Source organism: Ferrimonas pelagia (genome assembly GCF_039543565.1).
Classification (GTDB): Bacteria; Pseudomonadota; Gammaproteobacteria; order Enterobacterales; family Shewanellaceae; genus Ferrimonas; species Ferrimonas pelagia.
The window spans coordinates 1-44,825 of record NZ_BAABJZ010000084.1; the positions used below are offsets into that span (position 1 = coordinate 1).

The window sequence follows — 44,825 nt, forward strand, 5'->3', positions numbered from 1 at the left end:
AAATGGTAATGCCAGGCGATAACATCCAGATGGAAGTTACCCTGATCGCGCCAATCGCGATGGAAGAAGGCCTGCGTTTCGCTATCCGTGAGGGTGGCCGTACCGTAGGTGCTGGTGTTGTTGCTACCATCGTTGAGTAATCAACGGTAGTACACACTACTCAGAAAAGGGCGCCTTAGGGCGCCCTTTTTGTTATCTAACTCCCGCTCACCTTTCCCTTCCTTCGTCGCCTGCTGCTCGCACTATTGGCCAGAATACTCCAGTCCCTTTCCACCATTGACCCAAATTTTGACTACGCTTTGTTCACTTACGGAAGCGTCTGATCTGCTCAGGAAAGAGCCCGTGTGAGATTGGTTACTCGATTTTGGGAATAATTATGACTGAGCCTTCCGATAGCGAGTTATCGGCGACTGCAGCGCCCATTCGGCTGTCCGTGTTGATGGCGACCTTAGGCGGCCCCTGCGTGCTTTCCGCGCTGCGCTCTGTGTTGAGTGAGCCCGGTGACGGGTTTGAGATCGTATTGGTGTTGGATACACCCGCGGTCAACCCCGCTGCGCTGCTTTCCCCCTTGAGCGCCGAGCAGCGAGCCAGGATCCGGCTGATCCAAAACCCTGAGAATCTGGGACTAACCCGCTCGTTGAATATAGGGCTGGCCGCATGCCAGGGGGAGTTCATTGCGCGCCTGGACGATGATGACCAGTTCGCGCCCGGGCGGATCGCTAAGGTATTACACATTTTCGATGCGGATCCGGAGACCGATCTGTTGACCGGCTCGGTGTCGGTGTCGATGACGGGGCGCGGTTATCGCTTGTCGGTCCCTCATTCGCATGAAGCACTGGCCCGTTTGCTGCAGCGCCGGAATGGCTTGGTGCACTCCGCATTGAACATTCGTCGCTCTGTTTTGGTGGAGTGCGGTGGCTACAACGAAGGCTTCCGCTTTGCCCAAGATTACGAGCTTTATCTGCGCTTGCTGCGTTATGGCAAGCGATTTAAAGGGACGGAGCAGCTTTTGGCCCAGCGGATCGAGGGGGCAGAAAGTATCACCCTGACCAAGCGTCGCCACCAGGCGCTGTATTCTCTGGCCGCATTGTCGATGCATCACGCTCAGATCTGGGGGGAGGGGCCTGGCGACATACGCCCCATCCTTGGCTCGGTTGCCCGTTTCGCGTGTCCCTCTGCACTGCGCCAGCTGATCCGCTGGTTGCGCTCTTTCCGTTCTAAGGCGTTATTGCGATGACAAAGACTACGATCTTGGTGCTGTTTTCCTATGGGATGTCGGCGACGCGCTGGCAACAGATGGGGATCTTGGAGAAAGAAAAGGTGATCTTTGAAGCCTATCTGGCCAATGGGTTGGCGCAGCGTGTGTTGTGGTTTACCTACGATCCAGCCGATGAGGTGCTGATCGCCCAGATGCAACAAGAGGGTCGACTCGATCGGGGCATTGAGGTGATCCCAGTACCGACTTGGCTATCGAGACCGGGGGGTAAACTGTTGTACTCGCTATTGGGTCCCTGGTGTCGTCGGAGCTGGTTTCGCCAGGCCGATGCGATGATCAACCATCAAACTAGCGGCAGTTGGACCGGGATCATCGCCAAGCTCATCGGGCATGGACGCTTCGTCTATCGCTATGGCCACTCTTTGTGGCGGCGCCATTTGGATCGGCGCCAATATGGCCGCTTGGCCTTTTCGTGGCCGTTGGATCGATTGGCGATGGCGGTGTCGGATCATGCGTTGGTGTGTACCCAAACCGATTATCGCCAGACGTCACAGGGGCGGGGCGTCAGCTTGTGTCCCAACTTCATCGATACCGACGATGGCTTGATGGCCGTGCCCGAGCCGATTGCCCAGCGGGTTGCACGAGGCGTCTTCGTCGGGCGTTTGATGCCCTTTAAGAATCTGTTTCATCTGATCGAGGCTTGTCATCAACAGGGGCTGGGGCTGGATCTGTATGGGGATGGCCCGTTAAAGGCGGGGCTGCAGGCGCATGTTCAATCACTCGGGGCGGACTGTCGCTTCCTTGGGGTGAAACCGAATCGCGAGCTTCGCGTCGCGCTGCGCCAGTACCGCTATTTCTTTTTGGTGAGTAATTATGAAGCGATGCCCAAGGCGTTGTTGGAAGGTTTGGCGGCGGGGTGTGTGAGTGTGGTCAGCCCCAACTACGGCTGTGCCGAGATCGTGGAAGATGGGGTGACGGGGTTCATCAGCGCGGATTGGAGTGTGGCCGCCATTGCCGCTGCCATTGCCCGCGCGAAGACGGCCGATCAGGCGCGGATCAGCCAGGCGGCTGTCAGGCTGGTGGAGCAACAATATTCGCTTAAGCGGGTGATGGCATTGCACCGACACGCCTTATTGGGGGAGGCGCTATGAGGGCACAGGTGCCGGAGGCGTTACCGGGCCAATGGGTGGTCGCCGTGTGGTTCGCCTTGTTCTGGTTTCTTTCGGTGGCATTGGTGAAATGGGAGTTTGGCCTGCCGCTGCGCACCTTGGTCCTGGTCGCTGGGTTGGGCTGGCTGATGTTCAGTTACCGGATAGAGTTGCAATGGTGTGTGCGACATAATCCATTTTTCCCGGCGCTGTGCGGCTTTGGTCTGCTGGGTACCCTCACATCTGCGTGGTCTGGCGTGTCGTTGCCATTGACGGGATTGATGTTGGTGAAGTGGGCGATCCAACCTGGATTGATCTTGCTGTTTACCATGCTGTCTTGTCGGGTGTTAGGCGCTCATCGGGTTTTGCTGCTGGTGCTTTCAGGCGTGGTGATCTCGGCGGTTGTGGCCATCCTGCAGGGATTGGATGTGCAGGCAGCGTGGGATCTGAAATACAAGCTGGAGCAGTTGCAGGGGCTGGATCGCAGCTTGGTGATCTCCGCGGAGCAGAGTAGCGAATTTGGCCGCTTTAGCGATCGCTTCCGCGCCCGTGGTCTGTCCTACTCACCGATCCATTTAGGCTATCAAGTAACCTTGGTGTTTGCGCTGCTTTACTATGCTTGGCAAACCCGCCGCCGGGCACTGTGGCCGCTGTCGCCTCCGGTGACCTTTGCGCTGGTTGGGGTACTGCTGGCCGCGGTGGTCTTTTCCGGTACTCGCTCCTCCTTGTTTGGCTTACTCCTGATCATTCCGGTTCATATGTTGCTGTTCAGTCGCTATCGCTTTGCCAGCCTATTGCTGGTGGCGACTGGATTGCTTTTGGCACCCGCGCTGTTCTATACCCTGTCTGAGCTATTCCAGCTGCGGATTTTTAGTACGTCAGACTCCTCCTTTGCAGCCCGTCTTCCTCTGACTCTACTGGGTCTGAAACTGGTGATGGTCAATCCATTGGGTTATGGCTGGTTGGTTGAGGCCAGTGATCTGGCTCAACAGTTCTGGCACACCTTGTATCAGCTCGATAATGCGGAGGTGGTGGTGCACCGAGGGATCCACAACCATGCGGTGAAGCTGTTGTTTGTCTATGGCGTGCCGGGGTTGGTGTTGATGCTGTGGCTGTTGCGGCGAATGGCGCAGCAATATGGCGGCGCCCTGTTGGTGGGGCTCAGTGCGTATTTCTTCCACGCGCTGTTTCACAATGATGGGATCTTCCTCGGCGGCAACTACATCTGGCTGTTTCTTGGTTTGGTGCACTATCACTGGTTGAGCCACGGAGGTGTACATGGCCGCTAATGTGCGGATCGCCTTTGTTGGCGGCCGGGGCGTTGATTCGCGATATGGCGGCGTCGAAAACGCCATCTGTCAGCTGGCGTCTCGCATGGCGGCCTATCCGCGCACCGAGATCTGGGTGACGGGGCGAGGACGCGGGTTGGGGTTTCGCCGGCAACGTTTTGGGGACGTGCATGCGCTGCAGGCGCCCAAGGTGGTGGGCAAGCTGGGCCATGCGATCTGTACTGCGATACTGTTGCTGCACTTGATGCTGGTGGTGCGGCCCCAGGTGGTGTTGTTGTTTGCCTCGGGCCCCTGTGTGTTTTCCGGGTTACTTCGACTGTGTGGCGTACGGGTGATCGCGTGTCTTAGGGCGATCGACAGTCAGCGCGATGGCTGGCGTGGGCCGGCCCGTTGGATCCTGCGGGCCGGTGAGTATGCGGCCCTGAATCATGCGGACCTCTGTACGGTGAATAGCTTGGCGATGCAGCGTTATTTTGCTGGCCGCGGTGCGGAGACGGTGTATATCCCTAATGGGATCACGCCGTTATTGGCTGATAGGGTGGGCTATTTGGACACCATGGGCTTGGCTGCCAATGGCTATCTGTTGTATGCCGGTCGGCTCGATCCGGTCAAGCGACTGGATGTGCTTTTGCGGGCGCACGCTGGATTGCCAAAGGCGTTGCGTATGCCTTTGGTGGTTGCTGGGGATAAGTGTAAGTCTGCTGAATATAAGCGTCAGCTTGAGCAATTGGCTGGTACGGAGGTGATCTTCCTCGGCCATGTGGATCAAGGCACGCTGTCGACCTTGATGCGCCATTGCGCGTTATTCATTCTGCCTTCGGTGTTGGAGGGGATGTCGAACAGCCTGCTCAGTGCCATGGGGGCGGGGCGTTGTGTCTTGTGTGCCGATGTGGAGGAGAACGCGGATGTGGTGGCGGCGGATCGACGATATCTGTTCGAGGCCGATAATGTCGCAGATCTGCAACGGCAGTTGACCCATTATCTGACCGATCCTGTCAAGCGTGAAGCGGCGGGCCAAGCGCTGCTGCTGATCGGTGCCTCATTGGATTGGACCCATTCGACGGCGCGGTTTTATCAATTAGCTTGTAATGTGGAGTCAATATGCCCGATCTCGAACTGATCACCGTGGTGATCACCACCTACAATCGTCCCGATCAACTGTTGGGGGCCCTGCACAGTGTGGCAGAGCAGGATCACCCGAATATTGAGGTGGTGGTGATCGACGATGCATCAGAGAGGGATTACCGCGAGGTATTGGCCGCTGCCCCGATCCCACTGCGCTACGTCCGTTTGGAACGTAATGGCGGAGCGTGCCGGGCGCGCAATCGTGGGATCCGCGAGGCACAGGGAAGTTTGATCGCCTTTTTGGATGACGATGATCGTTGGGTGCCGGCGAAGTTGTCGCGCCAGGTGACGGCATTGGCGGATGGCGAGGCGTGTCTTTGTGGGTATTTACGCAGCACGGGCCGGGTGCATTTACTGGAGCGTGACACCATCGATGCACAGCGACTCTATCGCCATAACCGGATCTGCGGAACCAGTGGTTTGTTGGTGCGCCGTACCGTCATGCAGGAGCTGTGGTTTGATGAGGCGCTGCCCAATGCGCAGGACTGGGATCTCTATCTACGGCTGGCGTTGCGTCAACCACTGCGCTACGTCCGGGAGCCTTTGATGGTGTTTAATGATGGCGGGCATGAACGGATCACCAACCGTTCCCGCCAGCAAAGCCATAAACAGCTGTTGGATCGACTTAAGGCAGTGGAGAAGCATCGTCCCTTAATTGGGGAGAGTAATTATCGTCGCCGGGTTGCCGGAACCTTGATGGCCTATTGGAGCCAGCGCAATGATCGGGCCCGGGTTTTGTGGCTCTGCATCAAGTATGCCGGTTGGCGCGCGACCGCCGGCTATATGGTCAGCCGGCTCTATCCCTCAACGCCATCGGGAGACTGAGGCGGCCTATGCTCAAAGCCAGCGTCATTATCCCAGTCTATAACGATCCGTTGCGGCTGATCCGTTGCGTCGATGCGATCTTGGCGACGCCACCGACGGACAGTTTTGAGATCCTGGTGATCGACAACGCCAGCGATCCGGCCTGGCAGCTCCCACCGCGGATCTTCCAATTACCCCAGGTAAAGGTGTTGTTTGAAGCCGAACCGAGTTCGTACGCGGCCCGCAACTGTGGGTTATTGGCGGCACAGGGAGAAGTGTTGCTGTTTACGGATTCTGATTGCATTCCGCAACCGGGCTGGCTGCAGAGTGCACTCGATGAATTTGAGCGTTCACCGCAGATGGATATGGTGGCTGGGCCGATAGAGTTGTTTGCGGCATTGCCGTTGCGCCCAACCAGCGCTGAGTTGTTCGACATGGCTTGCGGCTTAGATCAAGAGCGAGCCGTACGCAATAGCAGCGCCTTTACCGCCAACTTCGCAATGCGTCATTCCGTCGTACGTGAGCTCGGCGGGTTTGACGGGCAGGCGACATCGGGTGGAGATGTCGCCTTTACCCAGCGGGCCGTGGCGGCAGGGTTTCATCTTGGTTTCTTCCCGGGGATGTGCGTACGGCACCCCGCGCGGCGGGATCTGTCGCAGTACCGTCGTAAGATCCGCCGGATCGTCAGTGGCGCTTATCAATTAAGCCATCATGAGCCGCGCTTTGCAGAGATGTTCGCCGGCAGTGGCTGGCTACGCAGTACCTTGCGACCCCTGCGCACGGCGAGTCAGATCCTGCGCTCTGAGCGCACCCGCCAGCTCAGCGTGATGGCACGCTGTCGGGCGATCTGGGTATTGCTGCACAACAAGGGCTACATGCAGTGGCTGCGGTTGAATTACCGTTGGGGCCGGCAGAGCGAGGTGTATCGGTCATGATCGCTTCGCTGAAACAAAAGACCCTGCGGGGCGTCGGCTGGACGATTGGCGCGCGTCAGATCCAGCAGGGGGTCACCTTGGTGATCACGGCCATCTTGGCGAACCTGTTGTCACCCGCGGATTTTGGCTTGGTCGGCATGGTCACCATTTTGGTGGGGCTGGCAATGATCCTGGCGGACACCGGCTTTTCAGCGGTGATCGTGCAGGATCAGTCGCTTGGACAGCGTCACTACTCGACGTTGTTTTGGCTCAATCTGGCGATTGGTGTTGTGGTGGCATTGGCCTTTTATTGGAGTGCCCCGGCAGTGGCTTGGTTCTATGGGCGTGATGAGCTTATCCCACTCGCGCAGGTGTTGTCGGTCTCGTTTGTGCTCTCCTCGTTTAGCTCACTGCCGGAAGCTCTGATGCGCAAGGAGATGGACTTTAAGGCGCTGTCTGTGATCGACACCTCCGTGCACCTGCTGGTTGGTGCCATAGTCGTGTTGATGGCATTGAATGGCTTTGGGATCTGGAGTTTGGTGGCGCAGCCGCTGTTACAGCAAAGCCTGAAAGCGGTATTGATGTGGTGGCATTGCTCATGGCGGCCTAGCTTTCTTGTTTCGTTTTATGCGTTGCGAGACGTGTTTCAGTTCAGTGCCAACATGTTGTTATTGCGCTATTTGCACTACACCATGGCGAACATGGATTACGTGATCGTTGGACGTTTTCTAGGGCCAGATCTCTTAGGGATCTATACCTTGGCCTATAAGGTCATGTTTGTGCCCATTCGTAATATTTGCTTGGAGATCGTCAAGGTCTTATTCCCGGCCTTTAGTCAGATCCAGGATGATCCTGTGGCTTTCGCTCGCGCCTATCTTCGTGCGCTGCGTTCAACCTGTTACGTGGTGTTGCCCATGTTGATGGGCATGGTTATCGTGGCGGAGCCGTTTATCCAGACCGTATTTGGCGAGCAGTGGCAGGGTGCTGTTCCGGTTCTTAAATTGCTGTGTTTCGTGGGCATGCTTCATATCTTCATCGCTTTGTCCGGTGTGGTTTTTCGGGCCTTGGGCCGACCTGGATTGGAGTTGAAGATCAATGTAGTGCGGTTTGTGCTGGTATTGCCTGCCTTGTTGGTGGCGATTCAATATGGCCTGGTGCTCTTTGTTTGGGTGCTGTTGATAGCGACCGCGCTGTTTACTTTGGTGCAGCAGATCTACGTCGGCCGGTTGTTGCAATGCGATTGGCGTGATTGTATCTCGGCTTTGCTGCCGCCGTTAGGTGTGTCTCTGGTGATGGGGGCGTTGTTGTTGTGGTTGCAGATCGTTTTGGCTTCGGCCAGTCCACTCAGTCAATTGCTGGTATTGGCCTTGAGTGGCGGCGCGATCTATCTGCTGGGAGTGGCGCTGATCTGGTGGTGCTGTCGTGCGTGGAATATTCGTTTTATTTAAAGCGCCGACTCTCTGGTCGGCGCTATAGATACGACAATTTTCTCTAAATTCAGTTCTCCAGATCATCGGCCATGGCGTGTAACCACAGTTCCAGTGTCGTGTAGCCAGATTCTGTGATCTCGTTGTAGTTAAAGGGCAGCTCCAACGTGTGTCTGTTTTCCGTTAACTGGGGCCATCCTCCGGTATTGTTGTCGCAGTCAATGTGGATCCGAAAGCGTGAGCTGGTGTCGGGCGTTGTATCCCAATCCTGGGTCAGATTGAGCGTCAATGCATTGCTGGACCCACAGCTGTAGCTTTCAGCGATACGCTGCTGACCGGCCCCCTGTCCTTCGAATATTTCAATGACTTTGCCGACATACGCGTTGGACTTGCTGCTGTCGCAATCCTCGATCTTGCCTGTAACGGTCGTGGCCGAGGCGTTGTCGACGTCGGCAACGGGGTAAAGAATGGTGTCAGGTCCAACGCAATCCCGAATGATGCCGCTACGAGCCATAACCTCATCGATGATGCGCTGATCTGTGTCGTCACGGTCATTAGGTCGGGCGCCGGCATTGCTGAGCACGGCTTCGAGCGTTTGGCTGGCGGGCAGCACCTGCAATCCGTCGATCCACAGTGGCGGCTCGGCGGCGATGAACTCCGGTTCGAAGCCGCTATCCGTTCGGGCGCAGGGCCACTCTTCACCGCCCCAGTCTTCACACAGGTTATCGTCGATGTAGATCTTTGAGCCAGCACGATCCTCATCGATCTGAACCCAGGCGTTATGGTTCTGCGACTCATTAGGGCCTTCGAGCCGGACATTGCCGATCACCGTGGTGGTGCGGACCTCGCCGTCATGCGCATCGTTGTTGCTCAGTGGCGACAGGCGCATGGCAACTTGGCGGGCGTTGTAGGTGACGTTGTTGGCGGTGATGATGCTGGGGGAAGTCTCCAGTGGTGCGCGATCGTCGACGTGGGCGATGAGGTTGCCCTGCACCAGCATGTAGGGAGCTGAGATCATCAGGCCCTTGGAGTGGCCGCCTTTAGGATGCATGTTGTTCCACAGGCCCTCACTAACGATGCTGTTGCTGACAGTGACGTATTTCGCCGTGTCCTTAACGGTGAAGGTTTCGTCCAGTCCCCAACTGACGCTGACATGATCAAACACCACATTGTGGGGGCGGCGGCTTTCATCATCGCTTTTGCCGATCACATAGATCCCATCCCTATCGCCCGGGGTGCGGCCTTCGATAGCGTCGCCGGTGCGGATCCGAATGTGTTGGATCAGTGCGTCGTGGGCCTCCCAGCGAATGGAGGCGCCGCGCAGGGTGATCCCGGGAGAGGGCGCAGTTTGCCCGGCGATGGTGATGTAGGGGTTGGTGATATCCAGCAGGCCGAGGCTGGTGAGATCAATGGTGCCGCTGACCTCAAAGACACAAACGCGGGGACCGCTAGCATCGGTGCAGGCTTTGAGTGAGCCGTCGCCCGTCGCATCGAGATTGGTGATCTTGTACACCGTGGTGTTTGGGGTAGCTTCATGGCGGCCGCTGCCAGCCGGGGTATCCATGCCAAAACCGATGGCGCAAGGAATGATGGGCAATGTCTCACTGTCGTATTCGCAATCGGTTGGGGGATCGGGATCGACCGGGGGATCGGGATCGACCGGCGGTTCGGGATCGACCGGGGGATCCGGGTCGACTGGAGGATCTGGGTCGACTGGAGGATCAGGGTCGACCGGGGGTTCGGTCGTATTGGAGTTACTGCTGTCTGAGCAAGCTGTAATGAACGGGGCACCGCTGATCAGCAGAAGAATGAGTAATGCACGCCACGACGCGATACGCCAAGGGGAGCGAGATCGGGATGGGGGAGAGTGTACAACCATATTCACCTCTCATATGTAGACAGTCCGAACTGAGTTCAGGTGGTGTGACCTAAAGAGTATGCGAGCCAGCATGGCGGGCTGCAACTCTAACTCGCAGGTGTCGAGGGGAATGGGGCGCGCCGAAAGGGGTTTTGTACGGCGGATCGGCGGACCAGGATAGGGCGAATTGTTTTATCACAGATCAAAAAAACATGATAAATGAGCGGTTCGTGCGGCTAGATGAAGGAATTGAACTAAGCTTTTGTCTCTTGAATTGTGTCGCAGAGCTAGGATGCTGAACCGAGATAAAGGATGAACCGCGGCCTCAGTCGTTGATGAGTGCGGGGGAGTACCAATGTTGAGCTGGCATTTTGGGCGGCGCGTCGCAATCGCGCTGATGTGTCTGGCGCTGTCAGGCTGGGTCCAGGCGGAGTTGCGGGTCAGTCAATCGCCGCAGCGGACGGGAGCCACCCCCTTGCAGGGGGCCGAACTCAGTGGCATTCGCTACATCTTTTATAGCCCTTCTCAACCGATCAGCCGGGTTGAATTTTTTCTCGATCAGGACAGCAGTGGCACTCGATGGCAGCGGGAGGGCGTTGCCCCTTACGACTTCACCGGTACTGCGTCGAATGGCGATAGTAACCCTTACGGTACCGGGCAATTGAGCAACGCAACGCATTTCATTACGGCATTGGTGACACCTCAAAGTGGTGAGCCCTTTGAAGAGGTTGCCAGCTTTTCGGTCAATAATGATCTGCTCGGTGATCTAGTGTTTGCTCAGCCCTCAGTGAGCTATGTGCCGGATGCGGGGACCTCCCAGCTCAGTGGCAGTTATCTCGTGGCCATTGAGCAGTCTCCGGGTACGGTACTCCCAATCTCTGTCAGCAGTGACCGCAGCTGGCTGCAGTTGGTGGATGGCGTCGATGCCTTCACGGAAACCCCGTCGGGCATCTTATTGGATCTCAATGGATTGGTGCCAGGAACCTATCAAGCCACCTTGACGGCATCAGCGTCGGGATATCAGTCGGCGCAAAAGCAGGTGAGTCTGACCGTGAGCGGCGAGCCTAGTGGTTACCAGCTGTGGGTCAGCGCATCGAGCGATCGCAGTGATGCCGTGCTATTGGCGGGCCAAGCATTGGCCGGTGAGCAATTTGTCTTTGTCTTGCCTGAGCAGGGGATCGATCAGGTCCGCTTTTTCCTTGATGAGACCGACACCAATACGACACCGTTTCAGCGAGAGCGCAGGGCGCCGTTTGATTTTGCTGGGACGGCGGGCAGTCTGGCGCGGCCATTTGATGTGGACAGCCTGACGCAGGGCGCGCACAGCATCCTAGCCGAGATCTCAACAGCGACGGGCGTTGAATTGGTCAATGCTGGCTTTACTATTGGCGACCCCATACTGGCTCTGGTGGCGTCGCCGGCTTCTGTGTCGCTGCAAAGTGATGCGGACGTTGGGATCTTGTCGGCCAAGGTGTTTATCTCGGGCTCGGATGGCACGGCACCGTCGTTCAGCGTGGATACCAACGTGGGTGGCGGCTTGCCCGGCGGGGCTGGCGGATCGCTCGATACCACAACGTCGCCGGCTTCTTATGATATTGAGATCGATACCAGTGGAGTCAGTCCAGGCTCGTATCAGGCCGACTACCAATTTATTGCTGATGGGTATGTTTCGGTCAGCGTGCCGGTGAGTCTGATCATCAATGATCCCGACGGGCCACCTCCGGTCTTGCAGGCCAGCACCGGTAGCCTGAGTTTCTCCAGTGCTCCTGGGCAGGGCGTTATTAGCCAGAGCTTTAGCGTGTCACGTTCGGACGGTGAGGCGGTTAGCGCCAGCGCGGTTGCCAGTGAAGGCTGGTTGACGCCGCAAGTGGACAATGGAGTTATGCCATCCGTCATTGAGGTGATGGTCGATACCGATGGATTGGCGGCGGGCAGTTATAGCGATGTGATCACTGTGTCTGCTCCAGAGCTGGAGGCGATTAGTGTTGCGGTCAGCCTAGTGATCCAAGGCGCTGGCGGTGGTGACGATTGTGCACCCGTAGTCTGTGCCCAGATCAAGGTGGCCTTGCCCTATCGACTTGATTTTGATCAGGCCCGTGGCGGACTGAATGATAGAAACGGCAATGGCACTGGCTTTACTTATTTGCTGCCAACGAGCCGGGGAGATGGCTACCTGCCCGGGTTGTTGGATCTGGATACGTCGATAGAGCGGTTGATTATCCAGAGCACCAAGGGGCTGCAGCATTTGGGTGTTAATTCACTGGATAATGCCGTCGGTGTCGGATTTGCTGGGCCCAACCAGATCGCCCGGATCTCGACGCAGTTGGTGGACACGCCCAGTGGCACCGACAAGTATGAACAGGCCGGGTTGTGGTTTGGCTTTAGTGAGGACCATTACGTCAAATTGGTGGTGGTTTCCACCAGTGGCGTCAACCGGGTAGAGATGCTGTATGAATGGGAGGGCGTGAAGCAGAGTGCGTTCAGCAGTGATGTCGGCGATCTCTCTTCGGCCACATTAGAGTTGGTGCTGTTTGCCAACCCCAATGATCAGACGCTGCATGGTCGCTTCAGTATCAATGGCGGCAGCGAGGTGACGCTGGCGGTCTTAGATCTGCCATCGGAGTTCTTCAGTTTCGACGCGGCAGGGATCGATCCCATTATTGGCACCCGTACCTTCACTGGCTTGATGACCAGCCATCGCAACAGCGACACCTCGCTCGCGTATACCTTCGAGTACTTTGAGGTGCGTGAGGCGCAGGAGAGTGAGCTTGGATCTGGTGGCGGTGGTGGTGGGGGCGGTGGTTCTGGCGGCGGTGGCGAGCCAGTCTCAAGCGCCAATCAATTCCGTTTTGACAAGATCCATACACATTCGCTGGACTTCCCGGCCGCGATGACCTGGGGGCCAAACGGCAAGTTGTATGTCGCCGAAGCCTTTGGAGTGGTGCATGAGTTGACCTTCGACAGCGACTGGCAGGTGATCTCTGACATCACCATCAACTCGATGGTGGAGCTGCAGGGGCCACAATTGACCCTTGGGATCACCAGCTATCACGATAATCCGTCCGATCCGGACGACTTCTCGCTGTGGCTCAACCACAGTAATGCCTCATTTAATGATGGGGCCATCAATTCCGGTGCCGTGACGCGTCTGTCTGGGGAGGACTTTGCGAATGCCGAGACGGTGATCTCCGGTCTGCCTCGGGCTAAAGCCAATCACGGTCCGAACAGCCTCCACTTTGGCCCCGACAACCGCCTCTATCTGGCGATCGGAGGGATCACCGGGGCGGGGGCTGCGGTGGATCCGGCCATAGCCAATACCGAGTTTGGTGATCGGGCCGAGCAGCCTCTGTCGGCGGCCATCCTGGTGGCGGATGTCTTTGCGCCTGGGTTCGATGGCAGTTGTGATAACAGCCCGGATATCTTCGGGCCCAACCCCTGTGATGTTGAGGCGTGGGCAACCGGGCTACGCAACAGCTATGACTTCGTGTTCCATCGCCAAGGTGAGGTGTTTGCGACGGATAACGGTTTGGGGGTGACGGGGGCCTTCCCGCCAAGCCCTACGCCGGATTGCTCGGGATTTGGCGATCCTGCCCCAGTGGCTGAAGGCGGTAACAATCCGGGTACTCAGCAGGATCTGCTGCTGCGTCTGAGCCAAGGGGGTTACTACGGCCATCCGAATCCCAGTCGAGACGAATGCGTCTTTAAGGACGGGAGTGATCAAGGGGTTGCGCCATTGCCTGCGTTTGAGCCGCCGACGATGGAGTTGGGAAAAAACCTGTCCGCCAATGGGATCATCGAATACACAGGCGATCGCGCGTGTGGCCTATTGAACGGCGATCTGCTCTACACCGCGTATTCGAAAAACGACGGGGTGTACCGAGTGCGGATCGGGGCGGATGGCAGTGAAGTGCTGGATCAGCAGCGGGTGTTCGTCGATCTGGTGGATCCTTTGGTCTTGGCTGAGCGGGATGGTTATGTCGCGGTTGGGGAGTTTGGCAGCAATCAGATCGCGATCCTGGAGCTGAATGCGACCGGTTGTTGGTTGCCCGGCAGTGATGCACCACAGCAACTGTTGGATCCTGCCAGTGCGCTGCTCAACGGCAGCTTGCACATCGTTGGTGGCAAGACCAGCAGCGGTCATGTCACGGCGCATTATGCCTATGATGTGGATGCGGACAGTTGGCGCACGCTGGCAGCGAAACCCGGCGACGCAGTGGAGAATGCGGCGCTGGCGGCCTTTGATGGGGCGCTGTATCTGTTTGGCGGCTCAACCGGCCCCTTTAATGGCGCGCGCTCTGAGGCATATCGCTTTGATCCTGGGAGCAACAGTTGGAATGCCATTGCTGCCATGCCCGTGGCGCTGGGCGGGATCCGGGCTGAGGTGATCGGCGACGAGATCCTCATTGCGGGGGGCATGAACGACGACGGTGCCTCAGTGAACTCGTTACTCATCTATACGCCTGCCACTGACAGCTGGCGTGTCGGGCTGGCGATGCCGCAGGCACGAGATAACCCAGGAACGGCCGTCTTGGGCGGAGAGCTCTATGTGATGGGCGGTCGAGAGCGTTTGGCTGACGGCACCACGTTGGACGGTACCTTGGCGTCGATGTCTATCTACGATCCTGCCTCGGATAGCTGGCGCAGTGGCGCGGATATGGTTGAGGGTCGCCGTACCTTCGCGGTTTCGACGGTGAATGGGCGGATCCAAGTGGTGGGTGGCGAGATCGCCAGTGGCGCACCGGAGCAAGTATTTACAGAGGTGGAGGAATACGATCCTGATACGGAGCAGTGGCAGGTGCTCAGTGAAGCCGATGTGCCGACCCATGGCAGCGGCTTTGCTACCCATCAGAATGCCTTGATCCTAGTGGTGGGTGGGCCATCGGCTGGCTCTAGCTATAGTGCTGCGACCTATCAGATCCTGTTCAACTGATTGGAGAGCCGGTATTTGGGGGGGAGAGGAGGGCGCCACGTGACTGCCCTCCGTTTTTCGGATTGTTAATTGTGGGGAAGATGTATGATCTCGGAATCAAAAGCGCCAGATGGCGGTGGTTATGGGTTACGGCTGTTGGATTTGCTGGTCGTGGTTCTGCCGCTGGTGCTGCTGTCTTTAGTGGGGGTTGATGTTGGCTTGCCGGTCAAGCAACAGCTGGTTTGGGGTGTGGTTGCTGCCTTGATGTTGCTCTACTGTTCAGAGGTCTTCTCCTTGTATCGCGCGTGGCACCGTATGCCGTTTGCCGATATGGCGCTGGCAACTCTGGTTTGCTGGTCAGTGGTGGTGTTGACATTGGTGTTCTGTCTCTATTTTCTCAAACTTGCCCCCGATCTCAGCCGAGTGGCCTTTGTTTACTGGAGTGCCATGACCGCGATTGGCTTATTGGTGTGGCGTTGGGGTTATCGCCGGTATCTGCAGCGACAGCATCGCGACGGACAAAGCTTAAAGTCGGCTCTGGTGATCGGGGCAACGCCTATGGCTGAGCGTTTGGTACAGGCGCTGGCGGATGGGCAGGGCACTGGGGTGGAGATCCTCGGTTTTTGCGATGATAGGGAGACATCCCGGTTACCACATCATTGGCAGGGCAAGGTGATCGGTGATATTGAGTACGCCATTGCCCGAGCTGAGCAGGGGGGGATAGATAAACTCTACGTTGCTTTGCCCATGCGGGCCGAGGCACGGATCCGAGAGATCCTGGCCCGATGCGCCAATTCGGTCAGCGAGATCCATGTTGTACCCGACTTCTTTATGTTCAACCTGTTTAATGCGGCTTGGCATGACGTCGGGGGCGTGAAGACACTGAGCGTCTATGAGTCACCCATCCGGGGGCCGTGGGGGATGTTGAAACGGGCGGAAGATCTGGCCATCGCGGGTGTGGCTTTGACGATCTTTGCTTTGCCGATGCTTGTTATTGCCGTAGCCATTAAGTTGGATTCGGCAGGTCCTGTCTTGTTTAAACAGGCAAGGTACGGGATCGACGGGAAAAAATTTGAGGTTTGGAAGTTTCGTTCCATGACGACCATGGAGAATGGAACTACGCTAAAACAAGCCACTAGAAATGACGGTCGGATCACTAGACTTGGTGCGATGCTGCGACGGACATCCTTGGATGAATTGCCGCAATTCTTCAATGTGCTGCAGGGCAGCATGTCGGTTGTTGGACCTAGGCCTCATGCCGTTGCCCATAATGAGCAATATCGGGCTTTGATCCAGGGTTACATGCTGCGCCATAAAGTGAAGCCAGGCATCACCGGTTGGGCGCAAGTCAACGGTTGGCGCGGTGAAACCGACACGTTGGATAAGATGGCCAAGCGGGTGGAGTTTGATCTGCATTACATCACCCATTGGTCTGTGCTGTTCGATATTCGCATAGTGGCGATGACACTGGTCAACGGCTTTTTGCATGAAAATGCTTATTGATACCAAGGGAGTCACCTGTGCGCCAAGTTTTCGGGATCTGTTTGTGGCTGTTAGCCACCTTTGTAAGTGCGAGTGAGTTCGAGCCAGCTAAAATTGAATTGAAAGAGCGCCTATTCTTCAGGCCAACGCTCGAGCTCGAGCTAGGCCACGACGACAATCTCCTCAATACCGGCGGGGACAGTCTAAGCTCCTCATTTATGCGGGTCAGCCCAGATCTTTGGCTGACTTGGGGTCGGCGAATAAGCCATATCCGTACGCACTATCAGCTGGATGCCACCAGTTACTTCGACTCTTCAGCAGACAATTACGTTGACCACCTATTTGATGTTATTGGTCATCATGAGTTTACAGCGAGACACCGGATCGACGGCGAGTACCAGTATCAGCGCGGGCATGAAGAGCGAGGCACCGGGCTGGCTGAGTTTGTTGTGCTAGCTGAGCCGATCGAATACAGCAAGCATCGTGTTGAGCTCGGCTACGGTTTTGGAGCTGAGGCCGCGAAAATGCAGATTGGCGTAAAACTGGGGTTTGAGGATCGAAAGTACGAGAACTTTCGTCGAGATCTGACCGAATATCGTGATTACGATGACGTCAGTTATGGCGCTGATGTGAGTTGGCGGTTAGGCCAACGAACCTCACTGCTCTTTGATGGTCGCTATTCGGATCGGCGCTATGATCGCATTAATCCTTTAGGCTCGAGTCGGGACAGCAGCACACTGAGGTTTTTAACCGGCGTAAGCTGGGAGGCCAGTGGAAAGACGGAGGGGCGTGTCACCTTCGGGCTCGAAGAAAAGAACTTTGATGACGGCAACCGAGAGGATTTCTCGGGCTTTTCTTGGGATGTTGGCGTGATATGGCGCCCCCGCAGTTATTCCACGGTGGAGCTAAGCAGCGCGAGAGCGGCAAAAGATCCCTTTACTGCCGGTGACTATGTCGCGGAGTCGGTTTATCAGCTGGGGTGGACGCACTATTGGCGTGAGCGCATAGCAACACAACTGGATTATCGTTTTGAGAATGACGATTACACCGGTGTGTCTCGGGAGGATGATATTCATTCCGTCCACTTTGGTGTGATCTATGAGTTTCGACGTTGGTTGAAGTTTGAGCCCTATATTCATTACTACGATCGCAGCTCAAGTCGGGCGCTAGATGCGATCAACTATGACAAGAGTCGGTTCGGGCTTTTGGCTACGATAGCGATGTAACCGAGGTGACAGCAATGCGATTTCTCTGGGTGGCAGTGCTGCTTGCCAGCACCATCGGCGTCTCAACAGCGAGCGATAGTAACTATCAATTAGGGAGCGGAGATCAGATTCGGATACAAGTCTTTGGGGAGCCTGATCTGACCATTGACCAGATCCGACTCGGGGAGTCTGGGGCCATTACCTATCCCTACCTGGGTGCCCTTCAACTAAGTGGGCTGACGTTGAGTCAGGTCGAAAAACTGATCCACCGTGGTTTGAAGGGTGATTATCTGATCAATCCGAGCGTATCGGTTAGCGTGATGGAGTACCGGCCCTTCTTTATCAATGGGGAGGTGCGCCAGCCTGGCGGATACCCCTTTCAGCCTGGTCTGACGGTTCGACAAGCAATCGCCATTGCGGGTGGGTTGACAGAGCGTGCGTCCCGACGGGGTATGAGCCTGACCCGCAATCAGGATTCGCGCGAAACCACGCTCAAGGTTGAGATGGCAACGCCAGTCTTTCCTGGTGACTCGATTTTTATCGAAGACTCCTTTTTTTAAACCCATTGGATAGCGGAGACCCGAATGAGCCGGGAGTTTGAAACCCAAAAAGAACAGATGCTGTCAATGGAGTGGGTAGGATTTAGCGCGCAGTGGGCGGTTTTACGTCGCTACCGTGGATGGATTGTGTTGTTTACCCTGTTGATCGCTGCGATCGGTTTTGCCGTGATCCGACAGATGCCACCGCAATACTATTCCGAAGCCCTGCTGTTGCTGGAGAACCGGCAGTCTAGCGTGGTCTCGATAGAGGAGATCTATGGTCTGGATGCCAGTAGTGATGAATACTTTCAGACGCAATACCAGATCATCCAATCACGTAAGATCGCGGAAGACGTGATAGAGCGTACAGGCCTGCTCTCAGAGCGAGAGTTTATCGCCAGCAGTGGTTGGGGGATTGGTTTATTGCGCAATTGGTTAAGCGCTTATATTCCCTATTTGCGTACCGAGCAGGTGGTCTTAAGTGAAGAGCAAAAAGCGTATCGGCTATTGAAACGTGTACTTGGGCGGTACTACGAACGGCTGACTGTTGTCCCGATCCGCAATACTCAGTTGGTGACTATCCGTTTCTATGCGCAAGATCCTGAGCTGGCGGCACGCGTTGCCAATGCCATCGGTCGCAGTTACATCGAGTCCTATATGGAGGACAAGCTGGTGGCGACGCAGGAGGCAACGGGGTGGATGCGCGGCCGCTTGGAAACTTTGAAGAAAAACCTGAGGAACTCCGAGCTTACGTTGCAGCAGTTTCGTGATGACGCGGGGCTGGTCGATGTCGAGGGATTGCTTACCCTAGAAGGTAAGGAGCTGGAAGGGATCAGTGCTCGTCTGAATGAAGCAAAAGCTCGCCGCAGTGCAGCCCAAACCGTGGCTCGCAGCGTGTCAGGCAATGCGGGTAACTTGAAACAGCTGGCGGGACTTCCGGAGATCAACCGACACCCCAGTGTGCAGCAGCTACGGAGTGCCGAGTCGGCCGCAGAGCAAAAGGTCGCGCAGCTCGCGAATCGCTATGGCCCTAAGCATAAAGCGATGATCGCAGCGAAGGCCGAGTTGTCGGAAGTGCAGAGTTCATTACGGCGCCAGATCCGAGAATTAGTCGATGGGATCCAGCAAGAATACCAAGCCGCGAGCCGAGAGGAGACCAGCATGCTGGCGGAGTTGGAAGCGGCGAAGAAAAACTATCAAGGATTGAGTAAGAATGAAACCGAGTACCGTGAGCTGCTACGGGAGGTGGAAACCAATCGACAGCTATACGACACCTTTCTTACTCGCATAAAAGAAACCGGCGTAGCAGGGGATTTTAATGAAGCGATCGCGCGCTTTACCGATCCTGCCACGCCAGCGCTGACGCCGGCAAAACCTCAGCGTGGCATGTTGTTAGCTGCGGCTGTCCTAGCTGCACTGATGAGCGCCGTGATCGTCGCACTACTCTATGCTCGATGGGCAGACGTGATCAATCGAGCTGACGAGGTGGAGTCACAGCTGAAAGCCAAGCTGCTTGGGATCGTCCCTCAGATGAAGTTCTCCAGCTCTCAGGTGGCAGCCAAGGGTTACTTTGATGAAAAACATCCTGAGTTTGGCGAATCTTGGCGCAGCATTCGTACTACCTTAACGTTGCATGAGGGCATGCAACTGCCTTCGACCTTAGCGATCACCTCGGCCACTCCAGAGGAGGGCAAGACAACCTCTGCTATTAGCTTGGCTTTGGCACTGCAGCAGGTAAAGAAGGTCCTGCTTATCGACTGTGACCTCCGCCGACCCTCTGTTGCCAAGGCATTCAAGATTGCGGAATATGAGCCAGGGCTGACTAATGCGCTGAGTGGGACCCATACCTTAGAGCAGTGTGTGTATGAAGAGCCTGACAGTGGACTGTCGATACTGTCGGCGGGTAATGCACTGTCACAACCATTGGAGGCATTGTCAGGGGACGCCTTTGAAAAGCTGCTAGAAAGGGCTAGAAGTCGTTACGACGTGGTGATCATGGATACGCCGCCGGTGAATGCGGTATCGGATGCACTGGTGGTAGGTCGACATGCCGGGGCGATGGCATTTATTGTGCGAGCTAATTTCACCCGCGTGAAACTGGCACAACGGGCGCTCGATCAGATCCTAGCGAATAAGATCTTAGTGTCCGGCGTGATCCTTAATCGGGCGGCGAAAGAGGCAATGCAAGCGCAATACGGCAAGAGTTACGAAAGTTACTATGGTCATGGCTATCATGGCGCAAATAGGCCTTCCGAAAAACAGGGAACTGCGGCATAATCGTCGACCGACAACGACTAGGTCATTGATAAATGACTTGATGGCTGAGGCATAGGCGAATATTTTCATATCGCCCTTGCACTCGAGCGAAAGTTGCGTATAATTCGTCCGGCTTACGCAAGTGCGTGAGTCTTCATTGTCGATATGACAGTGATGTACGGTGACACGATATGTGTCGCTGACAGCGACTCCGATTGGGAGTCGAATGTAGGTGAATCGTCTCTTCCCCCTTCTATTTAGAAAAGGTGGTGAAGGGATTGGTTTATGTGTTTCTTAGAGTTGGAGCTCTGGTCAATGCAGAACCAAAGAATCCGTATCCGCCTGAAGGCGTTCGATCATCGTCTGATCGATCAGTCTACTGCGGAAATCGTTGAGACTGCTAAGCGTACAGGTGCTCAAGTTCGCGGTCCTATCCCGCTGCCCACCCGTAAAGAGCGCTATACAGTACTGGTTTCTCCTCACGTGAACAAAGATGCACGTGATCAATATGAAATCCGTACTCATAAGCGTCTGGTGGACATTGTTGAGCCTACCGATAAGACTGTCGACGCGCTGATGCGTCTGGATCTGGCTGCAGGCGTAGACGTGCAGATCAGTCTGGGTTAATTCCAGATTCGGAATAGAGGTTTATTATAATGGCTATCGGTCTTGTAGGTCGCAAAGTTGGTATGACTCGCATCTTCACTGAAGACGGCGTTTCTATCCCTGTGACTGTTATCGAAGTAGAACCGAACCGTGTAACTCAGGTTAAAGCACTGGATAGCGACGGCTACCGTGCAGTTCAGGTTACCGTAGGCAGCAAAAAAGCTTCCCACGTAAACAAACCTGAAGCTGGCCACTTTGCTAAGGCAGGCGTTGAAGCCGGTCGTGGCCTGTGGGAGCACCGCCTGGGTGAAGGTGAAGGTGAAGGCATCGAGCTAGGTGCTGAGCTGAAAGTCGACATCTTTGCTGATGTTGCAAAAGTAGACGTTACCGGTCAATCAAAAGGTAAAGGTTTCCAAGGTGCTGTTAAGCGCTGGAACTTCCGTACCCAAGATATGACTCACGGTAACTCCTTGAGCCACCGTGCTCCTGGTTCGATTGGTCAAAACCAATCCCCAGGCAAGGTATTCAAGGGCAAGAAAATGGCTGGCCACATGGGTGCTGAGCGTGTAACGACTCAAAACCTGGATGTGGTACGTGTTGACGCTGAGCGTAACCTTCTGTTGATCAAGGGCGCTGTCCCTGGTGCCAACGGTGGAAACGTGATCGTTAAGCCCGCCGTTAAAGCGTAACGTCTGAGGAGATAGTAATGGAATTGGTAATGAAAGACGCGCAAAGCGCTCTTGAAGTTTCCGAAACTACCTTCGGGCGTGAGTTTAACGAAGCGCTGGTACACCAGGTAGTGGTTGCTTTCGCAGCAAACGCTCGCCAAGGTACCCGTGCTCAGAAAAGCCGCTCTGAAGTTGCTGGCACTGGCAAAAAGCCATGGCGTCAGAAAGGTACTGGCCGCGCGCGCGCCGGTACTGTTAAGAGCCCGATCTGGCGTTCTGGTGGCGTAACTTTCGCTGCTAAGCCGCAAGATCACGGCCAAAAAGTTAACAAGAAGATGTACCGTGCCGCTCTGCGCAGCATTCTGTCTGAGCTGGTACGTCAAGAGCGTCTGATTGTTGTTGAGAACTTCTCTGTTGAAGCGCCGAAGACCAAAGCATTGGCTTCTAAGCTGAAAGAGATGGATCTGGCTGACGTATTGATCGTTACCGGTGAAGTTGATGAGAACCTGTTCTTGGCTTCTCGCAACCTGTACAAGGTTGACGTTCGTGACGTAGACGGTATCGATCCGGTTAGCCTGATCGCCTTCGACAAAGTCCTGATGACCGCTGACGCAGTTAAGCAGATTGAGGAGAAGCTGGCATGATCCGTGAAGAACGTTTGCTGAAAGTGCTGCTGGCTCCACACATCTCTGAAAAGAGCACTATGGTAGCCGAGCTGAACAACACTATGGTGTTCAAAGTTGCCATCGACGCGACCAAAGCGGAAGTTAAAGCCGCTGTTGAGAAGCTGTTCGAAGTGCAGGTCACTGGCGTACGCACCAGCGTGGTTAAGGGCAAGGTTAAGCGTCACGGCGCTCGTTTCGGTCGCCGTAGCGACTGGAAAAAAGCCTACGTAACCCTGGCCGAAGGCGCTGATATCGACTTTGTCGGCGGCGCTGAGTAAGCAGTAGGAGTTTAGATAATGGCTATTGTTAAGTGTAAGCCTACCTCTGCCGGTCGTCGTCACGTCACTAAGATCGTGAACAACGACCTGCACAAAGGTAAGCCTCACGCTGCCTTGCTGGACAAGAAGTCCAAGTCAGGTGGTCGTAACAACGCTGGTCGCATCACCACTCGCCACATTGGCGGTGGTCATAAGCAGCACTACCGTATCGTTGACTTCAAGCGCAACAAAGACGGTGTACCAGCGAAAGTTGAGCGTCTGGAATACGATCCGAACCGCAGCGCGAACATCGCTCTGGTTCTGTATGCAGACGGTGAGCGTCGCTACATTCTGGCCCCTAAAGGCCTGAAAGCTGGTGATGCAATCATGTCCGGTGCGGAAGCTGACATCAAGGCAGGTAACGCCCTGCCGATGCGCAACATCCCAGTAGGTTCTACCGTTCATAACGTAGAATTGAAGCCTGGTAAAGGCGGTCAGCTGGCTCGTTCCGCAGGTGCTTACGTACAAATCGTTGCCCGTGATGGTGCATATGTAACTCTGCGTCTTCGCTCCGGCGAAATGCGCAAGGTTCTGGCCGATGGCCGTGCCACCTTGGGTGAAGTAGGTAATGCTGAGCACATGTTGCGTCAGCTGGGTAAAGCTGGTGCTAACCGCTGGCGTGGTATCCGTCCGACCGTTCGTGGTGTAGCCATGAACCCGGTGGATCACCCACACGGTGGTGGTGAGGGTAAAACTTCTGGTGGTCGTCACCCGGTATCCCCGTGGGGCGTTCCGACCAAAGGTAAGAAAACCCGCAGCAACAAGCGTACCGATAAGTACATCTTGCGTCGTCGTACCAAGTAACATAGAGGATTCACCATGCCACGTTCTCTCAAGAAAGGTCCATTTATCGACCTGCACTTGCTGAAGAAGGTAGAGAAAGCGGTGGAAAACGGAGACAAAAAGCCTGTTAAGACTTGGTCCCGTCGTTCGATGATCATTCCTGATATGATTGGTCTCACCATCGCTGTCCATAATGGTCGCCAGCACGTTCCAGTATTCGTTACTGAAGACATGATTGGCCACAAACTGGGCGAATTCGCGCCGACTCGCACTTACCGTGGCCATGCTGCGGATAAGAAAGCGAAGAAACGCTAAGGGGTAGAAGATGGAAGTTTTAGCTAAACACCGTTTTGCCCGCACTTCTCCTCAGAAGGCTCGTCTGGTAGCGGATCAGATCCGTGGTCTGCCAGTTGATCGTGCTCTGGACATCTTGACCTTCAGCTCCAAGAAAGCTGGTGCTCTGGTTAAGAAAGTTCTGGAGTCTGCTATCGCAAACGCGGAGCACAACGAAGGTCTGGACATCGACAACCTGAAGGTTGCCAAGATCTTTGTTGACGAAGGTCCGACCATGAAGCGCATCATGCCGCGTGCCAAAGGCCGTGCTGACCGCATCCTGAAGCGCTCTAGCCACATCACTGTGGTTGTGGCCGATAAGTAAGGGGAGCTGCAATGGGACAGAAAGTACATCCTAATGGTATCCGCCTTGGTATTACCAAGCCTTGGTCTTCGACCTGGTACGCGGAGAAAAAAGACTACGCTGACAACCTGTTCAGCGATCACGAAGTGCGTCAGTTCCTGAAAAAGGAACTGAAAAACGCTTCTCTATCCCGCATTACCATTGAGCGTCCTGCGAAGAGCATCCGTGTGACTATTCACACTGCTCGTCCAGGCGTTGTAATTGGTAAGAAGGGTGAAGATGTTGAAAAGCTGCGCAAGAAAGTAGCTAAGCTGACTGGTGTTCCAGCTCAGATCAACATCTCTGAAGTACGCAAGCCGGAACTGGACTCTCAACTGGTTGGCGATTCTATCGCTTCCCAGCTGGAGCGTCGCGTTATGTTCCGTCGCGCTATGAAGCGCGCGGTTCAGAACGCCATGCGTTTGGGTGCCAAGGGCATCAAAATCGAAGTTTCTGGTCGTCTGGGTGGCGCTGAGATCGCACGTACCGAATGGTACCGTGAAGGTCGCGTGCCACTGCACACTTTGCGCGCGGACATCGACTACGCGACTTCTGAAGCTCACACCACTTATGGTGTTATCGGTATTAAAGTTTGGATCTTCAAAGGTGAAGTTCTGGGCGGCATGCCGGTAGTTGAAGAGCAGCCGAAGCAGCAGCCGAAGCGCAAAGGTCGTGGTAAGTAAGGGGAACCGAGATGCTGCAACCTAAACGTATGAAGTTCCGTAAGATGCACAAAGGCCGTAACCGTGGTGTAGCCACCACTGGTGACAAGGTATCCTTTGGCTCTTTCGGTCTGAAAGCGACCACTCGTGGTCGTATGACTGCGCGTCAAATCGAAGCTGCACGTCGTGCCATGACTCGTGCGATTAAGCGTCAAGGCAAAATCTGGATCCGTGTGTTCCCAGATAAGCCAATCACTGCTAAGCCGCTTGAAGTGCGTCAAGGTAAAGGTAAAGGTAACGTTGAGTACTGGGTAGCACAGATCCAACCGGGTCGTGTCCTGTACGAAATGGAAGGTGTGTCCGAAGAGCTGGCTCGTGAAGCTTTCTCTCTGGCTGCCGCCAAGCTGCCTGTACAGACCACCTTTGTAACTCGTAAGGTGATGTGATGAAAGCACAAGATCTGCGTGAAAAAAGCGTTGAAGAACTGAATGCCGAGCTGATTAATCTGCTTCGCGAACAGTTCAACCTGCGTATGCAGAACGCAACTGGTCAGCTGAAAGCGACTCACGAAATGAAGAAGGTACGCCGCAACATTGCGCGTGTTAAAACCGTTCTTACTCAGAAGGCAGGTGCGTAATGACTGATAAAATTCGTACTCTTCAGGGTCGTGTTATCAGCGACAAGATGGACAAGTCCATCACCGTAGCCATCGAGCGCAAAGTAAAGCACCCGATCTACGGTAAGTTCATGAAGCGTACAACAAAGTTGCACGCCCATGACGAAACCAACCAGTGTGGCATTGGCGATCTCGTTGAGATCCGCGAGTGTCGTCCACTGTCTAAGACCAAGTCTTGGACTCTGGTTAACGTAGTAGAAAAAGCCTAATTTAGTTAGGGTTTTCAACTACGATTAAGAGTAACCGGCTCGGGCTTGCCCGGGCCGGTTATTTTTTATCTTCCCTTTTTGGAAAAGGGTGGGTTATAATTGCGCGCCTTTTTGAGGCAGCCAACTCGCCCGTAAGGGCATTTGAAGTAAAATAGCGGAGCACTGAAATGATCCAAATGCAATCTGTGCTGGACGTTGCCGATAACTCCGGCGCACGTAGCGTGCAGTGTATTAAGGTCTTGGGTGGCTCCCACCGTCGTTACGCCGGCATCGGCGACATCATTAAGGTTTCTGTAAAGGAATCTATTCCTCGCGGTAAAGCGAAGAAAGGTGATGTATTTAACGCGGTGGTAGTGCGCACCAAGAAGGGCGTACGTCGTCCTGACGGTTCTGTCATTCGCTTCGACCGTAACGCTGCGGTCTTGCTGAACGCAAGCAACCAGCCGATCGGCACTCGTATCTTTGGCCCTGTGACTCGCGAACTGCGTACTGAGCAGTTTATGAAGATCGTGTCCCTGGCGCCTGAAGTACTGTAAGGAGCGAACCATGGCAGCAAAAATCCGTCGCAATGACGAAGTAATCGTACTGGCAGGTAAAGACAAGGGTAAACGCGGTAAGGTTTCCCAAGTTCTGACTACTGGTAAGGTTATCGTCGAAGGCGTTAACCTGGTGAAGAAACACCAGAAGCCGAACCCCCAGCTGGGAGTTCAAGGTGGCATCGTTGAGAAAGAAGCCCCAATCCACGCCTCTAACGTGGCACTGTTCAACCCTGCTACTGGCAAGGCTGACCGTGTGGGTTTCCGGATTGAAGACGGCAAAAAAGTCCGTTTCTTCAAGTCCAACGACGAAATTGTTAAGTAATTGGAGTTTACGATGGCGAAACTGCATGATTACTACAAAGAAGCTGTAGTAAAAGAACTGATGAAACAGTTCGGCTACACCAGCATCATGCAAGTCCCTCGGATTGACAAGATCACCCTAAACATGGGTGTCGGTGAAGCCGTAGCGGACAAAAAGGTGCTGGAACATGCCGTAGCTGATATGGCAGCTGTTTCCGGTCAGAAGCCCCTGATCACTAAAGCTCGCAAATCTGTTGCTGGCTTTAAGATCCGTGAAGGTTACCCGATTGGTTGTAAAGTAACCCTGCGCGGCGAGCGTATGTGGGAGTTCTTCGAGCGTCTGGTATCTATCGCGGTTCCTCGTATCCGTGATTTCCGTGGCCTGAACCCGAAAGCGTTCGATGGCCGTGGTAACTATTCCATGGGCGTTCGTGAGCAAATCATCTTCCCGGAAATCGATTACGACAAGATCGATAAGATTCGCGGTATGGATATCACCATTACCACTTCTGCGAATACCGACGAAGAAGGTCGTGCTCTGCTGGCTGCCTTCAACTTCCCGTTCCGCAAGTAAGGTGTAGGGTTATGGCTAAACAATCCATGAAGGCTCGCGATGTAAAGCGCGCCAAGCTGGTAGCAAAGTACGCTGAAAAGCGTGCCGCGCTGAAGGCTATCATCAAGGACGTCAACGCCTCTGAAGAAGAGCGTTGGGCTGCGGTCTTGAAACTGCAACAACTTCCGCGTGATTCCAGTGCATCTCGCCAGCGTAACCGCTGTGCAATCACTGGTCGCCCGCACGGCTTCCTGCGCAAGTTCGGCCTGAGCCGTATCAAGCTGCGTGAAGCCACTATGCGCGGTGAAGTTCCTGGCCTGAAAAAGGCCTCTTGGTAAGCATTCGGGAGTAAGCGAATATGAGCATGCAAGATCCGATCGCGGATATGCTGACGCGCATCCGCAACGGCCAAGCAGCTAACAAAGTTGCAGTGACCATGCCGTCCTCTAAGCTGAAAGTGGCTATTGCTAACGTTCTGAAAGCAGAAGGTTACATTGCCGATTTGGCCGTCTCCGGTGACGTTAAACCGACTCTGGAAGTGACTCTGAAGTACTTCCAAGGTAAGCCGGTGGTTGAATCCATCGAGCGTGCCAGCCGCCCAGGCCTGCGCATCTATAAGAAAAAAGATGAGCTGCCACGTGTAATGGGTGGTCTGGGTATTGCTATCGTATCCACCTCTAAAGGTGTGATGACTGACCGTGCCGCCCGTTCTCAGGGTATGGGCGGTGAGATCATCTGCTACGTAGCGTAAGGAGTAATACTATGTCTCGAGTAGCTAAAGCTCCTGTCGCTATCCCTGCCGGTGTAGAGGTAACTCTGAACGGCCAGGAGATCACCGTTAAAGGTGGTAAGGGTACTCTGACCCGTGAAATTCACGGTGCAGTAGTTGTTGCCAAAGAAGAGAGTAATGTGACCTTTGGTCCACGCGAAGGCGCAGCCAACGCATGGGCTCAAGCTGGTACTGCTCGCGCTCTGGTAAACAACATGGTTGTAGGTGTTACTGAAGGCTTCACCAAGAAGCTGCAGTTGAACGGTGTTGGTTACCGTGCAAATGTTAAAGGTAACTCTGTCAATCTGACTCTGGGCTTCTCCCACCCGGTAGAATACGTTCTGCCTGAAGGTGTGAAGGCCGAGTGCCCGAGCCAAACTGAAATCGTCCTCACTGGCGCAGACAAGCAGTCTGTTGGTCAGGCGGCCGCGAACATCCGCGCATACCGTAAACCTGAGCCGTACAAAGGCAAGGGTGTACGTTACGCTGATGAAAACGTGCGTCGTAAAGAGGCCAAGAAGAAGTAAGGTAATACGATGGACAAGAATGCAGCTCGTCTGCGTCGCGCTCTGCGCGCACGCAAGAAAATTCAGGAAATGGGCGCGACTCGTCTGGTCGTGTTCCGTACTCCGCGCCACATCTACGCCCAGGTTATCACTGCCGACGCTAACGTAGTGGTTGCTGCCTCTACCGTTGAGAAGGCAATTGCTGAGCAGTTGAAAGGCACCGGTAACATCGACGCCGCTAAGGCCGTTGGTAAAGCGGTTGCTGAGCGCGCTCTGGAAAAAGGCATTAAGTCTTTGGCCTTCGATCGCAGTGGCTTTAAGTATCACGGTCGCGTAGCAGCTCTGGCTGACGCAGCTCGTGACGCTGGCCTCCAGTTCTAAGTTGGGAGTGGATCATGGCGAATCATGAGAATCAAGCCGGTGACCTGCAAGAGAAATTGATTGCAGTAAACCGTGTTTCTAAAGTAGTTAAAGGTGGTCGCATCTTTAGCTTTACCGCACTGACTGTAGTTGGTGACGGTAACGGCCGCATCGGTTTTGGTTACGGCAAAGCCCGTGAAGTACCAGCCGCCATCCAAAAAGCGATGGAAAAAGCGCGTCGTAACATGCAAACCGTTACTCTGAACAACGGCACTCTGCACCACCCTGTAAAGGGTCGCCATTCTGGCTCCAAGGTGTACATGCAGCCTGCGTCTGAAGGTACCGGTATTATTGCTGGTGGTGCTATGCGTGCTGTGCTGGAAGTAGCCGGCGTACACAACGTTTTGTGTAAAGCATACGGTTCTACCAACCCGATCAACGTAGTTCGTTCTACCGTAGACGCTCTGACTGCTATCAAGTCGCCTGAGCAAATCGCTGCAAAGCGTGGTCTGCGTGCTGACGAAATCCGGGGGTAATCTGACATGGCTAAAACTATTAAGGTTACTCAAACCAAGAGCGCTATCGGTCGTCTGCCGAAGCACCGCGCTACTCTGGTAGGTCTGGGTCTGCGTAAGATCGGCCACACCGTTGAGCTGGAAGATACCCCTTCCGTTCGCGGCATGGTAAACAAGGTTTACTACATGGTTAAGGTGGAGGACTAAGATATGCGTTTGAATACTTTGTCTCCAGCTCCGGGTGCCAAGACTGCCGCTAAGCGTGTAGGTCGTGGTATCGGTTCTGGCCTGGGTAAAACCGGTGGCCGTGGCCACAAAGGTCAGAAGTCCCGCTCCGGCGGCGGCGTTCGTCCAGGCTTCGAAGGCGGTCAGATGCCTTTGAAACAGCGTCTGCCAAAATTTGGTTTCACTTCTCGTAAAGCACTGGTTTCTACCGAAATCCGTCTGCACGAAGTGGCTAAAGTTGAAGGTGACGTAGTTAATTTGGCTACCTTGAAAGACGCAGGCATCATTTCTGCAAACATTCAGTTTGCGAAAGTTGTCCTTTCGGGTAAGATCGAGCGCCCAGTAACCATCTCAGGTCTGAAAGTGACCAAGGGTGCTCGTGAAGCCATTGAGGCTGCGGGCGGCAAAATCGAAGAGTAACGGGAAAGTACGCAATGGCTAAGCCAGGACTTGAATTAAAAAGTGCGAAAGGGGGCCTTTCGGAGTTGAAAGCGCGCCTATTGTTTGTTCTCGGAGCCATTGTGGTGTTCCGAGCGGGTTCTTTCGTACCAATTCCTGGTATTGACGCCGCAGTGCTTGCCGAGCTGTTCAAACAGCAGCAAGGTACCATCGTAGAAATGTTTAACATGTTCTCCGGTGGTGCCTTGGAACGTGCCTCCGTCTTTGCCCTAGGGATTATGCCGTACATTTCGGCATCGATTATCATGCAGTTGCTGACAGTCGTACATCCCACTTTGGCAGAGTGGAAAAAAGAGGGTGAAACTGGTCGTCGTAAGATTAACCAGTGGACTCGCTATGGCACTTTAGGGCTGGCCTTCTTCCAATCCATTGGTATTGCTACGGGTCTCCCGAGCATGATCCCAGGGTTGGTAGTGAATCCAGGCTTCGGTTTCTACTTTGTAGCTATCGTAAGCTTGGTGACCGGCACTATGTTCCTAATGTGGCTGGGTGAACAGATCACTGAGCGCGGTATTGGTAACGGCATCTCTATCCTGATCTTTACAGGTATTGTTGCTGGTCTGCCATCCGCGATTGGTCAAACGGCAGAGCAAGCGCGTCAAGGTGAGTTGCACTTACTCTTGTTACTCGGTTTGGTGGCGATTGTTGGTCTGATCACTGCATTCGTGGTATTTATGGAGCGCGGTCAACGCCGCATTGTGGTAAACTACGCCAAGCGTCAGCAAGGTCGTAAAGTGTTTGCTGCACAAAGCACCCATTTACCATTGAAAGTGAACATGGCTGGCGTTATCCCGCCGATCTTCGCATCCAGTATTATCCTGTTTCCAGGAACGCTGGCCCAGTGGTTCGATAAGAGCCAAGGTGGTATCCTGTCAGATATTTCTCTGGCATTGTCCCCAGGGCAGCCGCTGTATGTGATGATTTATGCTGTGGCGATTGTTTTCTTCTGTTTCTTCTATACTGCGTTGGTGTTTAACCCGCGTGAAACAGCAGACAATCTTAAGAAGAGTGGCGCATTCATCCCCGGGATTCGTCCGGGCGAGCAAACTGCCCGCTACATTGATAAAGTGATGACCCGTCTGACTCTGGTCGGCGCGGCTTATATCACTTTCATCTGTCTGGTTCCTGAGTTTATGATGCTCACTACCAATGTGCCGTTCTACTTCGGTGGAACCTCGCTATTGATTATGGTAGTGGTTATCATGGACTTTATGGCCCAGGTTCAGACTCATCTGATGTCTTCTCAGTATGATTCTGTCCTGAAAAAGGCCAACCTTAAAGGCTATGGCCGCTAAGGGCGCCATTCACGGAGTATCAAAATGAAAGTTCGTGCATCAGTTAAGGCTATGTGCCGCAACTGTAAGGTGATTAAACGTAACGGCGTTGTTCGTGTTATCTGCTCTGAGCCGAAGCACAAGCAGCGTCAGGGTTAATCGATTCGTCGATTAAACCCACCGAGTGCACAGGGCTGACCTAAGGGTCAGCCCCTGTGTTGTTGCAAATTGGTTTGCTGTTGAGTATCCTACCGGGCTTTTCCCAGTAAACCACCGGAATTGAGGAGTGCTATAGTGGCCCGTATCGCTGGCATTAACATTCCCGAGCATAAACATGCGGTAGTTGCTCTGACCGCCATTTTCGGCATCGGCCAAACTCGCGCTAAAGAAATTTGCGTGAACTCTGGCATTGCTGAAGATGTGAAATTCAAAGACCTCGACGAGTCCACCATCGATAAGGTGCGTGACGCCGTCGCTCAGTTCACTGTAGAAGGTGACCTGCGTCGTGAAGTTTCAATGAACATCAAGCGTCTGATGGATCTGGGTTGCTTCCGTGGCTTGCGCCACCGTCGTAACTTGCCAGTTCGTGGTCAGCGTACCAAGACTAACGCGCGCACCCGTAAAGGTCCGCGTAAGCCGATTAAGAAGTAAGGGGAATTAACCAATGGCTAAAGCTCCTTCTCGTACTCGTAAAAAGGTACGCAAGCAGGTCGCAGACGGGATTGCACACGTTCATGCTTCCTTCAACAACACTATCGTGACTATCACTGACCGTCAGGGCAACGCTCTGGCATGGGCCACCGCTGGTGGTTCTGGTTTCCGTGGTTCTCGTAAGTCTACTCCGTTCGCTGCACAGGTTGCTGCCGAGCGTTGCGCCGAAGTCGCAAAAGAGTACGGCCTGAAGAACCTGGAAGTCGAAGTGAAAGGTCCGGGTCCGGGTCGTGAATCTTCCATTCGTGCGTTGAATGCTGCGGGTTTCCGCATCACCAACATCACTGATGTGACTCCGATCCCGCACAACGGTTGTCGCCCGCCTAAAAAGCGTCGCGTATAACCCTAGGTAAGTTGGAGAAAGAACATGGCAAGATATTTGGGTCCTAAGCTCAAACTGAGCCGTCGCGAAGGTACAGATCTGTTCCTGAAAAGCGGCGTTCGAGCGATCGATTCTAAATGTAAAATTGACACCGTACCTGGTCAACACGGCGCTCGTCGCGCTCGTCTGTCCGACTACGGCGTTCAGTTGCGCGAAAAGCAAAAAGTCCGTCGCATCTATGGCGTTCTGGAAAAACAATTCCGGAACTACTATAAAGACGCGGCTCGTATCAAAGGCAACACAGGTGAAAACCTGCTTCAGTTGCTGGAGAGCCGTTTGGACAACGTAGTTTACCGCATGGGTTTTGGTGCCACTCGCGCCGAAGCACGTCAGCTGGTAAGCCACAAGGCCATCAAGGTTAACGGTCGTGTTGTTAACATCCCGTCCTTCCGTGTTTCGCAGGACGACGTTATCGCCGTTCGCGAGAAGTCCCAGAAGCAGGCCCGCATCAAAGGTGCGCTGGAAGTTGCTGGACAACGCGAGAAGCCGACTTGGGTTGAAGTAGACGCAGCTAAGATGGAAGGCACTTTCAAGCGCCTGCCAGAGCGTAGCGATCTGTCTGCTGATATCAACGAACAGCTGATCGTAGAGCTTTACTCTAAGTAAAGCTAACCGTTAAGAGAGGACAAAATGCAGGGTTCTGTTACCGAATTTCTAAAGCCACGACTTGTCGACATTGATCAGGTTAGTGCGAATCGCGCTAAAGTGACTCTCGAGCCACTCGAGCGTGGTTTTGGCCACACTCTGGGCAACGCTCTTCGTCGCATCCTGCTCTCTTCCATGCCGGGCTGTGCCGTCACCGAAGTTGAAATCGACGGTGTTCTGCACGAGTACAGCAGCAAAGAGGGCGTTCAAGAAGACGTTCTCGAGATCTTGCTGAACCTGAAAGGTTTGGCGGTCAAGCTGGAAGGCAAAGATGAGGCAACTCTGACTCTGAACAAGTCCGGTGCGGGCCCTGTCACTGCAGCAGATATCACCCATGATGGTGACGTGGAGATCGTTAATCCCGATCACCTGATCTGCACTCTGACTGGCTCCGATGCCGACATCAACATGCGCATTAAAGTAGAACTGGGTCGTGGTTACATGCCTGCTTCTGCTCGTGCACAAGTTGAAGATGATGAGCGCCCAATTGGCCGTCTGTTGGTTGATTCGTCTTTCAGCCCTGTAGTTCGCATTGCTTACAATGTTGAAGCTGCGCGTGTTGAACAGCGTACCGACCTGGACAAGCTGATCATCGACATGCACACCGATGGCACTCTGGACCCAGAAGAAGCTATCCGTCGCTCTGCCACTATTTTGGCCGAGCAGTTGGAAGCCTTCGTGGACCTGCGTGATGTCAGTGAGCCAGAAGAGAAAGAAGAGAAGCCGGAATTCGATCCGATTCTGCTGCGTCCTGTCGACGATCTGGAACTTACTGTTCGTTCGGCTAACTGTCTTAAAGCTGAAGCCATTCACTATATTGGTGATCTGGTTCAGCGTACCGAAGTTGAGTTGTTGAAGACTCCTAACTTGGGTAAGAAGTCTCTGACTGAGATTAAAGACGTATTGGCTAGTCGTGGTCTGTCTCTGGGCATGCGCCTTGAGAACTGGCCACCGGCCTCCCTAGTCGACAACATGTAACCAGATCTGTTTGAGATTTAGGTTAGAAGGATAAGGTCATGCGCCATCGCAAGAGCGGTCGTCAACTTAACCGTAACAGCAGCCATCGCCAAGCTATGTTCCGTAACATGGCTGGTTCTCTGGTTCGCCACGAAGTTATCAAGACGACTCTGCCTAAGGCCAAAGAACTGCGCCGTGTAGTTGAGCCACTGATTACTCTGGCTAAAACTGACAGCGTAGCGAACCGCCGCCTGGCATTCGCACGTACTCGCGATAAAGAGATCGTGGGTAAGCTGTTTAACGAACTGGGTCCACGTTACCAGGAGCGTCCGGGTGGTTACACTCGCATCCTGAAATGTGGCTTCCGTACTGGTGACAACGCGCCGATGGCTTTCATCGAGCTGGTTGGTCGTCCAGAGGGTGAAGAAGTTGCTGAAGCTACGGCTGAGTAATTGATTCACTTAGAAAAGGGCTCCCTTCGGGGGGCCTTTTTTGTGCCTGTCATTTACCCGAATGATGTGTTTGACGGCAGTCTGGCGAAATGGTGCGGTCGATTACTGTTCTTCGCTTGGCGTGTAATGTGACCTTCCTGACCTTCCTGACCTTCCTGACCTTCCTGACCTTCCTGACCTTCCTGACCTTTCTGACCTTCCTGACCTTCCTGACCCTCCTGACCTTCCTGACCTTCCTGGCATTCCTAGCTTAGGGTTAAGGTGTATCTTTCCAAAAGTCCCCAAACGTAGTGTGTTTGATTGACTACGCTTGCCTGTACCCTGAAGCTCATTTGAGTGTGTTATGCACTGTACCTTAGCGAAAGCGATGCCTTTGGAGCAGGAGTTCGATCTTTGCATCATTGGCTCTGGGCCAGCAGGATTGGCCTTGGCTCACCAGTTTTTGTCGGATGAGATCCGGATCTGCTTGATTGAATCAGGGCGATTTACGCCAAACAAAAGCGCGCAGCGACTCAATAAGGGCGAGAACCGCGGGATCTATTACGATCTGGAGGAATCCCGTTGCCGCGCGATAGGCGGAACGCTGCATATGTGGCAAGGCACCGTTGCCCCATTAGATCCCATCGATTTCGAGAAGCGAGAGTGGATCCCTAACAGTGGCTGGCCTATCGATGCTGAGACGATGAGGCCCTGGTACCAGGAGGCTGCGAGCCTACTGGGGATCTCGGCCCACCAGAGCTGGTTTGATGGCTTGCCTGAGCAGATGATGCAAGAGATCCGTCGCTTCGGGATCCCACCAGCAACGTTCTCCCCTAAGCCCTTTATTAGCTTGAAGATGCAGGTTGAACCTCTGTGTCAGCAGCTCTATCGTCCGGTACTGTCGTCGTCACGGTTGCTGTGCCTGAGCGAGGCGACGGCTACGGAGTTGATTGAGTCTGAGCAAGGGGGACGGATCGAGGCTGCAGCTGTCAGCAGCCTGTGTGGCCGCCATCGTGCGACATTGCGAGCCAAGCGTTTTGTGGTGTGTGCGGGAGGGCTGGAAACGCCGCGATTATTATTGAACTCTCGGTGTCGCTCCGCCCGAGGGGTGGGCAATGAGTATGATGTCGTGGGGCGGTATTTCATGGATCATCCGCGTTTGCGCAGCTCGGTGATCGTTACGCCTAACAGCAATCGTGCAGGCGTATTGCGCCAGATCTCTCTCGGCCGCTATGGCGCCAAATCGGGCTTTACCCTGGCCCCTGCGCTGCAGCAAGCTCAGCGGATCGCCAATCACAATCTGTTCATCGGTGCGGCATCGTTTGATGTTGAGCGACTCGCTCTGAAGGCGTTGCGTTGGCTCAGGCCGCGCCGATCTGCCCTCGTTCAGCCGGTCATGGCAAAGGCCATGCCGGATACGCTGACAGTGGCGACAACGGATGTCGAACAACGCTCGCGAACCGCTGGCAATGGCACCCAAAGTGGCAGTCGCAACCGTGCGGTGCGGATCCTGCGAAGAGTCTGGCGTGCTACGCCGGTGCGTTTACGAGTGGGAATCGAGGATCTGATCTCGAAGCAGCGTTTTGAACGGATGACGTTCATTACCAAGATCGAGCAGCACCCCAACCCGGAAAGCCGCATCACCTTGAGTGATGAAACCGATCCGCTTGGGGTTCCGCTTCTGCGTATGGCCTGGCAGTTAACGGCCGAGGACCATGAAAACATCGAGCGCTTTCATGCGCTTATTTCTGAGCAGTTCGCTGAGGCTGGCTTCGACACCTCAGATCTGACCTTTAAGGGGCCGGACGGCGAGTATTTTTTCCAAGATTCCTCTCATCCGATGGGCGCGACTAGGATGGCCGACGATCCCCGATCTGGCGTGGTGGATGCCAACTTAAAGGTGTTCTCGCAATCCAATCTGTATCTGTGCAGCAGTTCGGTATTCCCGACCGGTGGTAATGCCAATGCGACACTGACGATCTTGGCGTTGGCGATACGATTGGGGCAGTTTCTGCGGAGTCACCCTTAACCTCACTGACAGCGAGCACAAAAAAACCTCCCAGTTGGGAGGTTTTTAGCGAGCTGCTTGGGATCAGTAGCCGCCGCCGGTTTGAGCGTCGTCGTATTGCATCGGCTCATGGGTTTGGCCCATGGCTTCGGCGATCTCTGGCGACATGTAGTTCTCGTCGTGCTTGGCCAAGACCTCGCTGGCTTCCAGAACGGTCGGCTCGATCAAGGTACCCTGAGCGACGATCCCCTGACCTTCACGGAACAGATCTGGCAGCATGCCGTCATACAGCACGGTGATGGCCGGACCGGTATCGGCGACTTGGAAAGCGATCTTGAGGCTGGTTGGATCACGCTCAACGGTGCCTTCAACGACCATGCCACCGACTCGGATCCGCTGGCCCACTTCTGGCATCAGGCCGGAGTCTTCACGGCCTTCAACAACCTCGGTTGGCGTAAAGAACAGATCCAGGTTGGAGTTCAGTGCAAACAGCAGCAAGGTAGCAATAGCAGCGACACCCCCCACCAAGGCGGATGCGAATAGCAGGCGCTTTTTGCGACGTGGGTTCATTGAGTTTGACTCCTATGTTGGCGTAGTCGGCTCTCGCGAGCTTGTTTTTTGGCGATGTCAGCAAGCACCGCTTTGCGCTTGCGCACTGAGTTGTAGGTCAAGGCGGCAAAGGCGATAGCGGCGCTGCCGTAGGATAACCACACATAGAAAGCGTAGCCACCCATATCAATAAATTCGCTTAAAGAGGCAAATTGAAAGGTTAAATTCATGCTTTAGTCTCCTCAGCAACCATGGCGCGGACCCAAGGGCGCATGCTGTTACGGGCCAGTACTTCCGCCCGAAAACGCAAGATGCTCAATGCGGCGATCATCATGGCGAAGCCAAAGATATTCAACAACAGTGGGATCAACATCTCCGGCGGCATGCTATTGCTTTTACCTACGGTAATGGCATTGGGCTGGTGCAGGGTGTTCCACCACTCAACGGAATACTTGATGATCGGCAGGTTGATCACGCCGACAACCGCCAGGATCCCGGCGGCCTTTGCGGCCATGACCTTGTCTTCAAACGAGGCATAGAGCGCGATAACGCCCAAGTAAAGAAACAGCAGCACCAACTCTGAGGTCAGGCGCGCGTCCCATACCCACCAAGCACCCCACATGGGCTTACCCCAGGCGGCACCGGTGATCAAAGCGATCACGGTCAGCACGGCTCCGATAGGTGCAATGGCGGCTGCGGCGATATCAGCCAGTTTGATCTGCCAAACCAAGCCAATAAAGGCACAGATCGCCATGGCCATGTAGGCCGACATCGACATGGATGCGGAAGGCACGTGCAGGAAGATGATCCGGTAGGAGTGACCTTGCTGGTAATCCGTCGGAGCAAATCCCAGGCCCCAGATAGTGCCGATGGAGATCAAGGCGATAGCCAAGACGGCAAACCAGGGAAACAGGCTGCCGGCTAAGTGATAGGCCCGTTCAGGTTGGGCATAAGGGTGTAACCATTTCCACATATCAGTTTGTACTCACTCGTAATGATGCGCTGATCGCAACCGGTGCAAGCACCAGTGACCCGATCAACAATGCGGCCAGAATAGCAAGATGTCCACCAAAGGGCATGTTCATTGAGGCTGCGTCGATTGCGCTGGTGGCGAAGATCAGTACCGGAATATACAGCGGTAGGATCAGTAGACTCAATAGAACGCCGCCTTTTGGCAGGCCAACGGTCAGAGCGACGCCGATGGCGCCGATCAGGGAGAGGATCGGGGTGCCGATCGCCAAGGTCGCCATCAAGGCGCCGTAGCTGTTTTCATCCAGATGCAGTAATACGGCCAGTAGTGGCGCGATAAAGATCAGGGGCAAGCCGGTGACCAGCCAGTGGGCTAGGACCTTCGCCAGCACCATCAGCGACAGCGGTTGAGGGCTGAGCATCATCTGTTCGAGCGAGCCGTCGTTGTAATCAGACTTGAACAGGCGTTCAAGTGACAGCATAGCGGAGAGCAGCGCAGCCACCCAGATGATCCCGGGGGCGATCCGGGTCAAGGTGTTGGGCTCTGGGCCGATCCCCAATGGGAACAGGGTGACCACCATGACGAAGAACATTAGCGGGTTAAAGATATCGCCCCGGTGGCGAAATGCGATCTGAAGATCGCGGCGCAGGACGCTGGAAAAAGCCTGATAATAGCTGATCTGACGCATAGTTCAGGCCTCCTCAGTAAAGTGGTACTGCAGGCGCAGTTTCTTCAGTCGGTCGCCGACCAACTGCAGATCTTGGTGCGTGGTTAGGATCACGCAGCCACCGCGATCGGCATGGTCGAGGAATAACTGCTCCAGCTCGGCGACGCCTTTTTTGTCGATCGCCGTCAGCGGCTCATCGACGATCCAGATCTTGGCATCGGTATGCCATAGGCGGGCTAGGGCAATGCGACGATGTTGACCGGCCGATAGGTGGCCGGCGGGGTGATCCTCAAAACCGGCCAAATTGACTTTCGCTAGGATCTGTTCGATCGGCGCATCATTGAAGCCGGTGATTTTCAGGTTGAAGTCGAGGTTCTCTTCGGCGCTGAGTTCGGATTTGACCCCCGGTAGGTGGCCAAGATAGAGCAGGGCTTCATGGTACTCGTCGCGGACGTCTTCGATGGCTCGATCATTGAAGCAGACGCGACCGCTATAGGGGCGTGATAGGCCGGCCAAGATCCGCAGGAGACTGGTTTTGCCCGCGCCGTTAGGGCCTTCGATCTGAAGGATATCGCCTGGGCCCACATCGAAACTGAGCTCATCGAACAGGATCCGCTCTTCGCGAATGCAGGTCAGTGCTTGTGCCTGCAGCAGCGGTTTGGGGTTTTGCTCTGTCACCGTGTCCTCTTGACTCAATTGGCGGTAATCGATAGGGCGGATATTATCACAGCGGAGTATTGTGACGTTGCCATCGGTCGCATTTCCGGTGCGCTGAACCGGATTGCTGGGAAAAAGATCGCAGGATGTGAGTGATTTAACTATAGGTGTGCGGTTCCCCTTAGCGCAAAATCTGACAATCAGGCGCGGTCGAGGTTCCAAATATGCCGCAAAAAAACGTGATCTTGCGCAATGTGCGTGCCACTTTGTGAGGTCTGTGGTAAGGTTTTCCTGCGGCTGGCGTAGCGACTTTACCCGTTCCCCAGCGTGTGAATGTCAATGGATTGGAATGTCAAAATGAAAAAACTTGTAACGTTTGCTGCGGTAGCCAGCTTGACCATTGCCTCTAATGTAATGGCACAAGAGGGCGAAGCCGTTTATCAAAAAGCCTGCAAGACCTGTCATGATATGGGGATCGCTGGCGCACCAAAGTTAAAAGATGCTGAGGCGTGGGCGCCTCGAATGGGCAAGGGCCTGGATGCATTGGTTGCCAGCGTCAAGACCGGTCTGAATGCAATGCCACCGGGTGGCATGTGTATGGATTGTACCGATGAGGACCTGAAAAAGGCCATCGAGTATATGGCCAAGTAGTGGTGCTAAAAACGCAAAAAGCCTGGCATTTGCCAGGCTTTTTTGTGCGCAGGTGCTGCTTAGTTGCCGGCTTGCTGCAGGAAGCCTCGGGCTTGTGCGATAGCGTTCTGGATCGCGTCGCGATCCACGTCGGTGCGCGGGCTGGTCAGGATCATCTCCCAGTGGCCAATGGCATCCTCGTAGTTCGCCTTGAAGAAGGCATCCATTCCCAGCAACAAGCGGGTTGAAGGATCCTTATCATCATCGGCCAAGGCTTTGTCTACTACGACCTGGATCTCCGGCGTGATGGTTTGATCGGCCAGGTAGTACATGGCGGTCGCCTTCGGGCCTAACAGCTCCGCATGTTCACCAACCAGTGCCATGACGCGATCAAAGGCCTCGATGCCTTGCTGGTATTGGCTGTTAGAGATATAGGCATGACCGAGTGAGAACCAGGCTTGGCTGTCTGTCGGGTTTTGCTCGACGTGCATCTCCATCTGACGTAAGCGCATGGCCATCAGTTGTTGCGGGTCCATGCCTGCGTGCGGATCGGCTTGAGCGGCGACTTGTGGCGCGTTCCACTCGCTGTAGCGACCGAGATCGTAATAGGTATAGCCAGCCACAACGACCAGAATGGCGCTCATGACAGCTGGCCAAGCAACGTTGGCCTTACGGCCGGCCAACACGTCGTCTTCCTGCTCGACGTTTTGCAGCAAGTTCATCTGCAGCTCTTGCTTTAGTTGCTCATGCTCTTGCGAGTTGATGCGTTGCTCAGCGAGCTCAGCATCCAGCTCCTGCAGCCGTTCATTGAACAGATTTAGGTTGGTCTCTTTGCGCTTTTGCGCGTCGGTGGCTGCTTGGGCAACCATGTTGCGGCGCCAGAAAGGCAGCCAAATAAGGGCCAGTGCCAGAATAGTTAGGGTGGCAATACCGATCCAAAAAGTCGTCATAGCAATCTCTGATGGTGGGTCGCGGTGACAATCAACTCAGCCGTTTTTCGCCTTAAGCGACCGCCGGGAGTTGGTCCAGATGGAGATGGATTATACGGCAAGTGCAAGGCTTGAACAGTGTTAAGCAAAAGTAGAGTTGAGTTATCAGGACGGATTGGGGGAATCATCACAGTTCAGTGGCTTATCGGTCGGAGGTGGGAAACTTTTTGCTGAATGCGGTATCCAATAGCCGACCTGCGTCTGCGCCATTTTGGCGTGTACCGCTTTTGTGACGCTTGACCCGCTGCTGAACACTGCAGTGGAAAAAGCGATACAAGACGGCAGACAATGCGGGTAATACTGCCTAAAATGGCGGCAATGACATCCATTCACGGTGTTAACTTTTTTGTGCCCGTGTGGTTATTTTCCTCTGAGGTAAGCTAATGGTTCCGGAACTTGGACATTACTCGCTCATTATCGGTTTGGCTTTTGCAGCTTTGATCGCCGTCGTGCCCCTGCTCGGCGTAGCGCGCAAGGATGCCTACCTAGTGAGTTTCGCACGTCCCCTAGCATACGGTATGTGCCTATTTATGGCGATCGCCGTAGTCTGCTTGGGCTATGCATTCGCAACCAACGATTTCTCTGTCGCTTATGTTGCGAACAACTCCAACAGCTTATTGCCGATCTACTTTAAGATCGCGGCGATCTGGGGGGGCCACGAAGGTTCTCTGCTGTTCTGGACCTTCTCTATCTCCGTTTGGGCTGCTGCTGTTGCCTTCTTCAGTCGTGGGCTGGAAGAGGCCTTTACCGCGCGGGTTCTGGCGGTGTTGGGGATGGTGATTGTGGGCTTTGCCCTGTTCATGCTGTTTACCTCCAGCCCGTTTGAGCGCATCTTTCCGATGCCGGCAGAAGGGCGCGATCTGAACCCGATGCTGCAGGATGTGGGTCTGATCTTCCACCCGCCACTGTTGTACTTGGGTTACGTTGGCTTCTCTGTTTCCTTCGCGTTTGCCATCGCAGCACTGATGAGTGGTCGTTTGGATTCTGCCTGGGCCCGTTGGTCCCGTCCGTGGACCCTCGCCGCGTGGTCGTTTCTGACTGCTGGTATCGCGCTGGGCTCCTGGTGGGCTTACTACGAGCTTGGCTGGGGCGGTTGGTGGTTCTGGGATCCGGTGGAAAATGCTTCCTTCATGCCTTGGTTGGTGGGCACAGCGCTGCTGCACTCATTGATCGTGACCGAGAAGCGCGGCACCTTCCGTAACTGGACCATCTTGCTGGCGATCTTCACCTTCTCCTTGAGCCTGTTGGGCACCTTCCTGGTGCGCTCTGGGGTGCTGACCTCGGTGCACTCGTTTGCGGCCGATCCGTCCCGTGGCTTGTTTATTCTGATCCTGCTTGGTCTCACCATTGGCGGCTCACTGACCTTGTTTGCCCTGCGTGCAACCGAGATGGCCTCGCCGGCTCGTTTCAACTTGCTGTCGAAAGAAACCATGCTGATGGCGTGTAACGTGCTGTTGGTTGTGGCCACAGGTTCCGTACTGCTGGGCACCCTGTACCCACTGCTGGGTGACGCCTTGGGCCTGGGTCAGATCTCTGTTGGACCTCCGTACTTTAATACGGTGTTTGTGCCGATCGTGCTGGTGATGTTCGTGTTTATGGGGATCGGTCCTTTCATTCGCTGGAAGAACTCGAAAGAGGGTGAGCTTAAGAAATTGCTGCCGTCTGCGATCGTTGCCTTGATCGCCGCCATCGCGCTGCCGTTGCTTATCGCCGGCCGCATGAACGCTTGGGTTTTCTTCGGCCTGTTCACCGCCTTCTGGGTAGCTGGATGCTTGGTGCTAGACCTGTTGCGTCAAACCCGCGATGCGGATGGCTCTTTCACTAAGCGTCGGATCAGTCGCAGTTATATCGGCATGCAGCTGGCGCACGCCGGTATTGTGATGTCCATCATTGGTGCCACCGTGGTCTCCAACTATGATGATGAGCGTTCTGTGCGCATGGGCCCGGGCATTAGCCACGATCTGGCTGGCTACACCTTCACCTATGAGCGCACCCAGATGGTACAGGGGCCGAACTACACCGCTGAGCAGGGTGTGGTTACCGTCGCCAAGGGCAACAAATACGTCACCACCTTGTATCCGGATCGCCGTCAATACAATGTTCGTACCATGGACATGACGGAAGCCGGGATCGACTGGGGCTTTACGCGCGATCTGTACGTCACCATGGGTGATCCGTTGGACAGCCAGCACTACGCCGTACGCTTGAACTACAAGCCGGGTGTTCGCTGGATCTGGATCGGCTCCATCTTCATGATGTTCGGCGCCGGTGTAGCGGCAACGGATAAGCGCGCCAAAAAACGAAAGACCGCCGCTGACGCGAACAAAGCGAAGCTGGCTAACGCTTAATTGAAGGAGCATAAATGAAGCGTGCAGTACTCTTTATTCCGCTAGGTATCTTTGCGGTATTGAGTCTGTTCCTGTTTAAGGGGTTGTTCCTTGACCCCTCAAAGCTGGAATCGGTACTGGTTGGTAAGCCAGTACCGGCGTTTGAGCTGGAGTCTTTGGAAGACGCCAGCAAACGTTGGACTCATGAAGATCTCGAAGGTGAGGTTTACCTGATCAACATCTGGGCGACCTGGTGCCCTTCGTGTAAATACGAACACCCATTCTTGAATCAATTGAAGCGCCGCGGCGAGATCAAGATCTATGGGGTGAACTACCGGGATGAACGCCAGCCGGCCATCCGTTACTTGGCCAACAGTGGCGATCCGTACCACAAGAACATCTTTGATCCGGAAGGCTCATTGGCGTTTGATATGGGGGTCTATGGCGCACCAGAAACCTACGTGGTTGATCACAACGGCATCGTTCGTCATCGATTTGCCGGTGTATTGGAGCCGCAGGTTTGGGCGCGTGACTTTAGACCACTGATCGAGCAGATCCGAGCGGAAGCCGCAGCAGAGGGTAAGTCCTAATGAAGAAGTTACTTGCGGCCGTTACGGCACTGATGATGGCGGCCTGGGTTCAGGCTGCACCGATCGACACCTATGAGTTTAGCGATGCGGAGTCGCGTGCGCGTGGCATCGCATTGGCTGCCGAGTTGCGTTGTCCTCAGTGTCAAAACCAGAATCTGCACGACTCAAACTCTCCGATCGCTCTGGATATGCGCTTGCAGGTCTATGAGATGGTGGAAGAGGGCAAAAGTAACGCGGAGATCGTGACTTACTTTACCGATCGTTACGGTGATTTTGTTCGTTATCGCCCAGCGTTTGATCCTCGCACCTATATCTTGTGGCTCGGCCCGGTCTTGTTCCTGATCGCCGGTGGCGCCATCGCTGTTGCGTTTGCTCGCCGTCAGCGTGCGGAAGCGGCGGGTCAGGTTGAGGTTTCCCAACAAGACAAAGAGCGTTTGGCCAAATTGTTGGATCAAGATAAGCGTAACGGATGAAACAGTTCTTTGTTGCGATGTTGGCGCTGCTGATGAGCAGCGCCAATGCCTTTCCTGGGGCGAGCAGTGATCCAGCGTTAGAGCGCTTTATTCATCTGTCGCGTCCGCAAGCACTGGAAACGGTGCAGATCTTAGGGCCCGATGGGGCATCGTTCGATCTGTCGCAGTTTCGTGGTCAACCTGTGATGCTGAACCTGTGGGCGACTTGGTGTCCGCCTTGTATCCGTGAGTTGCCTTCATTGGAGCGGTTCCGCCAGGACTTTGAGGCTAAAGGTTTGCAAGTCGCCCCTATCTCTATTGATCGGGATATCAGTGTGGTTCAGCCTTTCTTGGCAGAGCTTGGGATCACCGATATGGAAACCTGGTTTGATACCAGTAATCAGATCGGCAAGATCCTCCCGACCGATCTGATCCCAGCGACCTTCATCTTAGATAGTGAAGGCAATCTGGTCGGTTTCGTTCGCAGCTTTATTGACTGGGATAATCCCGCAGTACGCAAAACCATGGAGCAATACCTGCCTCAATAAGGGGTTTCGTTGATGTTCTGTGCGTTCTTCGCTTAAAGAAGCAGCTACTGGTGAAAGGCTCGCCAGTTAGGCTGCTTTTTTGTTTTTAAGGGTTGCGGAGAATAGTTCCTTCCCTATAATACGCTCCCTGTCGACGGGGCACAGCGAGGTAACCAACGCGGTTAACGAGCGGCCTGGTCAACAAAACAACGGTTAGAAAGAAAGTTGAAAAACGGACTTGACGACCGCGGCAAATTCACTAGAATACGCCACCTGCTTCGGCAACGAAGCGAACCTTAAGTCAGCATGACTTAAGCGCTCTTTAACAATTTGTCAGACAATCTGTGTGGGCACTCACGCAGGATTGAGAAATCATCATTTCTTAATGCCTATTGAGTG

General features: G+C 54.6%; 55 protein-coding genes. 48 read left to right on the forward strand and 7 right to left on the reverse strand.

Annotated elements, in window-relative coordinates; genetic code table 11:
• The 8 genes from ABEA08_RS12885 to ABEA08_RS12920 form a co-directional block, all read left to right on the forward strand.
• Nucleotides 1-140 (forward strand): EF-Tu C-terminal domain-related protein (locus ABEA08_RS12885; protein ID WP_486322305.1); only part of this gene is annotated, 140 nt, incomplete at its 5' end.
• A 236-nt stretch (nt 141-376) separates the two neighbouring features.
• Nucleotides 377-1,237 carry a glycosyltransferase family 2 protein gene (locus ABEA08_RS12890; RefSeq protein WP_345335737.1) on the forward strand — a complete coding sequence of 287 codons (861 nt, stop codon included), beginning with the start codon at nt 377-379 and terminating at the stop codon, nt 1,235-1,237.
• A complete protein-coding gene (locus ABEA08_RS12895) occupies nt 1,234-2,367 on the forward strand; it encodes a glycosyltransferase family 4 protein (RefSeq protein WP_345335738.1) in 1,134 nt (377 codons plus the stop codon). Before ABEA08_RS12890 ends, ABEA08_RS12895 begins: the two co-directional genes overlap by 4 nt.
• Nucleotides 2,364-3,653 (forward strand): O-antigen ligase family protein, encoded by a 1,290-nt coding sequence (locus ABEA08_RS12900; RefSeq protein ID WP_345335739.1) that lies wholly within the window; start codon nt 2,364-2,366, stop codon nt 3,651-3,653. The genes ABEA08_RS12895 and ABEA08_RS12900 overlap by 4 nt, the downstream gene beginning before the upstream one ends.
• Nucleotides 3,643-4,773: a glycosyltransferase family 4 protein gene (locus ABEA08_RS12905; RefSeq protein WP_345335740.1), complete on the forward strand. Its 1,131-nt coding sequence runs from the start codon at nt 3,643-3,645 to the stop codon at nt 4,771-4,773. Before ABEA08_RS12900 ends, ABEA08_RS12905 begins: the two co-directional genes overlap by 11 nt.
• Nucleotides 4,755-5,603: a glycosyltransferase family 2 protein gene (locus ABEA08_RS12910; protein ID WP_345335741.1), complete on the forward strand. Its 849-nt coding sequence runs from the start codon at nt 4,755-4,757 to the stop codon at nt 5,601-5,603. The genes ABEA08_RS12905 and ABEA08_RS12910 overlap by 19 nt, the downstream gene beginning before the upstream one ends.
• A gap of 8 nt (nt 5,604-5,611) precedes the next feature.
• Nucleotides 5,612-6,517, forward strand: coding sequence for a glycosyltransferase family 2 protein (locus ABEA08_RS12915; protein ID WP_345335743.1), 906 nt, complete (start codon nt 5,612-5,614; stop codon nt 6,515-6,517).
• Nucleotides 6,514-7,944, forward strand: coding sequence for an MOP flippase family protein (locus ABEA08_RS12920; protein ID WP_345335744.1), 1,431 nt, complete (start codon nt 6,514-6,516; stop codon nt 7,942-7,944). Before ABEA08_RS12915 ends, ABEA08_RS12920 begins: the two co-directional genes overlap by 4 nt.
• A gap of 49 nt (nt 7,945-7,993) precedes the next feature.
• Here the strand turns inward: ABEA08_RS12920 and ABEA08_RS12925 are convergent, their stop codons facing one another.
• A complete protein-coding gene (locus ABEA08_RS12925; protein WP_345335745.1) occupies nt 7,994-9,802 on the reverse strand; it encodes a pectate lyase in 1,809 nt (602 codons plus the stop codon).
• A 334-nt stretch (nt 9,803-10,136) separates the two neighbouring features.
• On the opposite strand from ABEA08_RS12925, the gene ABEA08_RS12930 reads away from it, so the two are divergent.
• The 35 genes from ABEA08_RS12930 (at nt 10,137) to ABEA08_RS13100 (ending at nt 36,089) form a co-directional block, all read left to right on the forward strand.
• Nucleotides 10,137-14,711: a Kelch repeat-containing protein gene (locus ABEA08_RS12930; RefSeq protein WP_345335746.1), complete on the forward strand. Its 4,575-nt coding sequence runs from the start codon at nt 10,137-10,139 to the stop codon at nt 14,709-14,711.
• 84 nt (nt 14,712-14,795) lie between these two features.
• Nucleotides 14,796-16,193 carry an undecaprenyl-phosphate glucose phosphotransferase gene (locus tag ABEA08_RS12935; protein WP_345335747.1) on the forward strand — a complete coding sequence of 466 codons (1,398 nt, stop codon included), beginning with the start codon at nt 14,796-14,798 and terminating at the stop codon, nt 16,191-16,193.
• A 17-nt stretch (nt 16,194-16,210) separates the two neighbouring features.
• Entirely contained in the window at nt 16,211-17,398 is a 1,188-nt protein-coding gene (locus tag ABEA08_RS12940) for an outer membrane beta-barrel protein (protein WP_345335748.1), read from the forward strand.
• Nucleotides 17,399-17,412: 14 nt separating this feature from the next.
• Entirely contained in the window at nt 17,413-17,937 is a 525-nt protein-coding gene (locus ABEA08_RS12945) for a polysaccharide biosynthesis/export family protein (protein WP_345335749.1), read from the forward strand.
• Nucleotides 17,938-17,961: 24 nt separating this feature from the next.
• On the forward strand, nt 17,962-20,193 hold the full coding sequence (locus ABEA08_RS12950; protein ID WP_345335750.1) for a GumC family protein: 2,232 nt from the start codon (nt 17,962-17,964) through the stop codon (nt 20,191-20,193).
• A gap of 294 nt (nt 20,194-20,487) precedes the next feature.
• Nucleotides 20,488-20,799, forward strand: a complete 312-nt coding sequence (gene rpsJ, locus ABEA08_RS12955) for a 30S ribosomal protein S10 (RefSeq protein ID WP_014290685.1) — start codon at nt 20,488-20,490, stop codon at nt 20,797-20,799.
• Between the two features lie 29 nt (nt 20,800-20,828).
• Nucleotides 20,829-21,467, forward strand: a complete 639-nt coding sequence (gene rplC, locus ABEA08_RS12960; RefSeq protein ID WP_345335751.1) for a 50S ribosomal protein L3 — start codon at nt 20,829-20,831, stop codon at nt 21,465-21,467.
• A gap of 17 nt (nt 21,468-21,484) precedes the next feature.
• Nucleotides 21,485-22,090, forward strand: a complete 606-nt coding sequence (gene rplD / locus ABEA08_RS12965; protein ID WP_345335752.1) for a 50S ribosomal protein L4 — start codon at nt 21,485-21,487, stop codon at nt 22,088-22,090.
• A complete protein-coding gene (gene rplW / locus ABEA08_RS12970; protein ID WP_345335753.1) occupies nt 22,087-22,389 on the forward strand; it encodes a 50S ribosomal protein L23 in 303 nt (100 codons plus the stop codon). The genes rplD and rplW overlap by 4 nt, the downstream gene beginning before the upstream one ends.
• A gap of 18 nt (nt 22,390-22,407) precedes the next feature.
• A complete protein-coding gene (rplB, locus tag ABEA08_RS12975; protein ID WP_345335754.1) occupies nt 22,408-23,232 on the forward strand; it encodes a 50S ribosomal protein L2 in 825 nt (274 codons plus the stop codon).
• A gap of 15 nt (nt 23,233-23,247) precedes the next feature.
• On the forward strand, nt 23,248-23,526 hold the full coding sequence (gene rpsS / locus ABEA08_RS12980; RefSeq protein WP_298445050.1) for a 30S ribosomal protein S19: 279 nt from the start codon (nt 23,248-23,250) through the stop codon (nt 23,524-23,526).
• A 10-nt stretch (nt 23,527-23,536) separates the two neighbouring features.
• A complete protein-coding gene (gene rplV, locus ABEA08_RS12985) occupies nt 23,537-23,869 on the forward strand; it encodes a 50S ribosomal protein L22 (protein WP_345335755.1) in 333 nt (110 codons plus the stop codon).
• Between the two features lie 11 nt (nt 23,870-23,880).
• The gene (gene rpsC, locus ABEA08_RS12990; protein ID WP_345335756.1) at nt 23,881-24,570 is read left to right on the forward strand and encodes a 30S ribosomal protein S3; all 690 of its coding nucleotides are present in this window, start codon (nt 23,881-23,883) and stop codon (nt 24,568-24,570) included.
• Nucleotides 24,571-24,581: 11 nt separating this feature from the next.
• Nucleotides 24,582-24,995 carry a 50S ribosomal protein L16 gene (gene rplP / locus ABEA08_RS12995; RefSeq protein WP_345335757.1) on the forward strand — a complete coding sequence of 138 codons (414 nt, stop codon included), beginning with the start codon at nt 24,582-24,584 and terminating at the stop codon, nt 24,993-24,995.
• A complete protein-coding gene (gene rpmC, locus ABEA08_RS13000) occupies nt 24,995-25,186 on the forward strand; it encodes a 50S ribosomal protein L29 (RefSeq protein ID WP_345335758.1) in 192 nt (63 codons plus the stop codon). The genes rplP and rpmC overlap by 1 nt, the downstream gene beginning before the upstream one ends.
• Nucleotides 25,186-25,434 (forward strand): 30S ribosomal protein S17, encoded by a 249-nt coding sequence (gene rpsQ, locus ABEA08_RS13005; protein WP_345335759.1) that lies wholly within the window; start codon nt 25,186-25,188, stop codon nt 25,432-25,434. The genes rpmC and rpsQ overlap by 1 nt, the downstream gene beginning before the upstream one ends.
• A 167-nt stretch (nt 25,435-25,601) precedes the next feature.
• Nucleotides 25,602-25,970, forward strand: coding sequence for a 50S ribosomal protein L14 (rplN, locus tag ABEA08_RS13010; RefSeq protein ID WP_345335760.1), 369 nt, complete (start codon nt 25,602-25,604; stop codon nt 25,968-25,970).
• Between the two features lie 10 nt (nt 25,971-25,980).
• Nucleotides 25,981-26,295 carry a 50S ribosomal protein L24 gene (rplX, locus tag ABEA08_RS13015; RefSeq protein WP_067665769.1) on the forward strand — a complete coding sequence of 105 codons (315 nt, stop codon included), beginning with the start codon at nt 25,981-25,983 and terminating at the stop codon, nt 26,293-26,295.
• A 12-nt stretch (nt 26,296-26,307) separates the two neighbouring features.
• The gene (gene rplE / locus ABEA08_RS13020; protein ID WP_345335761.1) at nt 26,308-26,847 is read left to right on the forward strand and encodes a 50S ribosomal protein L5; all 540 of its coding nucleotides are present in this window, start codon (nt 26,308-26,310) and stop codon (nt 26,845-26,847) included.
• An 11-nt stretch (nt 26,848-26,858) separates the two neighbouring features.
• The gene (gene rpsN / locus ABEA08_RS13025) at nt 26,859-27,164 is read left to right on the forward strand and encodes a 30S ribosomal protein S14 (RefSeq protein WP_345335762.1); all 306 of its coding nucleotides are present in this window, start codon (nt 26,859-26,861) and stop codon (nt 27,162-27,164) included.
• 20 nt (nt 27,165-27,184) lie between these two features.
• Entirely contained in the window at nt 27,185-27,577 is a 393-nt protein-coding gene (rpsH, locus tag ABEA08_RS13030; protein ID WP_345335763.1) for a 30S ribosomal protein S8, read from the forward strand.
• Between the two features lie 11 nt (nt 27,578-27,588).
• Nucleotides 27,589-28,122 (forward strand): 50S ribosomal protein L6, encoded by a 534-nt coding sequence (gene rplF, locus ABEA08_RS13035; protein WP_345335764.1) that lies wholly within the window; start codon nt 27,589-27,591, stop codon nt 28,120-28,122.
• 9 nt (nt 28,123-28,131) lie between these two features.
• Nucleotides 28,132-28,482 carry a 50S ribosomal protein L18 gene (gene rplR / locus ABEA08_RS13040; protein ID WP_345335765.1) on the forward strand — a complete coding sequence of 117 codons (351 nt, stop codon included), beginning with the start codon at nt 28,132-28,134 and terminating at the stop codon, nt 28,480-28,482.
• Between the two features lie 14 nt (nt 28,483-28,496).
• On the forward strand, nt 28,497-28,997 hold the full coding sequence (gene rpsE, locus ABEA08_RS13045; protein WP_345335766.1) for a 30S ribosomal protein S5: 501 nt from the start codon (nt 28,497-28,499) through the stop codon (nt 28,995-28,997).
• A gap of 6 nt (nt 28,998-29,003) precedes the next feature.
• Nucleotides 29,004-29,183 (forward strand): 50S ribosomal protein L30, encoded by a 180-nt coding sequence (rpmD, locus tag ABEA08_RS13050; RefSeq protein WP_028115040.1) that lies wholly within the window; start codon nt 29,004-29,006, stop codon nt 29,181-29,183.
• Nucleotides 29,184-29,186: 3 nt separating this feature from the next.
• Nucleotides 29,187-29,621, forward strand: coding sequence for a 50S ribosomal protein L15 (gene rplO / locus ABEA08_RS13055; protein ID WP_345335767.1), 435 nt, complete (start codon nt 29,187-29,189; stop codon nt 29,619-29,621).
• 14 nt (nt 29,622-29,635) lie between these two features.
• Nucleotides 29,636-30,955, forward strand: a complete 1,320-nt coding sequence (gene secY / locus ABEA08_RS13060) for a preprotein translocase subunit SecY (RefSeq protein WP_345335768.1) — start codon at nt 29,636-29,638, stop codon at nt 30,953-30,955.
• A 24-nt stretch (nt 30,956-30,979) separates the two neighbouring features.
• Entirely contained in the window at nt 30,980-31,093 is a 114-nt protein-coding gene (gene rpmJ, locus ABEA08_RS13065) for a 50S ribosomal protein L36 (protein WP_073326189.1), read from the forward strand.
• Between the two features lie 135 nt (nt 31,094-31,228).
• A complete protein-coding gene (gene rpsM, locus ABEA08_RS13070; RefSeq protein ID WP_345335769.1) occupies nt 31,229-31,585 on the forward strand; it encodes a 30S ribosomal protein S13 in 357 nt (118 codons plus the stop codon).
• Nucleotides 31,586-31,598: 13 nt separating this feature from the next.
• On the forward strand, nt 31,599-31,988 hold the full coding sequence (rpsK, locus tag ABEA08_RS13075) for a 30S ribosomal protein S11 (protein WP_067665737.1): 390 nt from the start codon (nt 31,599-31,601) through the stop codon (nt 31,986-31,988).
• 24 nt (nt 31,989-32,012) lie between these two features.
• Nucleotides 32,013-32,633, forward strand: coding sequence for a 30S ribosomal protein S4 (rpsD, locus tag ABEA08_RS13080; protein WP_345335770.1), 621 nt, complete (start codon nt 32,013-32,015; stop codon nt 32,631-32,633).
• Between the two features lie 24 nt (nt 32,634-32,657).
• Nucleotides 32,658-33,650, forward strand: coding sequence for a DNA-directed RNA polymerase subunit alpha (locus ABEA08_RS13085; protein ID WP_345335771.1), 993 nt, complete (start codon nt 32,658-32,660; stop codon nt 33,648-33,650).
• A gap of 38 nt (nt 33,651-33,688) precedes the next feature.
• Nucleotides 33,689-34,081 (forward strand): 50S ribosomal protein L17, encoded by a 393-nt coding sequence (gene rplQ, locus ABEA08_RS13090; RefSeq protein WP_345335772.1) that lies wholly within the window; start codon nt 33,689-33,691, stop codon nt 34,079-34,081.
• 92 nt (nt 34,082-34,173) lie between these two features.
• Complete coding sequence (locus ABEA08_RS13095) at nt 34,174-34,335, forward strand: hypothetical protein (RefSeq protein ID WP_345335773.1); 162 nt, start codon at nt 34,174-34,176, stop codon at nt 34,333-34,335.
• Between the two features lie 89 nt (nt 34,336-34,424).
• Nucleotides 34,425-36,089, forward strand: a complete 1,665-nt coding sequence (locus ABEA08_RS13100) for a GMC oxidoreductase (RefSeq protein ID WP_345335774.1) — start codon at nt 34,425-34,427, stop codon at nt 36,087-36,089.
• A gap of 63 nt (nt 36,090-36,152) precedes the next feature.
• Here the strand turns inward: ABEA08_RS13100 and ccmE are convergent, their stop codons facing one another.
• From ccmE to ccmA, 5 genes are read right to left on the reverse strand one after another with little or no spacing between them, the layout of a single operon-like run.
• Entirely contained in the window at nt 36,153-36,638 is a 486-nt protein-coding gene (ccmE, locus tag ABEA08_RS13105) for a cytochrome c maturation protein CcmE (RefSeq protein WP_345335775.1), read from the reverse strand.
• On the reverse strand, nt 36,635-36,847 hold the full coding sequence (gene ccmD, locus ABEA08_RS13110) for a heme exporter protein CcmD (protein ID WP_345335776.1): 213 nt from the start codon (nt 36,845-36,847) through the stop codon (nt 36,635-36,637). Before ccmD ends, ccmE begins: the two co-directional genes overlap by 4 nt.
• Nucleotides 36,844-37,590 (reverse strand): heme ABC transporter permease, encoded by a 747-nt coding sequence (locus ABEA08_RS13115; RefSeq protein ID WP_345335777.1) that lies wholly within the window; start codon nt 37,588-37,590, stop codon nt 36,844-36,846. Before ABEA08_RS13115 ends, ccmD begins: the two co-directional genes overlap by 4 nt.
• A gap of 1 nt (nt 37,591) precedes the next feature.
• Nucleotides 37,592-38,275, reverse strand: coding sequence for a heme exporter protein CcmB (ccmB, locus tag ABEA08_RS13120; RefSeq protein ID WP_345335778.1), 684 nt, complete (start codon nt 38,273-38,275; stop codon nt 37,592-37,594).
• 3 nt (nt 38,276-38,278) lie between these two features.
• Nucleotides 38,279-38,932 (reverse strand): cytochrome c biogenesis heme-transporting ATPase CcmA, encoded by a 654-nt coding sequence (gene ccmA, locus ABEA08_RS13125; protein ID WP_345335779.1) that lies wholly within the window; start codon nt 38,930-38,932, stop codon nt 38,279-38,281.
• Nucleotides 38,933-39,268: 336 nt separating this feature from the next.
• Here ccmA and ABEA08_RS13130 point away from each other — a divergent pair, with 336 nt between their 5' ends.
• The gene (locus tag ABEA08_RS13130; protein ID WP_345335785.1) at nt 39,269-39,562 is read left to right on the forward strand and encodes a c-type cytochrome; all 294 of its coding nucleotides are present in this window, start codon (nt 39,269-39,271) and stop codon (nt 39,560-39,562) included.
• A 59-nt stretch (nt 39,563-39,621) separates the two neighbouring features.
• Here the strand turns inward: ABEA08_RS13130 and ccmI are convergent, their stop codons facing one another.
• The gene (gene ccmI, locus ABEA08_RS13135; RefSeq protein ID WP_345335780.1) at nt 39,622-40,491 is read right to left on the reverse strand and encodes a c-type cytochrome biogenesis protein CcmI; all 870 of its coding nucleotides are present in this window, start codon (nt 40,489-40,491) and stop codon (nt 39,622-39,624) included.
• Nucleotides 40,492-40,913: 422 nt separating this feature from the next.
• Between ccmI and ABEA08_RS13140 the strand changes: the two genes are divergently transcribed.
• Genes ABEA08_RS13140 through ABEA08_RS13155 form a run of 4 tightly spaced genes read left to right on the forward strand, consistent with a single transcriptional unit; the run spans nt 40,914 to nt 44,447 of the window.
• Nucleotides 40,914-42,878 (forward strand): heme lyase CcmF/NrfE family subunit, encoded by a 1,965-nt coding sequence (locus ABEA08_RS13140; protein WP_345335781.1) that lies wholly within the window; start codon nt 40,914-40,916, stop codon nt 42,876-42,878.
• Nucleotides 42,879-42,892: 14 nt separating this feature from the next.
• A complete protein-coding gene (locus ABEA08_RS13145; RefSeq protein WP_345335782.1) occupies nt 42,893-43,447 on the forward strand; it encodes a DsbE family thiol:disulfide interchange protein in 555 nt (184 codons plus the stop codon).
• Nucleotides 43,447-43,920 (forward strand): cytochrome c-type biogenesis protein, encoded by a 474-nt coding sequence (locus ABEA08_RS13150; RefSeq protein WP_345335783.1) that lies wholly within the window; start codon nt 43,447-43,449, stop codon nt 43,918-43,920. Before ABEA08_RS13145 ends, ABEA08_RS13150 begins: the two co-directional genes overlap by 1 nt.
• Entirely contained in the window at nt 43,917-44,447 is a 531-nt protein-coding gene (locus ABEA08_RS13155; protein WP_345335784.1) for a TlpA disulfide reductase family protein, read from the forward strand. Before ABEA08_RS13150 ends, ABEA08_RS13155 begins: the two co-directional genes overlap by 4 nt.
• The last annotated feature ends 378 nt before the right edge of the window (nt 44,448-44,825 follow it).

What these genes read in the sequence shown, in the direction of transcription:
- ABEA08_RS13085 (WP_345335771.1), top strand. Translation starts at nt 32,658, where the DNA reads ATGCAGGGTTCTGTTACCGAATTTCTAAAGCCACGACTTGTCGACATT.
- rpsS (WP_298445050.1), top strand. Translation starts at nt 23,248, where the DNA reads ATGCCACGTTCTCTCAAGAAAGGTCCATTTATCGACCTGCACTTGCTG.
- rpsK (WP_067665737.1), top strand. Translation starts at nt 31,599, where the DNA reads ATGGCTAAAGCTCCTTCTCGTACTCGTAAAAAGGTACGCAAGCAGGTC.
- ABEA08_RS12915 (WP_345335743.1), top strand. Translation starts at nt 5,612, where the DNA reads ATGCTCAAAGCCAGCGTCATTATCCCAGTCTATAACGATCCGTTGCGG.
- rpsQ (WP_345335759.1), top strand. Translation starts at nt 25,186, where the DNA reads ATGACTGATAAAATTCGTACTCTTCAGGGTCGTGTTATCAGCGACAAG.
- ABEA08_RS13100 (WP_345335774.1), top strand. Translation starts at nt 34,425, where the DNA reads ATGCACTGTACCTTAGCGAAAGCGATGCCTTTGGAGCAGGAGTTCGAT.
- ABEA08_RS12900 (WP_345335739.1), top strand. Translation starts at nt 2,364, where the DNA reads ATGAGGGCACAGGTGCCGGAGGCGTTACCGGGCCAATGGGTGGTCGCC.
- ccmI (WP_345335780.1), bottom strand. Translation starts at nt 40,491, where the DNA reads ATGACGACTTTTTGGATCGGTATTGCCACCCTAACTATTCTGGCACTG.
- ABEA08_RS12890 (WP_345335737.1), top strand. Translation starts at nt 377, where the DNA reads ATGACTGAGCCTTCCGATAGCGAGTTATCGGCGACTGCAGCGCCCATT.
- rplN (WP_345335760.1), top strand. Translation starts at nt 25,602, where the DNA reads ATGATCCAAATGCAATCTGTGCTGGACGTTGCCGATAACTCCGGCGCA.
- rpsH (WP_345335763.1), top strand. Translation starts at nt 27,185, where the DNA reads ATGAGCATGCAAGATCCGATCGCGGATATGCTGACGCGCATCCGCAAC.
- rpsC (WP_345335756.1), top strand. Translation starts at nt 23,881, where the DNA reads ATGGGACAGAAAGTACATCCTAATGGTATCCGCCTTGGTATTACCAAG.
- rplP (WP_345335757.1), top strand. Translation starts at nt 24,582, where the DNA reads ATGCTGCAACCTAAACGTATGAAGTTCCGTAAGATGCACAAAGGCCGT.
- rpmC (WP_345335758.1), top strand. Translation starts at nt 24,995, where the DNA reads ATGAAAGCACAAGATCTGCGTGAAAAAAGCGTTGAAGAACTGAATGCC.
- ABEA08_RS13155 (WP_345335784.1), top strand. Translation starts at nt 43,917, where the DNA reads ATGAAACAGTTCTTTGTTGCGATGTTGGCGCTGCTGATGAGCAGCGCC.
- rplB (WP_345335754.1), top strand. Translation starts at nt 22,408, where the DNA reads ATGGCTATTGTTAAGTGTAAGCCTACCTCTGCCGGTCGTCGTCACGTC.
- ABEA08_RS12910 (WP_345335741.1), top strand. Translation starts at nt 4,755, where the DNA reads ATGCCCGATCTCGAACTGATCACCGTGGTGATCACCACCTACAATCGT.
- ABEA08_RS12895 (WP_345335738.1), top strand. Translation starts at nt 1,234, where the DNA reads ATGACAAAGACTACGATCTTGGTGCTGTTTTCCTATGGGATGTCGGCG.
- rplD (WP_345335752.1), top strand. Translation starts at nt 21,485, where the DNA reads ATGGAATTGGTAATGAAAGACGCGCAAAGCGCTCTTGAAGTTTCCGAA.
- ABEA08_RS13130 (WP_345335785.1), top strand. Translation starts at nt 39,269, where the DNA reads ATGAAAAAACTTGTAACGTTTGCTGCGGTAGCCAGCTTGACCATTGCC.
- secY (WP_345335768.1), top strand. Translation starts at nt 29,636, where the DNA reads ATGGCTAAGCCAGGACTTGAATTAAAAAGTGCGAAAGGGGGCCTTTCG.
- ccmB (WP_345335778.1), bottom strand. Translation starts at nt 38,275, where the DNA reads ATGCGTCAGATCAGCTATTATCAGGCTTTTTCCAGCGTCCTGCGCCGC.
- rplR (WP_345335765.1), top strand. Translation starts at nt 28,132, where the DNA reads ATGGACAAGAATGCAGCTCGTCTGCGTCGCGCTCTGCGCGCACGCAAG.
- ABEA08_RS13140 (WP_345335781.1), top strand. Translation starts at nt 40,914, where the DNA reads ATGGTTCCGGAACTTGGACATTACTCGCTCATTATCGGTTTGGCTTTT.
- rpmJ (WP_073326189.1), top strand. Translation starts at nt 30,980, where the DNA reads ATGAAAGTTCGTGCATCAGTTAAGGCTATGTGCCGCAACTGTAAGGTG.
- rpsN (WP_345335762.1), top strand. Translation starts at nt 26,859, where the DNA reads ATGGCTAAACAATCCATGAAGGCTCGCGATGTAAAGCGCGCCAAGCTG.
- rplE (WP_345335761.1), top strand. Translation starts at nt 26,308, where the DNA reads ATGGCGAAACTGCATGATTACTACAAAGAAGCTGTAGTAAAAGAACTG.
- ccmE (WP_345335775.1), bottom strand. Translation starts at nt 36,638, where the DNA reads ATGAACCCACGTCGCAAAAAGCGCCTGCTATTCGCATCCGCCTTGGTG.
- rplW (WP_345335753.1), top strand. Translation starts at nt 22,087, where the DNA reads ATGATCCGTGAAGAACGTTTGCTGAAAGTGCTGCTGGCTCCACACATC.
- ABEA08_RS12930 (WP_345335746.1), top strand. Translation starts at nt 10,137, where the DNA reads ATGTTGAGCTGGCATTTTGGGCGGCGCGTCGCAATCGCGCTGATGTGT.
- rplV (WP_345335755.1), top strand. Translation starts at nt 23,537, where the DNA reads ATGGAAGTTTTAGCTAAACACCGTTTTGCCCGCACTTCTCCTCAGAAG.
- rpsE (WP_345335766.1), top strand. Translation starts at nt 28,497, where the DNA reads ATGGCGAATCATGAGAATCAAGCCGGTGACCTGCAAGAGAAATTGATT.
- rpsD (WP_345335770.1), top strand. Translation starts at nt 32,013, where the DNA reads ATGGCAAGATATTTGGGTCCTAAGCTCAAACTGAGCCGTCGCGAAGGT.
- ABEA08_RS12925 (WP_345335745.1), bottom strand. Translation starts at nt 9,802, where the DNA reads ATGGTTGTACACTCTCCCCCATCCCGATCTCGCTCCCCTTGGCGTATC.
- rplC (WP_345335751.1), top strand. Translation starts at nt 20,829, where the DNA reads ATGGCTATCGGTCTTGTAGGTCGCAAAGTTGGTATGACTCGCATCTTC.
- ABEA08_RS13145 (WP_345335782.1), top strand. Translation starts at nt 42,893, where the DNA reads ATGAAGCGTGCAGTACTCTTTATTCCGCTAGGTATCTTTGCGGTATTG.
- rplX (WP_067665769.1), top strand. Translation starts at nt 25,981, where the DNA reads ATGGCAGCAAAAATCCGTCGCAATGACGAAGTAATCGTACTGGCAGGT.
- ABEA08_RS12935 (WP_345335747.1), top strand. Translation starts at nt 14,796, where the DNA reads ATGATCTCGGAATCAAAAGCGCCAGATGGCGGTGGTTATGGGTTACGG.
- ABEA08_RS12950 (WP_345335750.1), top strand. Translation starts at nt 17,962, where the DNA reads ATGAGCCGGGAGTTTGAAACCCAAAAAGAACAGATGCTGTCAATGGAG.
- rplF (WP_345335764.1), top strand. Translation starts at nt 27,589, where the DNA reads ATGTCTCGAGTAGCTAAAGCTCCTGTCGCTATCCCTGCCGGTGTAGAG.
- rplQ (WP_345335772.1), top strand. Translation starts at nt 33,689, where the DNA reads ATGCGCCATCGCAAGAGCGGTCGTCAACTTAACCGTAACAGCAGCCAT.
- ccmD (WP_345335776.1), bottom strand. Translation starts at nt 36,847, where the DNA reads ATGAATTTAACCTTTCAATTTGCCTCTTTAAGCGAATTTATTGATATG.
- rpmD (WP_028115040.1), top strand. Translation starts at nt 29,004, where the DNA reads ATGGCTAAAACTATTAAGGTTACTCAAACCAAGAGCGCTATCGGTCGT.
- rplO (WP_345335767.1), top strand. Translation starts at nt 29,187, where the DNA reads ATGCGTTTGAATACTTTGTCTCCAGCTCCGGGTGCCAAGACTGCCGCT.
- ABEA08_RS12920 (WP_345335744.1), top strand. Translation starts at nt 6,514, where the DNA reads ATGATCGCTTCGCTGAAACAAAAGACCCTGCGGGGCGTCGGCTGGACG.
- ABEA08_RS12905 (WP_345335740.1), top strand. Translation starts at nt 3,643, where the DNA reads ATGGCCGCTAATGTGCGGATCGCCTTTGTTGGCGGCCGGGGCGTTGAT.
- ABEA08_RS12945 (WP_345335749.1), top strand. Translation starts at nt 17,413, where the DNA reads ATGCGATTTCTCTGGGTGGCAGTGCTGCTTGCCAGCACCATCGGCGTC.
- ABEA08_RS13115 (WP_345335777.1), bottom strand. Translation starts at nt 37,590, where the DNA reads ATGTGGAAATGGTTACACCCTTATGCCCAACCTGAACGGGCCTATCAC.
- rpsJ (WP_014290685.1), top strand. Translation starts at nt 20,488, where the DNA reads ATGCAGAACCAAAGAATCCGTATCCGCCTGAAGGCGTTCGATCATCGT.
- ABEA08_RS13150 (WP_345335783.1), top strand. Translation starts at nt 43,447, where the DNA reads ATGAAGAAGTTACTTGCGGCCGTTACGGCACTGATGATGGCGGCCTGG.